Source organism: Kluyvera genomosp. 2, assembly GCF_036759865.1.
Taxonomy (GTDB): Bacteria; Pseudomonadota; Gammaproteobacteria; order Enterobacterales; family Enterobacteriaceae; genus Kluyvera; species Kluyvera ascorbata_B.
Genome location: NZ_JAPKIA010000014.1, coordinates 115,343 through 169,431 on the forward strand (window position 1 = coordinate 115,343; position 54,089 = coordinate 169,431).

The window sequence follows — 54,089 nt, forward strand, 5'->3', positions numbered from 1 at the left end:
AAATTTTTATCAGTGAATTTCGTCGGGTGGTAACATTCCATTAACCATGCCCGCCGACTATTTTCACCCGTACTACCCTGCATAATAAAACCGGAGATACCATGAATAAGAAGGTGTTAACCCTGTCTGCTCTGATGGCCAGCATGTTTTTCGGTGCCGCAGCGCACGCTGCCGATACGCGTATCGGTGTGACGATTTATAAATACGACGACAACTTCATGTCCGTTGTGCGCAAGGCGATTGAGAAAGACGGCAAGTCCGCCCCGGACGTTCAGCTGCTGATGAACGACTCCCAGAACGACCAGTCCAAACAGAACGATCAGATTGACGTTCTGCTGGCAAAAGGCGTGAAAGCGCTGGCGATTAACCTGGTTGACCCGGCGGCTGCGGGTACGGTCATTGAAAAAGCGCGCGGCCAGAACGTGCCGATCGTTTTCTTCAACAAAGAACCTTCTCGTAAAGCGCTGGATAGCTATGACAAAGCGTTTTATGTGGGCACCGACTCCAAAGAATCCGGCATTATCCAGGGCGACCTGATTGCTAAACACTGGGCGGCAAACCCGAACTGGGACCTGAACAAAGACGGTCAGATTCAGTTCGTGCTGCTGAAAGGCGAACCGGGCCATCCGGATGCTGAAGCGCGTACCACCTATGTTATCAAAGAGCTGAATGACAAAGGTCTGAAAACCCAACAGCTGCAGCTGGATACCGCCATGTGGGATACCGCTCAGGCTAAAGATAAAATGGACGCCTGGCTGTCCGGCCCGAACGCCAACAAAATTGAAGTGGTTATCGCCAACAACGATGCGATGGCAATGGGTGCAGTAGAAGCGCTGAAGGCGCACAACAAATCTTCCATCCCGGTATTCGGCGTGGATGCCCTGCCAGAAGCGCTGGCGCTGGTGAAATCCGGTGCGATGGCCGGTACCGTGCTGAACGATGCTAACAACCAGGCGAAAGCCACCTTCGATCTGGCGAAAAACCTGGCTGAAGGCAAAGGTGCCGCTGACGGTACTAACTGGAAAATCGAAAACAAAATCGTCCGCGTACCTTACGTTGGCGTAGATAAAGACAACCTTAGCCAATTCACCGGTAAGTAATCTTTAAATATATGGGGCGTACGTCCGTGCGCCCCAAAAATACTGACGCAGAATTATCGCAGCCAGGTATATATATGGACAACAATAATAGAGAGCCGTCTGGCGAATTCTTGTTGGAAATGAGCCAGATCAACAAGTCATTTCCGGGCGTAAAAGCACTCGATAATGTTAACCTGAAAGTTCGCCCACACTCTATCCATGCATTAATGGGTGAGAACGGTGCGGGCAAATCAACGTTATTAAAATGCCTATTTGGGATCTACCAAAAAGATTCCGGCAGTATTCTCTTCCAGGGTAAAGAAATTGATTTCCATTCTGCCAAAGAGGCGCTGGAAAACGGCATTTCGATGGTGCACCAGGAGCTTAACCTGGTATTACAGCGTTCCGTGATGGATAACATGTGGCTGGGGCGTTACCCCACCAAAGGCGTGTTTGTCGATCAGGACAAAATGTACCGTGATACCAAAGCCATCTTTGATGAGCTGGATATTGATATTGACCCGCGCGCCCGCGTGGGCACGTTATCTGTCTCACAGATGCAGATGATTGAAATCGCCAAGGCCTTCTCCTATAACGCGAAAATCGTGATTATGGATGAGCCAACCTCATCGCTGACGGAGAAAGAGGTGAACCATCTGTTCACCATTATCCGTAAGCTGAAAGATCGCGGTTGTGGCATTGTCTATATCTCCCACAAGATGGAAGAAATCTTCCAGCTGTGTGATGAAATTACCGTTCTGCGCGACGGGCAGTGGATCGCCACCCAGCCGCTGGAAGGGCTGGATATGGACAAGATTATCGCCATGATGGTGGGCCGTTCGCTGAACCAGCGCTTCCCCGATCGCCAGAATAAGCCGGGTGAGGTGATTCTCGATGTTCAGCACCTGACCTCGCTGCGTCAGCCGTCGATTCGCGACGTCTCGTTCCAGCTGCGCAAAGGCGAGATTCTCGGGATTGCCGGGCTGGTGGGCGCCAAGCGTACCGATATCGTGGAAACGCTGTTTGGCGTCCGTGAGAAATCTTCCGGCACCATTACGCTGCACGGGAAGAAAATCAACAACCATAACGCTAATGAAGCCATTAATAACGGTTTCGCCCTGGTGACCGAAGAACGTCGTTCAACCGGGATTTACGCTTATCTTGATATCGGTTTTAACTCATTAATTTCAAATATTAAGAGCTATAAAAACAAAATTGGCCTGCTGGATAATTCGCGCATGAAGAGCGACACCCAGTGGGTTATTGACTCTATGCGCGTGAAAACGCCGGGGCACCATACTCAGATTGGTTCACTATCGGGCGGTAACCAGCAGAAGGTTATTATTGGCCGCTGGTTATTGACTCAACCTGAAATTCTGATGCTCGATGAACCCACCCGCGGTATTGACGTTGGCGCGAAATTTGAAATTTATCAACTGATCGCTGAGCTGGCGAAGAAAGATAAAGGGATCATTATTATTTCTTCAGAAATGCCTGAGCTACTGGGTATTACTGACCGCATCCTTGTCATGAGTAATGGCCTGGTTGCCGGTATTGTAGAAACAAAAACAACAACGCAAAACGAAATTCTCCGTCTTGCGTCATTGCACCTTTAATCGCAGGGGCTCGACATGAGTGCGTTAAATAAAAAAAGCTTTCTGACCTATCTCAAAGATGGCGGTATTTACGTCGTTCTTTTGGTTCTGTTGGCCATTATTATTATCCAGGACCCAACGTTCCTGAGTTTGCTGAACCTCAGTAACATTCTGACCCAGTCTTCGGTACGTATTATCATTGCGCTGGGCGTGGCGGGGCTGATTGTGACCCAGGGTACCGACCTGTCGGCGGGTCGCCAGGTGGGTCTGGCGGCGGTTATTGCGGCGACGCTGTTACAGTCGATGGAGAATGCCAATAAGGTATTCCCGGAGATGGCGACCATGCCTATCTTCGTGGTTATCCTGATCGTTTGCGCCATTGGCGCGGTGATTGGTCTGATTAACGGTATTATCATTGCTTATCTGAACGTGACGCCGTTTATCACCACGTTGGGTACCATGATCATCGTGTACGGTATTAACTCCCTGTACTATGACTTCGTGGGCGCATCGCCAATTTCCGGCTTTGACAGCGGCTTCTCCACCTTCACGCAGGGCTTTATTGCGTTGGGGAGCTTCCGCTTATCCTACATCACCTTCTACGCGCTGATCGCCGTTGGCTTTGTGTGGATCCTGTGGAACAAAACCCGCTTTGGTAAAAATATTTTCGCCATCGGCGGCAACCCGGAAGCAGCGAAAGTTTCCGGCGTTAACGTGGCGCTGAACCTGCTGGTGATTTATGCGCTGTCCGGCGTGTTCTATGCCTTCGGCGGGATGCTGGAAGCGGGCCGTATCGGCTCGGCGACCAACAACCTTGGCTTTATGTATGAACTGGATGCGATTGCGGCCTGCGTGGTCGGCGGGGTATCGTTCAGCGGCGGCGTAGGTACCGTGCTGGGCGTAGTGACCGGTGTCATTATCTTCACCGTTATCAACTACGGCCTCACCTATATCGGCGTGAACCCTTACTGGCAGTACATCATCAAGGGCGGGATCATTATCTTCGCCGTGGCGCTGGACTCCCTGAAATACGCACGTAAGAAATAAGCGTAGCAAGAGAAACATAAGAAAAGCCCGGTGAAAAAAGCCGGGCTTTTGATTTTGCAGACCAGGTCGAAGGGATTAAAGCGCGACGGCGTGCGCTTTTTCACCCGGTTTAAAGGCTATCTCCCCAAGGCTAATGCAGGCCACCGGGCAGACGTGTCCACAGAGCAGGCAGCCGACGCATTTTTCGGTATTGCAATGTGGTGTGCGGGTCTCCTCATTCCACTCCATCGCCTGATGCCCACCGTCGTAGCAGGAGATATAGCAGCGGCCGCAGCCGACGCATTTTTCCTGATGAATATGCGGGTAGACGATATAGCTGCGGTCAAGGTCTTCGGCCGGTACGATGTTGTGGTTGGCAAGGCCAATCATCTCATCAAGCGAATGGAAGCCCTGATCGTGAAGGTAGTGGGAGAGGCCGCTTATCATATCTTCGACGATACGATAGCCGTACTGCATGATGCCGGTCGTGACCTGCAGCGTCGCTGCGCCCAACAGTAAAAACTCGGCGGCGTCTTCCCAGGTTTCAATCCCGCCGATCCCGCTGATAGGGAAGTCCTTCAGTTCGGGGTGAGTGCGTAGCTGCTGAATGAAGCGCAGCGCAATCGGCTTCACGGCCTTGCCGGAATACCCGGAGATGCTGGATTTGCCGTTGACCACCGGCATACCTATTTTTCGATTGAGGTCGATATTGGTAATCGATTTAACGGTGTTGATGGTCGCAATACCGTCGGCACCGCCGCGTTTGGCCGCCAGCGCCACTTCGCACATATCGCCGATGTTTGGCGTCATTTTGGCCAGCATGGGCAGAGAAGAGCCGCGCTTCACCGCCCGGCAGTATTTCTCTACCAGCTCCGGGCTTTGCCCGACGTCGCTGCCCATCGCGTGGGAGGTCATCTGCGGGCATGAGAAGTTACATTCGATCATGTCGGCACCGGCTTCTTCGACGAGTTTCGCCAGATCCTGCCACTGCTGTTCATTTTCGCCCATGATCGAGGCGATCAGCACTTTATCGGGATAGTCCTGCTTGAGCTGGCGGATCGCCGCCAGGTTTTCCGCCAGCGGGTGTTCGGCAATCTGCTCCATGTTTTTAAAGCCGATAAACCCGGTGTCTTCTTTGGTTAAATGATCGAAGCGTGGGGAGACTTCATTGGCAATAAAGAAGCCGATAGTTTTAAACACGATACCGCCCCAGCCGCTGTCATAGGCCTTGGCGCACATGTCGTAGCAGTTGCCTACCGGTGAAGACGAGAGACAGAACGGGTTAGGGAATTTGACGCCACAGAAGGTGACCGACAGATCTTTAGTTAACATGTTCATGCCTCCTCTAAATAGTGATGAATGGCCTGAGCGGCTTCTTTCCCGGTCTTCACGGCGTAGACGACGGTTTTATCTCCCTTGACGATATCGCCCGCGGCAAACAGCTGAGGATCGCGGGTCTGGTAGTTGCGCGTTTCCACGATATTGCGCTGCGCCTGAATCCCCGCAAAGGCCTCTAATTCGGCGCGTTGGCCCACGGCGAGATAAATACGCTCTGCCGTCAGCGTCAGCTCGCCGGGCAGGCGAACGTGCTGGAAAGTGACGTTGTTGCCCGTCACGGCGACAGGCGTAAAGCCATCAATAATTGACACGCCTAGTGCCTGGGTGGTAGTGAACTCTTTATCACTTGCCGGGAATTCGGCCATCTCTTCGCGCGCTACGCAGGTGACGGACGGGCAGCCGAGTATTTTCAACGTGCTGGCCACGTCCATCGCCACGTCGCCGCCGCCGACAATCAGCGCGCTTTGCGGTACGCTGATGTTGCCGCCAGAGGTACGAGCATGCTGGAGAAAGTCGACGGCAATTTCGACCTGGCTGGCGTCGTTAAACAGCGGCAGCGTCGAGCCTTTGGACATCCCAACGGTCAGCAGTACGGCGCGGTAGTCGGTTTTTAGCTCGGCGAGCGTCAGGTTTTTGCCAACCTCGCAGCCACAGCGAATCGTCACGCCCATTTCGCTGATGCGCGCAATTTCAGTATCCAGGACCTTTTGCGGCAGGCGAAATTCCGGAATGCCGTGCCGTAGCCAGCCGCCGGGCTGGGCCTCTTTTTCGAACAGGGTAACGTCATAACCCAGGTTGGTGAGCGTGACGCTGGCCTGTAATCCGGCAGGGCCCGCGCCAATAATGGCGACTTTGCCTTTATCCTTACGGCCCGGCTGGTAAATCTGCATTGCCGTTTGCTGCTCAAAATCGGTGACAAAACGCTGCAGGCGGCCGATATCAATCGGTGTATCGATTCCCGAGCGCGAGCAGCCCTGCTGGCACAGCTTTTCCGTTGGGCAGACTCGTGCACACACGGCCCCTAACGCATTATTTTCCCGAATGGTTTCGGCTGCGCCCTTAATGTTGCGGAAATAGACTGAACGAATGAACTTGCCCGGGTCAGTTTCCGCCGGACAAGACTGACTGCACGGCGCGTCGTGGCACAGCAGGCAGCGGGAAGCTTCTTTGATCGCCAATAGCGGCGTAAAGGCGGGAATCAGCTCAGCCTGATATTCGTGTTGTGACATGATGGCTCCCTTAATGATTAGTTTAATTAAGGCAAATAAAGTGAAACAACTACTGGCAGGCTAAGCGGATGAAGGGGAGGGGTCTGTGAAAGCATTCACAAATAGCCCTATTTATACTGTGTTTTTTCGGAGATAGCAGGAATACATAAGATGCAAATAGGAACTGTTTGCGCAATGAGAATCCATTAGAGCAATTTATCTGAAGCGGAGGTTTACTCTGTTTTATTTTGCGCATTCATAGCTGTCCCACCGTGCCAGTTTGTCTGTCATCAATTTAAAGCCAATCGACGGCATCATCAGAATGGCCTCCGGCAGCAAACACGATAAAGACAAGCTAAGTACCTGAGATCGCGCGTTATTCGCATTTTACGTGATGTGTGACAGCGATATCACTCATCAACCTTAGCGGCGGATTTCTTCTTCTGTAGCTCCAGCATTTGATCCGGCGTCACCGCCGGGTAGCCCTGCGCATCTTCGGGGACTTCCTGCTGGGCCGGAATGGGAATCAGCGGGCCTAAGAAGCGCGGTTCGCGTTTGAAAAGATACAGATCGGCCAGCGCGCCGAAGCGGGCGCCAAATTCGCGCAGACGTACGCTCCACATATCCTTCGGCGACGGCACGGCGTAGCACTGCGCCTGAATCCCCATATGCAGTGCAATAAACAGCGCGCGCTCGCAGTGGAAACGTTGGGTGATGATAATGAAATCGTTGGTATCGAACACCTTACGCGTGCGCACAATGGAATCGAGCGTGCGGAAACCGGCGTAATCCAGCACGATATCTTCCGGCGCAACGCCGGCTTTAATCAGGTCGCGGCGCATGGTCATCGGCTCGTTGTAGCTTTGCAGCGCGTTGTCACCGCTCAGCAGCAGATAGTTAACCTTGCCGCTGTTATAGGCGTTGAGCGCGCCCTGAATGCGGTAGCGGTAGTACTGATTGATAACGCCGGTGCGATAATACTTCGCGGTGCCGAGCACCACGCCCACCTGGCGGTAGGGAAGATCCTGAAGCTCGTCGTAAATATAGGGTGCGGTTTTCCAGCTCATCCAACGGTCAAGACCCAGCACGGTCAACAGCAGCAGGCCGCACAGGACTAACAGGCTGTATAACACACGCTTTAACATTCACTTGGCTCAATAGTCGACGAGGGAGACATCAGGCTACTGTACCCGTCGGGCAAGAGCAAGAAACCATCGTTTAATTGCGGGGAAATTAGACAACGGAGACGGATTGCCGTTTGTAGGCCGGATAAGGCAAAGCCGCCATCCGGCAATCTGCTCCAGTTCGCCTGATAGCGCTACGCTTATCAGGCCTACATCGTTAACCTAACAGCACGCGATCGATATTGTGGCAGCCCAGCGCTTTCAGCGTCGCGGCGGTGGCATCCCACTGAATCAGCGGCGCATCGGCGCGTTCGGCCAGAACGGCACGCTGGATATCCGGGTAGTCGTAGCCGTTCAGGCTCAGCAGGTTTAGTGCGCCCTGCAGCGGCGGCAGCGTTGGGTTAAACGCCGCGTTTTCTGCATAGCTGCCGCTGAAAATCGTACCATCACGCAGCGCCAGCGCTACGCCGGAAGGCGCTTGACTGTACGGGGTGTGGCTGTGGTTAGCGGCCTGAATAGCAGCCTGTGCCAGCGCATCGCCTTCAAGCGGATAGCCGTGATCCTGCTCATCCATCAGCAGCGTTTTGATATCGAGATCTTTTGGCCCGAACGCATCCGGCAGGTAGTCTTTCAGCGTATGCGGCTGACGGCCTGGCAGGTTAATACGCAACGACAGCCCGCTGTTCAGCTCGTTCATAAACTGACGGCAGTGGCCGCACGGCGTGTAGTTAACGGTAATGGCCTGCAGCGCTTTTTCGCCGCGCAGCCAGGCGTGGCTGATGGCGCTTTGTTCAGCGTGAACCGTTTGTTGCATGGTGGCACCGAGAAACTCCATGTTGCCGCCGAAGTACCAGGTGCCGCTGACGCCGCGGGCAATCGCGCCGACGTTAAAATGGGAGAGGTCCGCGCGGGCGCAGGCTGCAGACAGCGGCAGGAGCGCGAAAGCGAGCGCGTCTTCGTCCAGCCCCGTCGCCTTTTGCAGCGAAGAGACCTGCTCGGCGGTCAGCAGAGCAGGAAAGTGCGGATCGGCTAACAGCGGGGCGATAGCGGTCTGCAGATCTGCCGCCAGTTGCGTAAAAGCAGATTGAAAACGTGGGTGCATGGCGTTGTGCCTCGTAACGTTGTAATGGAATGGTAGTGTACGGGGCACGAACGCTTCAATTAGTGATCAATATCTCATTGTTAATGCAACGTATGTAATTGCATTTGAAAATGTGTGATTTGTCTCGTTTTATCCCACCACCGACAGAATGATCGGGAACAGGAACGGGGCAATCAGCGAGGTGATAATCCCGCAGATAACCAGCGCCAGCGAACTGAATGCGCCTTCCTGATAGTCCATCTCTGCACAGCGTGCGGTCCCCAGCGCGTGCGATGCGGTACCCATTGACAGTCCGCGCGAGGCTTTCGTGGTGATACGCATCAGGTTGAGCAGGGTATGGCCAAATACTGCGCCGAGGATCCCGACGTAAATCACGCACACGGCGCTGATGGCGGGGATCCCGCCGATGCTGCCGCTGACCGCCATTGCAATCGGCGTGGTGACGGATTTTGGCAGAATAGACGCCGCGATTTGCGGTGATGCGCCCATCATCAGCGCGACCGAAGTCCCGGTAATCATGGCCACCGCGCTACCGATAAAGCAGATGGTGATGATAGATTTCCAGCGGGCGCGAATCTGGTGCAGCTGTTCATAGAGCGGATAGGCGAGGGCCACCACCGCCGGTTGCAGCAGGTCGTTCAGCACTTCGCTGCCTTTAAAGTAGCGATCGTACGGAATGCCGGTCAGCATCAGGAACGGAATGATCACCACCATCGACACCAGCAGCGGGTTGAGCAGCGGCATTTTAAAGCGTGCGCCCAGCCGGCGAGCGGCAAAGAACACGACCAGGGTTAGCGGCAGGGACCACCAGATATAATGCAACATTATTTATCCGCCTCTTCTTGCCCAACGACTTTACGTTCACCGTGCACCAGATGTGAGCTCCAGCTCACCACCACCAGCACCACCAGCGTACTGATGGTGCAGGAGATTACGACCGGGCCAAACTGAGCTTTTAGCAGGGTAAAGTACTGCATGACGCCTACGCCAATCGGGACAAACAGCAGCGCCATGTAGCGAATTAACACATAGCAGCCGGGGTTAACCCATTTGGCGGGCAGAACCTGGAGCGCCAGCAGGACGAAAAGAATAAGCATGCCGATTATGCTGCCGGGAATGGTAATCGGCAGCAGCGATGAAACGAAAATTCCGGCATAAAGACAGGCGTAAATCAGCACGAATGCACGCAGGTATTGCCAGATAAGATTCAGTGATTTGAGCATGGGATTCACCTTTGGTGGAATGCATTCATCATACAATTAAACCCTAAAATGTGCTACCGATCACATCATGAAATCTGAGCATACCTGATATAGACACGCGGAACATCAGGCCCAGTGCAAGGGGCTAGCTCTCGCTTTGTACCGGGTGCGATAAATAGTGGAGAAAACGGCTCAGCGCCAGCGACGGTAGATCCTTCTTACGCCAGAATACGCCAACGCTGCCTTTCTGCTCAATGCGCGGCAGCGCCAGAATCGACAGCTGCCCCTGACTTTGGTAGCGCTCGGCGAGACGCAAAGACAGAATAGAGATCATATCGCTGCTTTGCAGCAGGTTGACGCTCACGTTCATCGATGCCGATTCAATCGTATTTTCCGGCAGCATGACGCCGTTTTCTACCAGCGCGTTGTCAATACTTTGGCGGATAGGCGTTCCGTTCGGCCAGACAATCCAGCGCCACGGCGCCAGGTCGTTCCAACCCAGACGAGGAAGGCGCGCCAGCGGATGGTCGGGACGTGAGACAAAACATACCGGCTCGGTGTACAGCACTTCGTAGTTTAACGGCAGCTCCAGCGCCCGGCCGCCGATGCGCCCGACCACCACGTCCACCACGCCCGACTGCAAATCGTGCAGCAGCGGGGTCATGACTTTCTCTTCGATATTGAGATGCAGCGTCGGCATTTCGGCCAGCAGCGGGAAAATGGCGTGGGAGACGCAGTCGGTTGCCACCGGCGAGCAGCCAATTTTCAGGCTGCCGACCAGCCCTCCTTGCTTAAATCGCTCCATCTCAAACTGTGAACGCTCGATATCGTTGATCAACCGCTGGGCGTGCTGAAGCAGCAGTTTACCGCCTTCCGATGGACGCAGCCCTTTGCTGTGCCGTTCGAACAGCGTCAGACCCAGCTCCTCTTCAAATTGGGTGAGCCATTTCGACAGCGCAGGCTGGGTGATGTGCATCATCTTCGCCACCTGGGTCAGATTTCCCTGCTCGCCGAGCGCCACCAGAATATGCAAATGATGTAGCTTCAGTTTCTGCGTCCAGTCTGCCATCAGATATAACCTCCAGGTTATGGTTAGGCATGAAATGCCATTGTACAACTCATTTCTCTTATCACAAAATAGCAACATAAAAGCAAAAAAAGAAACATCTTACCCTGTGCCGTTCGGGCCAGACGCGCGAACGGCGAATAAATGGATAACCTGCATTTTCGAGGCCTTCCCTATGACGCAACGACGTGAACTTCAGGCGCTAATCGACGCCGCCCCTATCGGCGCGATGCAGTGGCGCGTCATCATTTGCTGTTTTCTGGTGGTGATGATGGACGGTTTTGACACCGCCGCCATCGGCTTTATCGCTCCAGCAATACGCGACCACTGGCAGTTGACTGCCGCTGACCTGGCACCGCTCTTTGGCGCAGGTCTGCTGGGCTTAACCGCTGGCGCGCTGCTGTGCGGGCCGATGTCCGACCGCTTCGGGCGCAAACGCGTTATCGAATGCTGCGTGGCGCTGTTTGGCCTCTTTAGCCTGCTGTCAGCCTTCTCGCCGAATCTGGAAGCGTTGATTGTCCTGCGCTTCTTAACCGGTCTCGGCCTTGGCGGTGCGATGCCGAATACCATCACCATGACCTCTGAATACCTGCCTACACGCCGTCGCGGCGCGTTGGTTACCCTGATGTTCTGCGGTTTTACTCTCGGCTCGGCGTTGGGCGGTATCGTCAGCGCGCAGCTGGTGGCGGTGATTGGCTGGCACGGCATTCTGGTGCTGGGCGGCGTGCTGCCGCTGGTCTTGTTCTTCGGGCTGTTGGCCGCATTGCCGGAATCGCCGCGCTGGCTGGTTCGCCGCCAGCGTCCACAGGCGCAGATTACCCGCACCGTGAGCGCAATGACCGGCGAGCGTTATGAAGAGACTGAATTCTGGCTCGACGAACCGGCAGCTACCCAGAAAGGCAGCATCAGCCAGCTGTTTGCCGGGCGTCAGCTCACCATTACGCTGATGCTGTGGGTGGTGTTCTTTATGAGTCTGCTGATCATCTATCTGCTTTCAAGCTGGATGCCGACGCTGCTGAACCATCGCGGCATCGATTTGCAGCATGCCTCCTGGGTTACCGCAGCCTTCCAGGTTGGCGGTACGCTAGGGGCGCTGATGCTGGGTGTGCTGATGGATAAATTCAATCCCTTCTGGGTGCTGGCCGTCAGCTATGCGCTGGGCGCGGCGTGTATCGTCATGATTGGCCTGAGTGAAAACGGCCTGTGGATGATGGCGCTGGCGATATTTGGCACCGGTATCGGTATCAGCGGATCGCAGGTCGGGCTTAATGCGCTGACCGCCACGCTGTACCCCACACAAAGTCGCGCCACCGGCGTGAGCTGGTCTAACGCCGTCGGCCGCTGCGGCGCCATCGTCGGCTCCGTCTCCGGCGGCATGATGATGGCGATGAACTTCTCATTCGACACCCTGTTTTTTGTTATCGCCGTACCGGCCGCCGTTAGCGCCGTCATGCTTACGCTGCTGACGCTGGTCGTACGCCGACCTTCCCGAGTACCCGAATCGCAGCCTGTGATGGGCGCGGTGAAAAGTTAAGGAGAATAATAATGACCTCGGACGTAAAACACGATCGCCAGCAGTTCTATCAGCACATTTCAGGGCAAAACCTGACGCCGCTGTGGGAGTCGCTGCATCACCTGGTGCCTAAAACGCCAAATGCTAACTGCGCGCCGGCCTACTGGAACTATCAGGAAATTCGCCCGCTGCTGCTGGAAAGCGGCAACCTGATTGGCGCAAAAGAGGCGGTGCGCCGCGTGCTGGTGCTGGAAAACCCCGGCCTGCGCGGCCAGTCATCCATTACCTCGTCGCTGTACGCGGGTTTACAGCTGATCATGCCGGGTGAAGTCGCCCCGAGTCACCGCCATAACCAGTCGGCGCTGCGCTTTGTGGTTGAAGGCCACGGCGCGTTTACCGCCGTCGACGGCGAACGCACTCAGATGAGCCCGGGCGACTTTATCCTGACCCCGCAGTGGCGCTGGCACGATCACGGCAACCCGGGTTCAGAACCGGTTATCTGGCTGGATGGCCTGGATCTGCCGCTGGTGAACTACCTTGGCTGCGGCTTCGCCGAAGACTACCCGGAGGATCAGCAGCCGGTCACGCGTAAAGAAGGCGACTATCTGCCGCGCTACGCGGCCAACATGCTGCCGCTGCGCCACCAGGTTGGCAACTCATCGCCTATTTTCAACTATCGCTATGACCGTAGCCGCGATGCCCTGCATGACCTGACCCGTATGGGCGAGGCCGATGAATGGGACGGTTATAAGATGCGCTACGTCAACCCGGTTACCGGCGGCTATCCGATGCCGTCGATGGGGGCCTTCCTGCAGCTGCTGCCGAAAGGCTTCCAGTCGCGTCAGGCGCGCACCACCGACAGCACCATTTATCACGTGGTGGAGGGCAGCGGTGAGGTGACCATTGGCGAGCAGACCTTCAGCTTTAAAGCGAAAGATATTTTTGTCGTGCCGACCTGGCACAGCGTGTCGTTCAACACGCCAGAAGAGACCGTGTTATTCAGTTTCTCGGATAGACCTGTCCAGGAAGCCCTGGGACTGTTCCGCGAAGCGCGTTATTAATTCAGGAGAAGAAAGATGAGCAAATACGTATTTGAACCTCAGGCGCCGGTGGCGATTCCGGTTGTGGGCAGCGATGAGCAGTTCCCGGTACGCCGCGTTTACTGCGTGGGCCGTAACTATGCTGCGCACGCTCGTGAAATGGGCTTTGATCCGGATCGCGAGCCGCCGTTCTTCTTCTGTAAACCGGCAGATGCCGTGGTGCCGGTTGCGGCGGGTGAAACGCTGAACCTGGCCTACCCGGCGCAGACCGACAACTATCACTATGAAATTGAACTGGTCGTCGCGATTGGTAAAAAAGGCAGCGATATCCCGCTGGAGAAAGCGGAAGAGTACATCTGGGGCTACGCCACCGGTCTGGATATGACCCGCCGCGATCGCCAGATGGAAATGCGCCAGATGGGCCGCCCGTGGGAAATCGGCAAAGCCTTTGACCTCTCTGCCCCGATTGCACCGCTGCACAAAGTAGCCGATGCGCCGTCTCTGGAAAAAGCGCCAATCTGGCTGCAGGTTGATGGCGAAGACCGTCAGCGCAGCGATATTGAGCATCTGATCTGGGACGTCAAAGAAACCATCAGCTACCTGTCTGGCTTCTTCGAACTGCAGCCGGGCGATCTGATCTTCACCGGTACGCCGGAAGGCGTTGGCGCCGTGGTGAAGGGCGAAACCATCACCGGTAACGTGGAAGGTTTAACGCCAATCACGGTGAAAATTGTTTGAGGTGAGCGATGAAGCTGTACAGTTTTTTTAATAGTTCGGCCTCTTACCGCGTGCGCATTGCGCTGGCGCTGAAGGGCATTGACCATCAGACGGTGGGCGTCAACATTCGTATTGGCCAGCAGAACGCGCTGGAGTACCGACGCCTCAACCCGGTGGGGCTGGTACCGGCGCTTGTCACCGACGACGGTGAATCGCTGGGGCAATCGCTGGCGATTATTGACTGGCTGGACAGACATTTCCCGCAGACGCCGCTGCTACCGGCGAACGATCCACAGCGCATGCGCGTGTTGGAAGTGGTGTACGCCATTTGCTGCGACATCCATCCCATCAACAACATGCGCGTATTGCGCTACCTCAGCGATGAGCTGAAGGTCAGTGAAGAAGAGAAAAAACGCTGGTATGCACACTGGATCCAGCAGGGGCTAAGCGCAGTGGAACAGCTGCTGCGCCGTAGCCATTCAGGGGCGTTTTGCGTGGGCGATTCGCCGACGCTAGCCGACTGCTGCCTGGTGCCGCAGTGGGCTAACGCTGAGCGTATGGGCTGCGATCTGAGCGGGTTCCCGCGCTGTAAAGCGGTCTATGATGCCTGTACCGCGCTGCCGGCGTTTATCGCCGCGGCCCCTGAAAACCAGCAGGACAAAATCCCGGCGTAGTCTGAGAAGGAGAATTATGATGGCTAAAGTAACGCGTGCAATTATTGTCGGCGGCGGTATCGGCGGTGCGGCTACCGCGCTGTCGCTGGCGCGCCAGGGCATTCAGGTGATGCTGCTGGAGCAGGCGCATGAAATCGGCGAAATCGGTGCCGGGATCCAGTTAGGGCCAAATGCGTTTTCGGCGCTCGACAGCCTGGGGGTCGGTGAGGTCGCCCGTCAACGAGCGGTCTTTACCGATCACATCACCATGATGGATGCGGTCAACGGTGAAGAAGTGATTAGTATCGAAACGGGTCAGGCATTCCGTGACCATTTCGGCGGCCCGTATGCGGTTATTCACCGCGTGGATATTCATGCCACCGTTTGGGAAGCGGCGCTACAGCACCCTGGCGTGAAATATCGCACCTCGACCCATGTGACGGATATCCGCCAGACGGCGGACGATGTCACCGTGTTTGATGATAAAGGCAACAGCTGGACGGCTGATATTCTGATCGGCTGCGACGGCGTGAAGTCGGTGGTGCGTCAGAGTCTGCTCAGCGACACGCCGCGCGTGACCGGGCACGTGGTCTATCGCGCGGTGGTTGAGCGTGAGGATATGCCGGAAGACCTGCGCATCAACGCGCCGGTGCTGTGGGCTGGCCCGCACTGCCATCTGGTTCATTACCCGCTGCGCGGGGGTAAGCAGTACAACCTCGTGGTGACCTTCCACAGCCGTGAAACGGAAGAGTGGGGCGTACGCGACGGGAGCAAAGAAGAGGTGTTGTCGTACTTTAAAGGCATTCACCCGCGTCCTCGTCAGATGCTGGATAAACCGACCACCTGGCGCCGTTGGTCTACCGCCGATCGTGAGCCGGTAGAGAAATGGGGCAACGATCGCATCACGCTGGTGGGCGACTCCGCGCATCCGGTAGCGCAGTATATGGCGCAGGGTGCCTGTATGGCGCTGGAAGATGCGGTGACCTTAGGCAAAGCGCTGACCGAATGCGACGGCGATGCCGCCCGCGCGTTTGCGCTGTATGAGTCGGTACGTATTCCGCGTACGGCGCGCATCGTGTGGTCTACGCGTGAAATGGGGCGTCTGTACCACGCGGCAGGGGTTGAACGCCAGGTGCGTAACCTGCTGTGGAAAGGTAAAACCCAGGACGAGTTCTATCGCGGCATCGAGTGGCTGTACGGCTGGAAAGAGGATAACTGCCTGCAACCGCGTTAATTTAGCGTAGTGAAGACAGATCCTGTTGGCCTGATAAGCTGCGCACATTGCCGGATGACGGCGTTGCCTTATCCGGCCGGCATGGCCCCGTGCGGCCGGATATCCCGTAGGCCTGATAAGCGCAGCGCCATCAGGCTCCACTAGCGCAGATTGCCGGATGACGGCATTGCCTTATCCGGCCTGCATCACCAGCGCTTTATCTTTGGCCAGCATAAAGGGTCGTAAATATCCCACCGCATTCGACAACGGCAGGACGTCATCGCTTAATGCAATATTCAGCGTCTCGCGAATATAGCCCCGCCGCGCCTCGATGCGTGCCCACAGTGCTGGATACTCCTGTGCTATCTGCTGGCGTAGCGTTGCGTCGGCCAGCGCCACGCTCTCTTCCGCGCTGGTTCCGGTATACCCCGGCACCGAGGGAATAATATCAATCTGCATCACCATGCCGCTTTTCAGCGTCTCGCTCGAGCCAGGGTAGATTGGCGATGACATCCACTCCTCATCCGCGCTCAGGTGCCCCGGATTCAGGTGCCAGCCGTATTGAGCTTTTGGCAGCGCGCGCTCGACTAAATCGTACAGCTCGCCGCCCGGCATCCCAACGCTGATATTTTCGAGCCACGTCGCCACGGCGCCAAAATAGGGCTTCACCACGCGCGCCAGATAATCACGCTGGTTTTCCGGCAGTTCGTTCTCATCGGCAATCACGAACCCGGTACGGCTGGAGAGCCCGCCCTTAAACCCGGTAGTCATCGACAACGGCTGTCCTCGTTCGACCTTTTTCCACGAAGGATAAAGGTTGGCTTTCTCGAAACGCTGCCCGGCTGCGGCGATGGTGACCACCGATGGCGCTTGCCCTTCGGCGGCGAGCAGGGCGCCCAGTTCGACCTCACGCACGCCCGGTTCAACGGCATCCAGCGCCGCCAGCATGCAGCGGGAGGCGAGGTTAGCGCCGTACTCATAATGGGCGATTTCGTTGGCGTTATTGACCGTTCTTGCCCCTTTATCACCGCGAATAAACAGATGCGCGGCGTTGACCAGATCCGCGTGCGTGCTTTGTTTTATCGCCTCGACGATAAACCACGGCAGATCGAAGAGCTTAGCGTTATCGCTGCCGGTGGCGGTAAACATCTTCCAGCCCGCCAGCCCCACTTTTGACATCGCGCTCAGCCCCGTTTCGCTGAACAGCTGCGCCAGCGGTTTTTCGTTGTCCATTGGTTGATTGGGCAGCGAGAACAGCGGGCAGTGCTTCAACGTGACCGGAATGCGCGAATGGGCGGCCATCTTCAGGTTTTCATTGCCGAGGATGGCGGTGGCGTGCCCGGACTTATGCAGCACCAGCAGCCCTTCCTCAAAGCGCGGAATAAACCCGGTCAGGTACTCAAAGTTACCGCCGTGTTCTTTATCAGCGTAAATCACCAGCGCATCGAAGCGTTCTTCCTGCATCCGTTCGAGCAGCTTATTTTTGCGCTCAAGCAGGGTGGCATCGGTCAGCATAACCGGCGGTACATCGCTGAATCCTCGCGGCGGCTGGATGGTCTTTAGCTGGATATCCCTGGACTTCATGATTCACCTCCTGATGTGTCAATAATTGGCGCATTCCTGGCAGTGGAAAGCTGGATGCAGAGACGTTACCATAGCGCCTCTTTTTTTTCCGGATAACAATATGCGTGTTTTACTGGCGCCGATGGAAGGCGTGCTCGACTCATTAGTGCGCGAGCTGCTGACTGAAGTGAATGATTACGATCTGTGCATCACCGAATTCCTGCGCGTGGTGGATCAGCTATTGCCGGTAAAATCGTTTTATAAGCTGTGCCCCGAGCTGCATAACGCCAGCCGTACTCCTTCCGGCACCCGCGTACGCATTCAGCTTTTAGGGCAATACCCTGAGTGGCTGGCGGAGAACGCCGCGCGCGCCGTGGAGCTGGGATCGTGGGGCGTGGATCTCAACTGTGGCTGCCCGTCGAAAACGGTTAACGGCAGCGGCGGCGGGGCGACGTTGCTCAAAGACCCGGAGCTTATCTACCAGGGGGCGAAGGCGATGCGCGCGGCGGTGCCTGCGCACCTGCCGGTGACGGTGAAAGTGCGCCTCGGCTGGGACAGCGGCGCCCGGCAGTTTGAAATTGCCGATGCGGTACAGCAGGCGGGGGCCACTGAACTGGCGGTGCACGGGCGCACCAAAGAAGACGGCTATAAGGCCGAGCGCATTAACTGGCAGGCGATCGCAGACATCCGTCAGCGACTGTCGATTCCGGTGATTGCTAACGGCGAAATCTGGGATTATGACAGCGCGCAGGCGTGCATGGCCGTGACCGGCTGCGACGCGGTGATGATTGGCCGCGGTGCGCTAAACGTGCCGAATTTAAGCCGGGTCATCAAATATAACGCGCCGCGTCTACCGTGGCCGCAGGTGGTAGAACTGCTGCAAAAGTACACTCGCCTGGAAAAACAGGGCGACACCGGGCTGTATCACGTGGCGCGCATCAAACAGTGGTTGGGCTACCTGCGCAAAGAGTACGCCGAGGCCTCCGAGCTGTTTACCGCCGTGCGCGCGCTGCAGGAATCGCGGCTGATTGCTCGGGTTATCAACGATTGGCGCGGATAAACTATCCGATCGGCATCACAATTTTCTCTCTGCGCTATTGAGTCAATCCACTTTTAAATGAAATGCTCGTAGCCGATTGTTACTGCTACGGCAGGCAAAACCTGATTATCTGACCTTTGTCAGAAGTCAGGTTTTTTTGTTTCTGGGGTTCGTAAATGCAGATCGCCAAAGTACTTAATAATAATGTGGTGGTGGTTCTGGATGAACACCGGCGTGAGCAGGTGGTGATGGGGCGAGGGCTGGCCTTTCAGAAACGCGTCGGCGATTCACTGGATGAGTCGAAAATCGAGAAAATTTTTGCCCTGCAGAGCGATGAGCTGGTGGGGCGTTTAAGTGAACTACTCAGTCAGATACCGCTTGAGGTGATGACCACCTGCGACCGGATTATCGAACGGGCGCGCGAACGGCTCGGCAAGCTGCAGGAAAGCGTGTATATCACGCTGACCGACCATTGCCACTTCGCCATTGAGCGGCAGAAAAAGGGCGTAGCCTTGCGTAACGTGCTGCTGTGGGAGATCCGACGGCTATACCCGAAAGAGTTTGCGCTCGGCCAGGAAGCGCGTGCGCTGATTGCGCAGCGCCTGGGCGTGTCGCTGGCGGAGGATGAAGCCGGTTTTATTGCCCTGCATCTGGTGACCGCGCAGCTTAATAGCGAAATGCCTGAGGTGATGCACGTCACCCGAGTGATGCAGGAGATTCTCCAGCTGGTGAAGTATCAGCTGCATCTTGAGTACAACGAAGAGTCATTAAGCTACCAGCGCTTTGTGACTCATCTTAAGTTTTTCGCCCAGCGAATGCTGACGCGCACGGTAGTAGAGGATGACGACGCGGAGCTGCATAGCGCGGTGAAAGACAATTATCCCAAGGCGTGGAAGTGCGCGGAAACGGTGGCGCTGCATTTGCAAAACGGCTATCAGCGTGCGCTGACGACGGAAGAGATTATGTTTCTCGCCATTCATATTGAACGGGTGAGAAAAGAGGGGCGTTAACCCCTTTAAAACTGGATTGTTACTGCATTACGCAGGCAAAACCTGAGCGCGACGCTACCCGGCGGCGTGCTCGGGTTTTTTTGTTTTTTATACCCGGTCAAGGAATACAGCATGAAATACAAAGCACTCGCGCAGGATATTCTCCGCCACGTCGGCGGCAAAGAGAATATTGTGAGTCTGGTTCACTGTGCCACACGGCTGCGTTTTAAATTGAAAGAGAGCGGCAGAGCCGATGCCGAGGCCCTGAAGGCGCACCCTGGGGTGATCATGGTGGTCGAGAGCGGCGGCCAGTTTCAGGTGGTGATTGGTAATCACGTTCATGATGTCTGGCAGGCGGTGCGCCATGAGGCTGGAATCACCGATGACAGCGAACCGGTTGCGGAAAAGGGGGAGAAAACGTCGCTGCTGGGCCAGCTTATCGACATCGTCTCCGGTATTTTTGCACCGTTTATCGGTGTGATGGCGGCCACCGGTCTGCTGAAAGGGCTGCTGGCGCTGGCGCTGGCGTGCGGCTGGCTAAGCCCGGAGCAGGCGACGTATAAAATCTGGTTTGCCGCCAGCGACGCGCTGTTCTTCTTCTTCCCGCTGTTTCTCGGTTATACCGCGGGGAAAAAATTTGGCGGCAACCCGTTTATTACCATGGTTATTGGCGGCGCGCTAACGCATCCGCTGATGATACAGGCCTTTGAAGCGGCCCAGGCCCCGGGGGCGACGGCGGAGTATTTCCTCGGTATACCGGTGACGTTTATCAACTACAGCTCGTCGGTGATCCCTATCATTCTTGCTGCCTGGGTCAGCTGTTGGATTGAGCGACGTAGCAACGATCTGTTGCCTTCGGCGATGAAAAATTTCTTTACCCCGGCCATTTGCCTGGCCATTGTCGTTCCGCTGACTTTCCTGATCATTGGCCCGGTGGCGACCTGGCTTAGCCATATGCTGGCGAACGGTTACCAGATTATCTATGTGGTCGCGCCGTGGCTGGCTGGGGCGGTGCTGGGAGGGTTATGGCAGGTCTGCGTGATCTTTGGTCTGCACTGGGGGCTGGTGCCGCTGATGATCAACAACATGACTGTGCTCGGCCATGACTCGATGCTGCCGATCGTTCTGCCGGCGGTGCTGGCACAGGTGGGTGCCGTGTTGGGGATCTTTCTGGCAACCCGCGACGTGCGCCAGAAAGTGCTGGCAGGGTCGGCGTTTTCTACCGGGTTGTTTGGTATTACCGAACCGGCGATCTACGGCCTGACGCTGCCGCTGCGCCGCCCGTTTATCTTCGGCTGCGTAGCCGGTGCGCTCGGCGGGGCCATTACCGCGTTCAGTAATAGCTATGCCTTCTCGTTCGGTCTGCCCAATATCTTTTTCCCGGCGCAGATGATTCCACCGGGCGGCATTGATGCCAGCGTCTGGGGCGGGCTCATCGGCACCGCGGTAGCCTTTATTGTCGCCTGTGCGCTGACCTTTTTTGCCGGGCTGCCGCGCAACGCCGCCGCGCCGGTCGCGGTCGCGATGGCCACGGTAAAGGATGTGCTGGCCCCTATGAGCGGCACCGTACTGGCGTTGGAGCTGGTACCCGACACCACGTTTGCCAGCGGTCTGCTGGGTAAAGGTGTGGCCATCATTCCCAGCGAGGGCAAGGTGATGGCTCCGTTTAGCGGTGAAGTGGCCTCAATTTTCCAGACCAGGCACGCCATTGGGCTGCAAAGCGACAGCGGTATTGAACTGCTTATCCACGTCGGTATTGATACCGTCAAACTCGACGGCGCGCCGTTTACCGCGCACGTCCAGGAAGGGGACAAAATTCAGGCGGGCGATCTGCTTTTAACCTTCGACCGCCAGCAAATTCTCGACGCCGGTTACGATCTGGTGACGCCCATTCTTATCAGCAACAGCGACGACTATCCGGGGCTGGAAATCGTTGCCGGCAGCGCCGTTCAGGCCGGCCAGCCGCTGCTGACCCTTACGCATTAATCACAGGAGAGAGAGATGAAAACATTCCCGCAGACGTTTCTTTGGGGCGGCGCCACCGCTGCAAACCAGATTGAGGGCGCATATCTGGAGGAGGGGAAAGGACTGTCCACCTCCGATGTGCAGCCGCACGGCGTGTTTGGCGAGGTGGTTGAACGGGTGGAGGGTGACAGCGCGCTGAAAGATGTGGCTATCGATTTCTACCATCGCTACCCGGAAGATATCGCACTGTTCGCTGAAATGGGCTTTAACTGCCTGCGCGTGTCCATTGCCTGGACGCGTATCTATCCGAACGGCGACGACGCGCAGCCGAATGAGGCCGGGCTGGCCTTCTACGACAAACTGTTTGATGAAATGGCAAAATACAACATCACGCCGCTGGTGACGCTGTCGCACTATGAAATGCCGTGGGCGCTGGTAAAAAACTACGGCGGCTGGGGCAACCGTCAGGTGATTGGCTTCTTTGAGCGCTATGCACGTACCGTGTTTGAGCGCTATAAAGGCAAAGTGAAGCTGTGGCTGACCTTTAACGAAATCAACATGTCGCTGCATGCGCCAATGACCGGGGTCGGCCTGCCGACGGGCAGTAGCAAAGGGGAGGTGTACCAGGCCATCCATCATCAGCTGGTGGCTAGCGCGCTCGCGGTCAAAGCCTGCCATGAGATCGTGCCGGAAGGTAAAATCGGCAATATGTTGCTGGGCGGACTGGTGTATCCGCTGAGCTGTAAACCGGAAGACGTCTTTAAAACATTGCAGGAAAATCGTAGCTGGATGTTCTTTGGTGACGTCCAATGCCGCGGCGCTTATCCGGGCTATATGCTGCGGGAATTGCGCGATAGCGGCATTACGCTGGCGATTACCGACGCCGACCGTGAAGCGCTGCGCTCCACCGTTGATTTCATCTCTTTCAGCTACTATATGACCGGCTGCGTCACCGCTGATGAAGCGTTGAATCAGAAGGCGCGCGGCAATATCCTCAACATGGTGCCAAACCCTCATCTGGCCAGCTCGGAGTGGGGCTGGCAGATCGACCCGCTAGGCCTGCGCACGCTGCTGAACGTGCTGTGGGATCGTTATCAAAAACCGCTGTTCATCGTGGAAAATGGCCTGGGGGCGAAGGATAGCGTGGACGCCGACGGCAGTATTCATGATGACTACCGCATTAGCTACCTGAACGATCATCTGGTGCAGGCGCGCGAAGCGATTGAAGACGGCGTTGAGCTGATGGGCTTTACCAGTTGGGGGCCTATCGATCTGGTTAGCGCGTCAAAAGCGGAAATATCTAAACGCTATGGCTTTATTTACGTCGACCGCCACGATGATGGAACGGGCACGCTGGCGCGCAGTAAGAAAAAAAGCTTTGGCTGGTATAAAGAGGTGATTGCGACCAACGGCGCGAGCTTGAAAGCGTAAGCCTCGGTGAATTGCCGGATGGCGCTTGCTTATCCGGCCTAAAAGTATCCCCACCTCTGGTAGGCCGGATAAGGCGTAGCCACCATCCGGCAATCCTCCCAATTCACGCTGGCTTACGCGCGCGCAGAATAAAAATCATCGGCCGCTCTTTCTCTTCACCCAGCGCTGGGTTAACGGCAATCTGCGCTGCCGTTGGTCCCCATTCATTCAGGTATTCAATAACAAATCCGGCGGCCACCAGCGCGTTGATCCAACTGCCAAGCGTCCGGTGCTGCTTCTTCACGCCGTCGGCAAACCAATTGCTGATACGCTCGCCTTCCTGCTGATAATGGCTAACCGGCCAGCTTTTCTGCCCCTGTTCATCTTCCTGCCAACCTTGCTTGAGCGGGGCGGTATAGATAGGGTGTTCTGCGGAAAATAGCAGTGTACCACCCGGCGTCAGAGCCTGATAAACGCAGGTGAGCAGCGGGGTAATATGAGGCAAATAGTGCAGCGCCAGCGAGCTGTACACCATATCACAGCTGTTAGCGGCAAGCGTGAGGGTCTGCAAATCTTCACAACGGTATTCAATGTCTGCGCCGTCGGTCATCTCCCGCGCCCGCTCCAGCATGAGGCTGGAGAGATCGTATCCGGTAACCTTAGCGGCGCCCTGATCGCGCGCCCAGCGGCAAAACCAGCCGTAGCCGCAGCCGAGATCGACAACCCGTAAACCGGCGAGCGACGGCAGCATATCCTGTATCGCGGGCCATTCCGGCGCGCCGTCCAGCCCCTTGACCGAACGGTCGAGCGTGGCATAACCGGCAAAAAACTGCGGGTCGTCGTAAATATTCTGACTCATGTTCACTCCCTGAAGGCGAAATGTTTGTGGCTGTCGTTAAGTGTGTCCGTCTGTGTTCCCACACGCGTTACTAAAAGGAAGGCGATCATTTAATTTATGATAGCCGCCTCTGTGTTTAACCGACGTATCTCATGAACCTGACTCTGAAAACACGCGCGCTGTCTGGCTTGACCCTGCTCCTCGCGCTGGCGGGCTGCGCCCCTTCGCATGATATTGGCAACCCGATGACGCTGCAGATGCCGGCTTCACAGGTGACAACGACCTTACCCGCGGCGCTGAAGAACGGCTGGCCGCAGAGTCAGTGGTGGCAAGACTATCATGATGCCCAGCTCAATAACTTGATTCGTCGCGCGTTGGCGAATGCTCCGGATATGCAGATTGCTGAACAGCGCATCAAGCTTGCGGAAGCGCAGGCGCGGATGTCGAAATCGGCGCTGGGGCCGGAAGTCGATTTCGGTGCCGATCTTGAACGACAGAAAATGTCGGCTGAAGGTCTGATGGGACCGTTTGCTACCGATACCGACGGCAATACCGGCCCGTGGTACACCAACGGCACCTTTGGCCTGACCGCCGGTTGGGATCTTGACCTGTGGGGAAAAAACCGCGCCGAAGTGCAAGCACGCATTGGGGAAGTGAAGGCGCAGGTGGCCGAGCTGGCGCAGACCCGCGAGCTGCTGGCCAGCAGCGTGGCTCGTCTGTACTGGCAGTGGCAGACCGAAGCGGCCATTCACGGCGTGCTGGAGCAGGTAAAAAGCGAACAGAATACGATTGTCAGCGTTGACACCTCGTTGTATGAGCATGGCATCACCGACTCCGCTGAAGGGGCGGAAAACGACATTAACGTGAGTAAAACCGATCAGCAGCTGGCCGACGTTGAAGGCAATATGAAAGAGATTGAGGCCCGGCTTATGGCCTTAACCAACGCCCAGAGCCAGCCGCTGAACCTGCGTCCGGCTACGCTGCCCGCCGTGGCCAGCAAAATGCCGTCCCGGCTGGGCTATGAGCTGTTAGCCCGCCGTCCGGATCTGCAGGCCGCACACTGGTATATCGAGGCTTCGCTGAGCGAAATCGACGCGGCAAAAGCGGCGTTCTATCCCGATATCAATCTGATGGCGTTCCTGCAACAGGATGCGCTGCACTTAAGCGATCTGTTCCGCCACTCGGCGAATCAGATGGGCGTGACGGCCGGGCTGACGCTACCGATTTTTGACAGCGGCCGGTTAAACGCCAATCTGGATATCGCCAGCGCGCAGAATGGTCTGTCGGTGGCGAAATACAACAAAGCGGTGGTTGATGCGGTAAACCAGGTGGCAAAAACCGCCAGTCAGGTGGAAACGCTGATGGCAAAAAGCCAGCGGCAGGCGCAGGTGGAGAAAGACGCCATGCGGGTGGTTAACCTGGCGCAGGCGCGGATGAACGCCGGGATTATTCCGGGTTCGAAGGTCAGTCTGGCGAAGCTGCCGGTGCTACAGGAGCGTATTAATGCGTTACGCCTGCACGGCCAGTGGCTTGATGCCAGCATTCAGCTAACCTCGGCGCTGGGTGGCGGTTATCACGTCAACGAAAAGTAAGGCTCCCGGCGTTCGCTTCCCCCTGCATTTCGTTTGCAGGGGGAAAATGAAAAACAAATATTCAGATTAAATAGTATTAACCGCTAATATATTTTCTCAAAATCTAATTTTTATTTTAATTAAAAATAACGATAGCGCTTGAATTAAAATATGTCTGCGATCACGTATTTATCTTTAAATGCATGACACCTGTCTACACGCCCCCTAATATCGCTCCCCAGAAAAATAATATCTTTTTGGTTTTAATGTATATTTATTGATAATTACATTTGCTTTTTAAATATTACAGCCAGTTCCTCACTGATTTTTATTAACAAAAAGCAGAGGACGATTGCGTGAAAAAATTAATAACCTTTGGAATGCTGGCGCTGGTCAGCGCATCGGCAAGTGCGGTTACCATTGACCTGCGCCATGAATATACCGACACCTCGCAGGGCCAGAAAGACAGGGTGCTGATCTCTCATCGTTTTGGTAACGGCTTTGGCTTCTCGGTGGAGGCCAAAACCAAGTCGGGCGGCGAGCATTCGGATAAAGCCTTTAATGATGTTGTTGATAATGGCGATGAATATGTCGTTAGCTATCAGTTTAACGCCATGCCGAATATTGCGATTCAACCCGGCTTTGCGTTGGAAACATCGTCATCGAAGGCGATCTATAAACCCTATATTCGAGGGCAGTATAATTTCGAAGGCGGTTTTTATATTGCGGCCCGCTATCGCTATGAATATGCCCGTGACACCTCGGCGGATAAAGACGATGAGCATATTAACCGTGGCGATCTGTGGCTAGGCTATAAAACCGGGCCGTGGGCGTTTGAGGGCAATTATCTGTATAAAAAGAGCCAGGATTATAATCGCTATGACAACGGCAAAGACGATTACGAACTGGATTTCAAAGTGGCCTACAGCATTGATAAAAACTGGAAGCCCTATGCGCAAATTGGCAACGTCTCCGTCAGCAGCACCGAGGAAGACCGTCAGACGCGTTACCGCGTAGGGGTTCAATACTCCTTCTGATGCTGATGCCCCCGGACGAGGCGCGTACCGCCAACTCCGGACAGTGCCCGGCGGCGTGAACGCCGGGCCGGGTATCCTTATTCCTGCGGCTTTTTCGCCTCACGCCGTTTGAACCACCAGCGTGCGGCGACCACCAGCACAATCGCCAGCGCCAGCCAGATGAGATGCTTCAGGTGTTTATCAAGATGGTGAAGCCACGGGCCTATTGCCTCGCCACCCAGATAACCAAGGGTCGTAAACAGCAGCGCCCACACCACTGCGCCAAAGATATTCAGCGGCAGAAAAATTTTCGGAGGCAGGCCGCTGGCGCCAATCAGCAGCGGGCCGATGACGCGAAAGCCGTACATAAAGCGGGTACCGATCACGAACAGATAGGGGTGGTTCTTAATCAGCCTCTGCGCCTTACGAATTCGTGCCCGGTGGCGCGAGAAGCGCCTCAGCAGTCGCCCGCCGAACTTTCTGCCCAACAGATACAGCACCTGATCGCCAATCATGCCGCCCAGCGCCACGGAGATCACCACCAGCGGAAATTTCAGCAGCCCCTGATGGGCAGCCACACCGCCTAGCAGCGTAATCGTTTCGCCTTCCGCCATGCTGCCGATAATTAACGCGGCGTAGCCATAATGGGAAATCAGGTTATTGATATCCATACAAACACTCACTCCTTACAACATCATACTATTCATCATACACCCTCACGGCGAGATTGCAGGGCCCGCTATTTTTTGCGTTGTACATAAAATAATCATTGCTGTGAATTATACTTACAGCAACGTGGTACGAAGCCGTGCAGAGGAGGCGTTATGAACCATGTATGGGGACTGTTCTCCCACCCTGATAAAGAAATGCATGTTATCCGTAGCGAGAACGAAACCGTTTCTCACCACTACGTGCATCATGTGCTGGTCATGGCGGCCATTCCAGTGGTCTGCGCGTTTATTGGCACCACTCAGCTGGGCTGGAATTTTGGCGACGGTAACGTGGTCCGGCTGTCGCTGATGACCGGCCTGGGCATGGCGGTACTGTTTTATGCGCTGATGCTGGTTGGCGTCGCGGTGATGGGGCGCGTTATCTGGTGGATGGCGCGCAACTATCCGCAACGTCCGTCGCTCAAGCGCTGTATGGTGTTTGCTGGCTACGTTGCGACGCCCATCTTCCTGAGCGGCATCGTGGCGCTCTACCCGCTGGTGTGGCTGTGTGCGCTGGTCGGTACGGTGGCGCTGTTCTACACCGGATATCTGCTGTACGTCGGCATTCCCACCTTCCTGAATATCGATAGAGAAGAGGGGCTCAGTTTTGCCAGTTCAACCCTCGCCATCGGCGTGCTGGTGCTGGAGGTGCTGCTGGCGCTGACCGTGGTGCTGTGGGGCTACGGCTACCGGCTGTTCTGAGTGCCTATATGCATTGCTGATGTGAATTTAATTACGTCAGCAATGCAGCATTTGTTCACCATTATTTTCTGGTAGATGCCGCGTTCTACGCGCTATGATGGGCTGTTCCGCTTCGCAATCGTTTAGGGCGAAGCGGCTGTCTATCATAATGTGCATAAATAACCACCAGAATACTCACCATGCAGAAATTTCGCGTTTCCCTGCTCAGCCTTGCTTTCGTGCTGGCTGTGCCTTTTGCGCCTCAGGCGAGTGCTAAAACCGCCGTCTCCGCCGTGGCTTCGCAGCCGGAAATTGCCTCCGGTAGCGCGATGATTGTCGATCTTGAAACGAATAAAGTCATTTATGCCAACCAGCCCGATCTGGTGCGACCGATGGCGTCAATCACCAAGCTGATGACGGCGATGGTGGTGCTGGACGCACACCTGCCGCTGGATGAAATGCTGACTGTCGATATCAGCCACACGCCGGAGATGAAAGGGATCTACTCCCGCGTGCGCCTCAACAGCCAGATTAGCCGTAAAAATATGCTGCTGCTGGCGCTGATGTCCTCTGAGAACCGCGCCGCCGCGAGCCTCGCGCACCATTATCCGGGCGGCTATGATGCGTTTATCCGCGCCATGAATGCCAAAGCGAAGGCGCTGGGTATGACCCGCACCCGCTACGTTGAGCCGACGGGGTTGTCGATTCATAACGTCTCCACCGCGCGCGATCTGACGAAGCTGCTGATTGCCACCAAACAGTATCCGCTGATTGGTCAACTGAGCACGACGAAAGAAGACACCGCCACCTTTGCTCGTCCTGCCTATACGCTGCCGTTCCGCAACACCAACCATCTGGTGTATCGCGATAACTGGAGCATCCAGCTGACGAAAACCGGCTTTACTAATGCGGCAGGCCACTGCCTGGTGATGCGCACCGTCATGAACAAGCGCCCGGTGGCGATGGTGGTGATGGATGCGTTCGGCAAATATACCCACTTTGCCGACGCCAGCCGTCTGCGTACCTGGGTTGAAACCGGGAAGGTGATGCCGGTACCGGCCGCGGCCCTGAGCTATAAAAAGCAGAAAGAGGCCCAGGTGGAAGGCGACATCGCGAAAGCCCAGCGTAGCGGGCAGACCACCCAGGACGATTAAGTTCTCTTTATTCCGGCAACGTCCAGTCACCATCGTTGAGTGGGCGTTGCATAATAACCGTATCCCGCCAGTCCCCCATCTTGTAGCCGACGCTTCGCAGCTGACCGACCACTTCAAAACCGTGTTTTTTATGCAGGCGCAGCGAGCCGGTATTGTTATTGCCGTCGCCGATCACCGCCAGCATTTGCCGCCACGGGCCCTGTTCGCATACTGCAATCAGCGCCGCGAGCAGGCGGCTACCGATACCGTGGGCGGTCATGCTGGTATCAATGTAGATAGACTCTTCCAGCGTGTAGCGATAGGCCGGGCGAGGGCGGTAGGGGCTGGCATAGCAGTAGCCGACAATTTCACCGCGATAGAGCGCCACCAGCCAGGGAAGCCCCTGCTCCTGGATATGCAGCATCCGCTGCTGCATTTCATCGATGGACGGCGGGACTTCTTCAAATGAGGCGCGCCCATTGAGGACGTGCCAGGCATACAGCGCGGCAATAGCCTGAACATCGTCGGCCTGCGCGTTGCGGATTTCAATATCGGCGTTGCAGGTGACATCAAGCGTAGACATCATTGAATTCCTTATGGTTAACCGTGTTGCCCGGACCGCAGGCCGGATAAGCGCAGCGCCATCCGGCACTCAGCGGCATATTGCCGGATGGCGCTGCGCTTATCCGGCCTACAGGTTTCGAGCTACCTCACATCATGCGTCGGTTTTTTCGCCCCAGTTTTTCAACTTGCTGGTTTTACCGATCCCCGGGTTCATACTATTGGTCGGATCGTTTTCGCGATAGTGGCGTTTGAGATTGTCATCGGCTTCGTACAGATGGCCAACGTTATGCTCCGCCGGATACTGTGCGCCGCGCTCGCGCAGCAGTGCCAGCATTTGTTCTTTTAGCGCGTGGGCATCGACGCCTTTTTTGACAATATAATCCTGATGGAAAACGTGGCACATAAAGTGGCCGTAGTAGAGCTTATGCACCAGTTGGCTATCGATCTCCGGCGGTAAATGCTCAAACCACTCGGTGTCGTTACGACGCAGCGCGATATCCAGCGCCAGGATATCCTCAACGTCGTCGGCGTGCACCGCCTGGTAGCGAATAGCCGCGCCTGCCGCGGCGAAGCGGTGCAGGAACGCTTTACTGCCTTCTTCCGGCGTACAAACGAAGAAATCACCTTCGGCCTGTTTAAAGTATTCCACCAGCCATGCCTTGGCTTCATCAATGCCGTCGCCCGACATTTTCAGCAGCAGATGATGTTCGTACTTATCGCGCCAGGTTTTCATGCGCTCCGGCAGGTGCGCCGGGAACGCGTGGCCCAGCTTCTGCATAAAGCGGTCGGTAAAGTGCGGTTTGAACAGCGACACTTTTTCCAGCATGGCATCGGTACGGCCTTTCAGGGTGAAGAAGAACGGCATTTTGTCGGTGCCGAGCTTATCAATCATCAGGAAGGTGTCTTTGCCGTACTGCTCAGCAATATCGTAGATATCGCGGTGCATATACTCGCCCGCCACCGGCAGGTTGTTAAACTCGGCGAGAATATGACGGCGGATTTCGGTCAGCACATCCGGCTGGTTGGTGCCAATGTAGAATACCTGCTGGCGTTTTTCTGCCGGGAAGGTATCAAGACGCGCGGCGAAAACCGCCAGCTTGCCCGCACACCCGGAAGACTCAAACAGACGGTCCGGATCGGCATTATAGCGTGCCGGTGTATCGGCGTTGACGTCGCGTACGCGGTTGACGTAGTCGTGATCGTGAGCGTGGCGTCCGTCGTGCTGTACATCGCTGTCCTTCACGCGATCGTCATCAAGCTTGCTGAGGATCTGCTCTGGCGTTGTGCCCAGATCGATACCCAGATGGTTAACCAGCGTCAGCTTGCCGTTTTCGTCAATGCGGGCAAACAGCGACATCTCGGTATAGGCCGGGCCGCGTTGGACCAGAGAACCGCCAGAGTTGTTGCAGATCCCGCCGATGACCGACGCCCCGATGCAGGAAGAACCAATGACCGAGTGTGGCTCGCGGCCCAACGGTTTGAGCGCTTTTTCCAGCGAATAGAGCGTGGTGCCCGGCCATGCCAGCACCTGCTCGCCTTTATCCAGCAGGTGCAGCTTATCGAGGCGCAGGGTGCTGATAATCACGATATCGCGATCGTAGTCGTTGCCGCTAGGCGTTGAACCTTCGGTCAGACCGGTGTTAGCAGCCTGCATCAGAATAATTTTATCCGCATTGACGCAGGCGTTCAGCACCCGCCACAGTTCCAGCAGCGAACCGGGGAAGACCACGGCCAGCGCTTCGCCGTTGCCGGAGCGGAAGCCCTTGCGATAGCGGGCGGTTTTCGCCGGGTCGGTCAGCAAGTGAGCGTGACCAACCAGACGGGAGAGTTCGTTAATCAGGGCATTATTATCGGTTGTGGTTTGAGCAGCCATTTTCCACTCCTTGTGGTGGGGCAAATTTGTCGTCTCTAAGAATAGCGCTTTGTATGATCATTGGGGGAGTGAATGTTTCTAAAAATCAGAGAATAACCTTGGCTTTCTTTACCCCGCTCCTTTAACTTTATGGCAAACTGCGGTTTTTCATCGACTCTCAGCCGCTCTACCCGGCATGGATAAAAGAGACTACAAAAATATGAAATGGTTATTTTCTGTTGGCGTCGCCGTGAGCCTGGCGCTACAACCCGCTCTGGCGGAGGATCTGTTCGGCAACCATCCGTTGACGCCGCAGGCGCGGGACGCGTTTGTGACCGAGCTGCTGAAAAAAATGACGGTCGATGAAAAAATCGGTCAGCTGCGCCTGATTAGCGTCGGGCCGGATAACCCGAAAGAGGCTATCCGCGACATGATTAAAGACGGCCAGGTAGGGGCGATTTTCAATACCGTCACCCGTCAGGATATCCGTGCGATGCAGGATCAGGTGATGTCGCTCAGCCGCCTGAAGATTCCGCTGTTCTTTGCCTACGATGTGGTGCACGGCCAGCGCACCGTCTTCCCGATTAGCCTCGGCCTGGCCTCAACGTTTAACCTTGATGCGGTGAAAACCGTCGGTCGCGTGTCGGCCTATGAAGCCGCCGACGATGGCCTGAACATGACCTGGGCGCCGATGGTTGATGTCTCGCGCGATCCGCGCTGGGGCCGCGCCTCAGAAGGATTCGGTGAAGATACCTATTTAACCTCCATCATGGGTGAAACCATGGTGGAAGCGATGCAGGGGAAAAGTCCCGCAGATCGCTATTCGGTGATGACCAGCGTTAAACACTTCGCCGCCTATGGCGCGGTGGAAGGCGGTAAGGAGTACAACACCGTCGATATGAGCCCGCAGCGTCTGTTCAACGACTATATGCCGCCGTATAAAGCGGGGCTGGATGCGGGCAGCGGCGCGGTGATGATCGGCTTAAACTCGCTGAACGGCACCCCGGCCACCTCCGATGCCTGGCTGCTGAAAGACGTGCTGCGCGACCAGTGGGGCTTTAAAGGCATCACGGTCTCCGATCACGGGGCGATTAAAGAGCTGATTAAACATGGCGTTGCCGCCGACCCGGAAGATGCCGTACGCGTGGCGCTGAAGGCCGGCATTGATATGAGCATGAGCGACGAGTACTACAGCAAGTACCTGCCGGGGCTGGTGAAGGCGGGCAAAGTGACGATGGCCGAGCTCGACGACGCCACGCGGCATGTGCTGAACGTGAAATATGATATGGGGCTGTTTAACGACCCCTACAGCCACTTAGGGCCAAAAGACTCAGACCCGCAGGATACCAACGCCGAAAGCCGTTTGCATCGCGCCGAGGCCCGTGAGGTGGCGCGCCAGAGCCTGGTGCTGCTGAAAAACCGTCTGGACACTCTGCCGCTGAAGAAAAACGCTACCGTCGCGGTGGTTGGCCCGTTGGCCGACAGCCAGCGTGACGTGATGGGGAGCTGGTCTGCCGCCGGCGTCGCCGGTCAGTCGGTGACCGTGCTGAGCGGCATTAAAAATGTGATGGGCGGCGAAGGCAAAGTGCTGTACGCCAAAGGCGCAAACGTCACCGCCGACAAAGGCATCATCGACTTCCTGAATCTGTATGAAGAAGCGGTGAAGGTCGACCCACGTTCGCCGCAGGCGATGATTGACGAAGCGGTCAACGCCGCCAAACAATCTGATGTGGTGGTTGCGGTGGTGGGGGAAGCGCAGGGCATGGCCCATGAAGCGTCCAGCCGCACTGAAATCTCGATTCCGAAAAGCCAGCAGGATCTGATAGCCGCGCTGAAAGCTACCGGCAAGCCGCTGGTGCTGGTGCTGATGAACGGTCGTCCGCTGACGCTGGTGAATGAGGACCGCCAGGCTGACGCCATTCTGGAAACCTGGTTCGCCGGTACCGAAGGCGGTAATGCCATTGCCGACGTGCTGTTTGGCGACTACAACCCCTCCGGTAAACTGCCGATGTCGTTCCCGCGCTCCGTGGGGCAGATTCCGCAGTACTACAGCCACCTCAACACCGGGCGTCCGTACAATGCCGACAAGCCGAACAAGTACACCTCGCGTTACTTTGACGAAGCCAACGGCCCGCTGTATCCGTTTGGTTACGGTCTGAGCTACACCACCTTCTCGGTTTCTGACGTGAAAATGTCCGCGCCGAGCATGAAGCCGGACGGCCGGGTCACCGCCAGCGTGCAGGTGACCAACACCGGCAAGCGCGAAGGGGCGACGGTGATTCAGCTGTATCTGCAGGATGTGACGGCGTCAATGAGCCGCCCGGTGAAACAGCTGAAGGGCTTTGAGAAGGTGACCCTCAAGCCGGGTGAGACCCAGACCGTGAGCTTCCCGATTGACGTAGAGGCGCTGAAGTTCTGGAACCAGCAGATGAAGTACGCCGCTGAGCCGGGCAAGTTCAATGCCTTTATTGGCGTGGATTCTGCGCGCGTTAAGCAGGGTGAGTTCGAGCTGTTGTAAGCGTGATCTTGATGTCGTGAACTTCTCCGCGGAGGCGGAGAAGTTCAGCGACCGCTCATCGGGGGGGCGACCGATGAGCGTCATCTGGCGTGCTTAGAAAGCGTATTTGATACCTAACATACCTTGTGTATCGCTGTAGCCTTTATCCCCGATCTGCTGGGCAACGTTGCCCCAGATATGCAAATTATTCCCCAGTTGCCCTTCGACCCCAGCCTTCAGTTCGCCAATGTTGCGCGTCCCGGCCTGGTAGTTATAGACGCCATTCATTGCGACGCCATACGACTGGCTGTTATAAATCCAGTTGGCTTCAACAAAGGGCTGAAACTCGCGGTTCTTGCCGTCGTCAATGGCGTTATGCCCTTTAATAAAGGCTTTTACGCCGAGACGCGTTTGCAGATTACCGTCGTTTTTACCTTTCACCCGCGTGCCGTTGGCTTCGGTGTGGGTATCGGCCTGCACGTCCATCCATGTTAACTGTGCTTTAGGCTGGATCCAGTAGGTCGAGCGGCCGTCGCTACGTTCGCCCATCAGGTAGCTGTAGCCGCCTTCGATGGACGCGGTGATCCCATCAGAGTCGTACTTCTCCGTGGCGAGCTGTTGCCCATAGACTTTGTTATTAAACCAGTTATAGAGGAACCAGGTATCCACGTAGGTTCCGGTTTTGTCGGCTTCATTCGCGTACCAGGTTCCATAAAGCCCGACGCTATAGCCGGTCACCTGCCCACGGGAGTGATAACGGGTGACGTTAGAGCGGGTATTGCTCTGACTGTTGCCGTAGCCTGCCATCAACCCCAGATGCCAGCGATCCAGCCCGTTGGTGCTCCACTGCGCAATATCCCCGCCAAGCTGCAGGACATAGCGGTTACTTTGGGTACTCGACTGGCCGCTGGAATCTTTAAAGCGGGTGTGACCGCCAATGTTTCGCAGCCACATGCTGGTGACTTTCTCTTCACCGGTCAACCGGTCGATGTACTGGGTATCGCCCAAACGATCGTGCAGGCGGGTGTTAAACATCGAGTTAGCGGCTGCGAGGTTGGCAATATAGGCTCCGCTTTCCGGACGCATGGTGGGCTGTTCCGGGTTGACGATGGGAACTTCCGCAGCGGGGTCGGGGGTCGGCTCTGGCTCAACGATCGGGGCCGCGGCATTAAGCAGATACCAGTTAGCGGACTGCGTTCCCTCTCCACGCTGCAGGGCGTAGTCATAACTCCCGGCAACAATACGCCCGGACTGCACAAACTCGCCGTCAGAGAGGCCATCGACGTGAATCACTTCAATCCCTGTAATGGTTTTATCACCGCTACCGCCGGCGTTATTGATGGCCACCCGAGTCGTCCCGGAGGTATCTCCCTGTACGATCAGCTTATCGGTTAAGGAATTATCATCCCCCAGCACCGTGTTGAGCACCAGCAGCCCGCCGTTACCTACATAGTTACCGTACACGGTGAGCGTTTTCGGTGTTAAGGGATCGCCGCTGCCCGGCGCCTGGAATAGCAGCGTGGCGCTATCCAGCGTCAGGTTGGTTAACGTTGAATCCTTCGTCATTGTCCACAGACTGTCGCTACCCATGATGTTGAGATTAACCGTTGATGCAGCATCGACGCTGGAAGAGCCTAAAAAACGGGAGGTATCAGACATATTCAGCGCAACCGTGCCGCCGCTGGTGGCGTCAATATTGCCTTCAATATCAAAAACCCCTTCGGTGTCAGACAGGGCGGTTCTGTCGATATTGAGCCTATCCAATCTGTTGTAATCATCAGCGATGACCGGCACCGCAAGGGATTGGCTGGAAATAATGGAACCCACCCCTTTGGCCTGGATAACATTGGCGCTGTTGGCGGCTCTCAGTTTTGCACCGCCCTCCAGGTAGACGCTACCTGGGCGTACGTTATCGGTATAAGTACCCTGCTGTTCGGTGGAAGCATAAATGGCGTAAGCGTTGGCACCGGTAGTCGAAATATCGACACCATCGCCTAACTGGATCAGCCCACCTTTGTTGGCATAGACGGCATGGCCCGCGCTAGTTGCCGTGGATATTTCAGAGTTCTTGCCGATGAAGACGTAGGAGTTTCCTAAGGTGTTATTATTTTTTCCCTTAAGAATATCCATAATACCGATGCCGTTAGTATCCGTATTTCGGTTACCGGCATAGACGGCATAACCTTTGCTGTCGCTAGTGTTAGATGCGCTGCCGGTGCCCGTCACCTTAATGACATTACTGCCCGCCAGGATAATAATGCTGTTTGCCCCGGCGTTCTGGAAGTTATTGGCTCTGACGGCGACGCCATCTTTCACCGAAATGTTGGCCGACTCTGTCACATAAACCAGAGAGTCATAATTATTGTTAAAATCAGACGCGACGTTTATCCCGTCGGCGGATGAACCCGTGGTGGTAATGGTGAGGTTTTTGGCCCTGAAGTATATGGCTTCACTGTTGCCCCTGATCGCATCGGCGGCTGACCCAGTGGTGCTAATCGTAACGTTGTTTAGCAAGTAGGTATTTGCGCCATTAGTCTGCAGATAAGCGCCAAATCCCGCTAGCGGCTGGACGGTTCCAGACCCAGAGACGGTAATATTTACGGTATCATAGCTGCTCAACGGTGTTCCACCGTAAAAGTAAAGGACGTTATCGTAATCCAGTACTGAGTCAGAATAAGCAACAGGAATGTGGCTTCCTACTGAGATGAGAGCAACAGCAATGCTCAGCGCGGTCCTTTTAAAAAAAGTTTTTTTATCGATGTATCTCTTTGTGTTGTTCATCTGCGCACCTCTTCCTTAAAGACGCTGACTGTTGGTTGATAGATAATTAATTGCTGATGAATTAATGAGAACCAAAGCCAGCCCCACAGCTATTTAATGGATAAATATCTGCTGGTATTACAACAATGAGTAATGAGTTCCTTTGAAGCAATGTATACAACCAATGTCAGGGGGTGTCAACGCGTGACGACGGCGAGTAAATTGATGCATTTTTAAGTCTATTTATATTATTTGTATTTTTCTCAATAATATATTTTTATCAATTCTGGCGTGTTTTTGTTTTTATTAAAAATGCTTATAAAACAATACAATAAAAGTAAAAATGCGTTTTACTAAAAGCGTTGTTAGGATTTTTACGACAACCATTGAGAATAATGTTTTTCTGTGGGTTTTATTGCGTAATTCATTCGGAGGAGCGCTCTGCGACTGCGAGTGTCATATGGCTTTATGATTATTGAAAATACTTCTCATGTATCGGTAAGGGTATTCCTGCTATGCGGGGGCTCGTATTTTCAGCGTTGCTTTATGGCGTATAACCGGCAAGGCTTTTTGAAAATAATATACTGCGATTTCATTTGCGATAGCCTGGCCGGTGTTATTCATATTCTCGTTAGGTTCTTTTTGCTGGTGGGGTTATCGTTGGAACGATCGCTGTTTGCCCTGAGCATTCTGCGGGCGCGCCTCGGAGCGTGTGCGAACACACCGCACAGCCTGGTCCCCGAGAGAGGCTCAGGGTGAGGGGCAATCCCCCAACGCCCGTTTTCGCGCCATTTTGTGCACCCTGTCACCATTTTCTTTCTGCTGTGGCGAAGTCTGCGCGAAACGGCCCGTTTATCGCCCCTGATGTCGTGTGTTCTGTGACGAACTTCACTTATCGCTAAACCCGGGCCACCACGTTTTGTGCGCGGGTTCAAAACCCGTCCGAAGCCGCCATATCCGCCGTGACACCATTCACTAATACGTAAAAAAGCCCGCTTCTGCTCCACGAGAGAGGCGTGGAATCCGCGTTAAATGCAGCTATCTCAACATTCGCAGGTAGCCACATGAAGATTTCACTGCATAACACCTCACTCGATCGCAGCGGTAAAACGCCGCTCACCGCCCAACTGCAGCAGCTGATTGATGAAATCGACCGTGCGGGCGGCGGCACGCTGGTGGTATCGCCGGGCGATTGGCTGACCGGCACGCTTGTTTTGCCGTCCAACTTTACTCTGCACCTTGAAGCCGGCGCGCGGCTGCTGGCGAGCCCGAACGACGCAGACTATCCGGCGGCGTTAACCCAGACGGTGGCCGAACTGTCGCGCATGGCGCTGATTTATGCGCGCGATCGCCACCATATAACCCTCAGCGGTGAAGGTTGCCTGGACGGCGGGGCTGACGCCTGGTTCGCTACCCGTGCCGATGCCCAGGGCTATCGCCAGCCGAAAACCCAGCGCCCGCGCATGCTGGTCCTGGAAGGCTGCCAGCAGGTGCGTATTCGCGATATCACCCTCAGCAATTCGCCGATGTGGACAGCGCACCTGGTGAGCTGCAATCAGGTATTCATTCAGAACCTGACGATTGATAACGATCTGGCGCTGTCGAACACCGACGCGCTGGATATCGACAGCTGCCAGCACGTGCATATCAGCGACAGCTATTTCAGCGCCGCCGACGACGGTATCTGCATTAAAACCACCCGCAAACCGGCGGCGCTACAGCAGCCGACTCGCCACGTGGTGGTCAGCAACTGCCTGATCCGCTCAAAAAGCTGCGCCATCAAAATTGGCACTGAAACCTTTGCCGATATCAGCCATATCGCTGTGCATAACTGCTCCATCTTTGAGTCCAATCGCGGCATTGGCCTCGTTTCCCGCGACGGCGGCCGTTTCAGCCAGATGATCTTCAGCAACATCCTTTTTGACTGTCGCCACGGCCACCCGTGCCACTGGGGAAAAGCCGATCCGGTGTTTATCTCTGTGCGCCATCGTGACCCGCAGGTTCCTCCGGGCAGCATCGAAGACATCACCTTCAGCCAGCTTTCCGGCGCGAGCGAAGGCGCAATCAACCTGCACAGCGAAACGGCAGGGGAGATTCGCCGCGTCACCTTTAACGGACTGGCCTTGCACCAGCTGTCCGGGCCGTCTGACGAACAGGGGTGCTACGACATTCGCCCGCCGTGCAACCCGGCAAGCCCAACCGGCATGGGGCTGGATAACGCCTATCGCGTCAATCCGCAAACCGGGCGCGCCTGGGGCGTTGAGCGCTATCCGGGAGGGCTACCGGCGGTGTACGCCCGCGGCGTAGACGAACTGACGCTGATCGATCTGCGCATTCGTCGACCTGTGCCGCTGCCCGCGGGCTGGAACACGCACGCCATCGTGCAGGACAACGCCGACGCCTGAGTCTATTTGATGACGGCGTGGCCCTGGCCCCGCCGTTTTGTACTGTTCAAGGGGATGGAAAATGATAAAAAAAGTGCGGGAGATAAAACTCCACAACTACATCTGCTATGGCCTTGCGGATGTTATCGGCTCGGGCGCGTTTACGCTGGTGAGCGCCTGGCTGCTGTTCTTCCTGACCACCTTCTGCGGCCTGACGCCGATTGAAGCTGGCTCGCTGTTTGCGGTGGCGCGTATTGTTGACGTCATCATGTGCCCATGCATGGGGTATATTTCCGATAACTTCCATAAAACGCGCCTCGGTCGCCGCTTTGGCCGTCGCCGCTTCTTTCTGCTGTTGAGTATTCCGCTGGTCGCGGTTTATAGCCTGCTGTGGGTGCAGGGATTCAACTACTGGATGTACCTGCTGGTCTATATTCTGTTCGAAATTGTCTACTCGATGATTTTAATCCCTTACGACACGCTGTCGGCGGAGATGACCAACGATTTCACCAAACGTTCGAAGCTGACCAGCGCGCGCATGTATATCGCCCAGTTCGCCGGCTTTACCGCTGCGTTCCTGCCGGGGCGTCTGCTGGCGTACTTCGGCTCTGACTCCGCTATCTCGTTCTTCTACGCCGGGGCGATTTTCACCGTTGCCTTTATGGTGGTGCTGTTCTTCGTGTACTTCGGCACCTGGGAGCGTTCTCTTGAGGAAATCGAGCAGAGCGAACGCAGCGTCGCCAGCGAAGAGAAGCAGCCGCTGGGTAAACGCCTGTTCGATATCTATTACGACTTTGTTTCTACGCTGAAGATTAAAACCTTCCGTTCGCATCTGGGGATGTACCTGGGCGGCTCGGTCGCGCAGGATATTTTCAACTCGGTCTTTACCTACTTCGTGGTCTTTGCTCTGGCAACCTCGTCGGTGGTGGCCAGTAACCTGCTGAGCGTCATCAACGGCCTGCAATTCTTTGGCGTGGGCGTCGCCACCTGGCTGACGCTGCGCTATTCGCCGTCCCGCGCGTTTGCCACCCAGGCGCTGATGGCGCTGGTGGCCTTTGTACTGTTCGCCGTGACCTACCTCTACGGCTCCACCAGTATGGCGCTGCTGTATCTGGCGGCGGGCGTAGCCGGTCTGGCGCGCGGCGGTATCTATTCCATTCCATGGAACAACTACACCTTCGTTGCCGACGTGGATGAAATTCTGACCTGTAACCGTCGTGAAGGTATCTTCGCGGGCTTTATGAGCCTGCTGCGTAAAGCGTCACAGGCGCTGTCCATTTTCCTGGTGGGCGTGGCGCTGCAAATGTCCGGCTTTATTACCGGCCACAGCAGTCAGCCGCAGTCGGCAATCAACATGATCCTCGGCATCATGATTATTCTGCCGGTCGCGCTGACGCTGTGGGGCATCTGGTCCGCCTTCCAGTTTAAGGTCAACAGCCGCACCCATGCGGTGTTGAACGAAGAAGTGGCGCGCCTGAAGCAGGGCGGCAGCAAAGCGACCGTCACCGCAGAGACCAAAGCGGTCATCGAAAGCCTGACCGGGATGCCGTATGACCACTGCTGGGGTGATAACACCGTGGGCCACGTTAACCGCAGCCTGCTGCGGGAGAAACAGCAGCAATCCGCGCAGTTGAAAAACGCATAACCGCGCCCCGGCGGTGCGGCACCGCTGGGGAAAATAAGAGGACTTGCCCGGCTTCGGCCGGGACGTTTTTTTGGGTAACGGACATGACCGATCAAAGTTTATATATTCAACAGGGAGTCTGGGCGCGCCTGGGTCTGCCGCGCGAGCTGGTATGGGGGTTCGTCGGCGTTTTCCTGTTTATCACCGGAGCCACTATCGAACAGAGCTGGCTGGCATCGTTGCTACAGCAGCGCGGTCTTGATGCGGTGCACATCAGCCTGCTGTCTTCCGTTTTTGGCCTGTGCGTGGCGGCCGTCTCCTGGTTTTCCGGCATTGGCGCAGGCGTGCTGGGCGTACGCCGTCTGATGTGGCTGGCAACGCTGCTTTATTTCGTGGGCTCGCTGCCGTTTATTTTCGTCGCACTGCCCGACGGCAACTACCCGCTGATGATGGTGAGCTACGCGGTGCGCGGAATGGCCTATCCGCTATTTGCTTATTCGTTTCTGGTGTGGATTAACCAGCGCTGCGAAAGCCGTATTCTCGGGCGCGCCGTTTCCTGGTTCTGGATAGCCTTTGGCGTCGGTATGACCATCGTCGGGCCGTGGTTTTCCGGCTTTATGATCCCCCGATTAGGCGAGACCACCACGCTGCTGTCAGGCTTTGTTTTCGTGCTGGCAGGCTGCGGCTGCGCGCTGATCCTCAACCGTGACAAGCCCCAGTGGCAGCAAGGACAGGCGGTGGGACAGGCGCTGGTGGAAGGTATCGTGGTGCTGGCGCGCGAACCGAAAATGCGCCTCGCGGTGGTCGTAAAAACCATCAACGATATTGGCAAATTTTCGCTGGTGATCCTGATGCCGGTATATCTGCCACGCTTTGGCTTTAGCATTGAAGAGTGGCTGACCATCTGGGGCCTGGTCAACGTGGTCAACATCTTCGCTAACTACTTCTTCGGCTGGCTGGGCGATACCATCGGCTGGCGTAACACGGTGGTGTGGTTCGCCGGTACGCTATGCGGGCTGGCGGCGTTGGCGGTGTGCTACGCGCCGGTGCTGTTTGGCCACAGCAGCGCGGCGTTGATCGTCGCGCTGGCGATTTACGCTATCGGTCTGGGCGCATTTGGCCCCCTCAGCGCACTGATTCCATCACTGTTGCCGGAAAATAAGGGCGCGGCTATTTCCTGCCTGAATCTTGGATCCGGCCTCAGCAATTTTGTCGGCCCGCTTATTGTTACGCTGTGCGTTAACCCGCTCGGTGTGGAAGGAACGCTATGGGTGATTGCGCTGCTGTATTTTGCCGCCAGCTTACTCACCCTGCCGTTAAAAATGCCGGAACAGGGCTGAATGTTCTATTTTCGTCTACGCTTTTTGCTTAAGCGCCTGTTAATTGAGCGCAAATAAGAGGAACGCGTATGACGATTGCAAGGGGATGGACGCTGGCGCTGCTGGCGGCGGTAAGTCTGCCGTCACTGGCCGCCGAGCCGGTGAAGGTCGGGTCAAAAATTGATACCGAAGGCGCGCTGCTGGGCAACTTAATTTTGCAGGTCCTGGAAAGCCACGGCGTCAAAACCGTGAATAAAATTCAGCTCGGCACCACGCCGGTCGTGCGGGGAGCGGTAACCTCCGGCGAGCTGGATATCTACCCGGAATACACCGGCAACGGCGCTTTCTTCTTCAAAGATGAAAACGACCCGGCATGGAAAAATGCCCAGGCCGGGTACGAGAAGGTGAAAACGCTCGACGCCGAGAAAAACCATCTTATCTGGCTGACGCCGGCCCCCGCGAATAACACCTGGACCCTGGCCGTTCGCCAGGACGTGGCGGACAAAAATAAGCTCACCTCACTGGCCGACCTGAGCCGCTACCTGAAGGCGGGAGGCAGCTTCAAGCTGGCAGCCTCGGCGGAGTTTATCGAGCGTCCGGACGCGTTGCCCGCGTTTGAAAAAGCCTATGATTTTAAGCTGAATCAGAATCAGCTGCTGTCGCTGGCGGGCGGCGATACGGCGGTAACCCTCAAAGCGGCTGCTCAGCAAACCTCCGGCGTTAACGCGGCGATGGCCTACGGTACCGACGGCCCGGTGGCGGCGCTGGGGCTACAAACGCTCAGCGATCCGAAAGGCGTGCAGCCGATCTACGCGCCTACGCCGGTGGTACGTGAGGCGGTACTCAAAGCCAACCCGGATATGGCGAAATGGCTTCAGCCGGTGTTTGCCAGCCTGGATGAGAAAACCCTGCAAACGCTGAATGCGAAAATTGCGGTAGAAGGGCTGGATGCCAAAAGCGTGGCGGCAGGCTATCTGAAGGAAAAAGGCTGGGTGAAGTAACCGGTTATTCTCATGTTTCGTTGTTCTCATCGCGTGGTGGCGCTGCTGACGCTGATGCTGCTGGCCGCCGCCGCGCTGCCGTTTGCCAATTTTGCCCCGAACCGGCTGGTGTCGGGCAACGGCCTGTGGCTGTGGCAAATCTGGTCATTCTCGCCGCTGTTCCTGCTGGCGGTACCGCTGGCTTTCTGGGTCCTCTGCTGGCTTCCCGGACGTCTTTCCAGCCTGTTGATTCTGTTGCTGGGGCAGGCCTGCTTTACGCTGCTGCTGTGGACGGCGGGGGCAGCGGCCGAGCGTCTGGCGCAAAATGGCGGCGCGCTGGCGCGGACTTCGCCGGGCAGCGGGCTGTGGTTAGGGCTATTGCTGATATTGCTCATCTGCAGCGAAGCTATTCGTCGCCTGACGCCCCGCGTGCCGTGGCGCTGGCTGCTGAATGTACAGCTGTGGCTGCTGCCGTGCTGGCTGTTGTGGAGCGGGGCGCTGGACGGGCTGTCGCTGCTGAAAGAATACGCCAACCGCCGGGAAACCTTTAACGATGCGCTATACCAGCACCTCACGCTGCTGTGGGGCACGCTGTTGCCCGCGCTGCTGATTGGCGTGCCGTTGGGCCTGATGTGCTGGCGGAACCCGCGTCGGCAGTCTGGCGTCTTCACGCTACTCAATATCATTCAAACCATTCCCTCCGTGGCGCTGTTTGGCGTGCTGATCGCGCCGCTGGCCGGATTGGTGCAGCGTTTCCCGTGGCTGGCGACGCTGGGTATCGCGGGCACCGGGCTCACGCCTGCGCTGATTGCGTTGGTGCTGTATGCGCTGCTGCCGCTGGTGCGTGGCGTGGTGGCTGGGATGCAGCAGGTCTCGCCGCAGGTGCTGGAAAGCGCCGCCGCGATGGGGATGAGCCGCGGGCAAACCTTCCTGCGTGTGCAGTTGCCGCTGGCGCTGCCGGTGCTACTGCGCAGCCTGCGGGTGGTCGTGGTACAAACGGTGGGGATGGCGGTAGTGGCGGCGCTGATCGGTGCGGGCGGTTTCGGTGCGCTGGTGTTCCAGGGGCTGCTCAGTAGCGCGCTGGATCTGGTGCTGCTGGGCGTCATCCCGGTCGTCGCTCTGGCCGTGGTCATCGACGCGCTGCTGAACCTGGCGGCGACTCTATTACAAGGAGAAGCCGGTGATTGAATTTTCGCAGGTAAATAAAACGTTCGGCGAGCATCCGGCCGTGAAGGATCTGACCCTGCGGCTGGAGGAAGGCGCGTTCTCTGTGCTGATTGGTACCTCGGGTTCGGGGAAATCGACGCTGCTGAAGATGATTAACCGGCTGGTCGAACCGGACAGCGGGACGATCCGTTTCGCCGGTCAGGACATCCGTCAGCAGCCGCTGCTGGCGCTGCGCCGCCGCATGGGGTACGCCATTCAGTCGATTGGCCTGTTCCCGCACTGGACGGTGGCGCAGAACATCGCTACCGTTCCGCAGCTGTTGAAATGGCCGCAGGCAAGGATAAACGCGCGTATCGACGAACTGATGGCGCTGCTCGGGCTCGACGTCGCGCTGCGAGCCCGCTATCCGCATCAGCTGTCCGGCGGCCAACAACAGCGCGTCGGCGTCGCGCGGGCGCTGGCCGGCGATCCGGACGTGCTGCTGATGGATGAACCATTCGGCGCGCTCGATCCGGTCACCCGCAGCGCCCTACAGCAAGAGATGCGCCGTATTCACCAACTGTTTGGGCGCACCATTGTGCTGGTCACGCACGATATTGATGAAGCGCTGCGCCTGGCGGATAACCTGATCCTGCTGGATGGTGGCGAGGTGGTGCAGCAGGGGACGCCGCTGCAGATGCTCGGCGCGCCGGGCAATGCGTTTGTACGCACCTTTTTTGGCCGCAGCGAACTGGGCGTCCGCCTGCTGTCATTACGCCAGGTGGCAGACTATGTGCGCCACGGTGAACGCGCTCAGGGAGAGGCGATTGCCGATTCGCTCTCGCTGCGCGATGCGCTGTCGGGCTTTATGGTCCAGCGGCGTACGGTGTTGCCGGTCAGTAATGCGGCGGGGGAGTCTTACGGCGCGCTGCATTTTGCCGATCTTTTGCGCGAGGAGTCGGCCGATGCGCGCGTTTCGTGATCCCCTGCTGTGGCTGATGGCGCTGTTTATCGGTTTGTTGCTCGGTCTGCCGTACAGCGAGCCGCTGCTGCATTCGCTGTTTCCCGAGCAGCCGCGTCCGCTCTATCAGCAGGCCAGTTTTCTGGCGCTGACGCTGGCGCATGGCGAACTGGTTCTGCTCTCCAGTCTGATGGCGATTGGGGTAGGCGTCAGCGCTGGCATACTGGTGACCCGACCGGCCGGTCGTGAGTTTCGCCCGCTGGTGGAAACGCTGGCGGCGATGGGGCAAACCTTTCCCCCCGTGGCCGTGCTGGCGCTGGCGGTACCGGTGATGGGATTTGGCGAGAAGCCGGCAATCGTGGCGCTAACGCTCTATGGTATTTTACCGGTTCTGCAAGGCACGCTGGCCGGGCTGGCGGCCGTGCCAGCTGGCGCACAGCGCGTCGCAGAAGGCATCGGGATGACGGGCGGTCAGCGTCTGCGTCAGGTAGAACTGCCGTTGGCGGCACCGGTGATCGTCGCGGGAATACGAACTTCGGTTATCGTCAATATCGGTACCGCAACCATTGCATCAACGGTAGGGGCCAATACGTTAGGCACACCGATAATCATCGGCCTGAGTGGGTTTAACACGGCCTATGTGATTCAGGGGGCAATGCTGGTGGCGCTGGCGGCGATTATCGTCGACCGCGTCTTTGAGCGGATAAGTCTGCGTCTCAGCCGACACCGCCGCGCACAATAAACGAATAGCCGGCGAGCATCACGCCACCGATACCGCTGATAGCCATCAGGGCGAAAAGAACGATCGCGGCAAATTTAGCTGACTTCATTGTGTACTCCTTTTGTTAACCAAAAGATTATACCGCGAAGCGCAGCTGTTAACGAACGATTAATTGGCAGGAAGTGCGAAGGCCATGCCGTCTTCCTGCCAGCGCGCCAACTGCTGCTGCTGATGGGCGCTGGGGGCTGCGCCGCACCAGATTAACAGCGTCTGTCCAGGGAACAGTTCAGGCTGGATCTGCGCCAGCGGATGCGCCAGCACGTCAACGCGCCAGCCTTGTTCACAGGCAACCCAGCCTTCCAGCCACAGTCGGGTAACGTCGGTGATATTCCAGCCCACCACCAGCGCCTGCGGCCCGGATTTTCGCCGCGCGGAAGCAAGGCTCAGCGCAATATCATTGATCAGCACACCGTCGAGCAGGCCAAGTAGGGTGGGGAGCGTTAATTGCGCGCTTTGCAGGCGCTGGCGCAGCGGGGTAAAGAGGTTATCGACCAGCGTGCGGGCGCCGTGGCTTCGACGCAGATCCTTAACCCACTGACGCAGGTGCTGGAGATTGCCATTACGCAGGTCGCGCAGCGCCGTCTCCTGCTGCTCTCGCCAGCCGTCGGCCGGTTCGCTGAGCAGACTTTTCACCTTGCTTACCTGAACGCCGGTTTCAATCCAGCGCTGGATCTCGCGAATGCGGTCGATATCGTCGTCGTTAAACAGGCGATGGCCGCCGTCCGTGCGCTGCGGCTTTAAGAGCGCGTAGCGTCGCTGCCAGGCGCGCAGCGTAACCGGGTTGATATCACAAAGCTGAGCCACTTCGCCAATTGTGTAAAGCGCCATCTTGTCCTCCGGCATGCGATCCCCCATTTAACTTTAGAGGGGGTTTGCCGTCGTGACCTGCAGCGGTCGTTTTTTATTCACTTTTCGGCGATGGAAAGTGGATAAAATGTGATCGGTCGCTTTTTTTGCACTTTTTTTGCCAGGTTTCAAAGAAAGTTATGCCGAGTATGTGTATGTTACGCAGTTTTATTTCAGCTGTGGTGTTTGGGTATGTACGAGTTTAATCTGGTGTTGCTGCTGCTTCAGCAGATGTGCGTTTTCCTGGTCATCGCCTGGCTGATGAGCAAAACGCGGCTATTTATTCCCCTGATGCAGGTCACCGTCCGCCTGCCGCACAAGCTGCTGTGTTACGTCACGTTCTCGATTTTTTGTATTCTCGGTACCTATTTCGGCCTCCATATCGAAGACTCTATCGCCAACACGCGTGCCATTGGCGCGGTCATGGGCGGCCTGCTCGGCGGCCCGGTGGTCGGTGGGCTGGTCGGGCTGACCGGCGGTCTGCATCGCTATTCGATGGGCGGGATGACGGCGCTCAGCTGTATGATTTCGACGATGGTCGAGGGGCTGCTGGGTGGGCTGGTGCACAGTTTTCTCATTCGTCGCGGCCGCCCGGATAAGGTTTTCAGCCCGTTAACGGCGGGGGCAATTACCCTGGTGGCCGAGCTGGTGCAGATGCTTATCATCCTGCTGATTGCGCGCCCGTTTGAGGATGCGCTACACCTGGTGCAAAGTATCGCCGCCCCGATGATGGTGACGAATACCGTGGGCGCGGCGCTGTTTATGCGCATCCTGTTGGATAAACGGGCGATGTTTGAAAAATATACGTCGGCGTTTTCCGCAACCGCCCTGAAGCTGGCGGCCTCTACCGAGGGTATTTTGCGTAAAGGGTTTAACGAAGAAAACAGCATGAAGGTGGCGCAGGTGCTGATCCAGGAGCTGGATATCGGTGCGGTGGCGATCACCGATCGTGAAAAGCTGCTCGCCTTTACCGGCATTGGTGAAGATCACCATCTGCCCGGCAAGCCGATTTCCTCGCGCTATACGCAGAAAACGATTGAAACCGGCGAGGTGGTGTACGCCGACGGTAACGAAGTGCCGTACCGCTGCTCGATTCACCCCAACTGTAAGCTTGGCTCGACGCTGGTGATCCCGCTGCGCGGCGAGAATCAGCGGGTCATCGGCACCATTAAGCTGTATGAAGCCAAAAATCGGCTGTTCAGCTCCATCAACCGAACCCTTGGCGAAGGCATTGCCCAACTGCTGTCGGCGCAGATTCTGGCCGGGCAGTACGAGCGGCAGAAAGCACTGCTGACACAATCGGAAATTAAACTGCTGCACGCGCAGGTCAATCCGCATTTTCTGTTTAACGCCCTGAATACGCTGAAGGCGGTGATTCGCCGTGACAGCGAACAGGCCAGCCAACTGGTGCAGTATCTGTCGACCTTTTTTCGCAAGAACCTCAAACGGCCGTCGGAAATTGTCACCCTGGCCGACGAGATTGAGCATGTGAACGCCTACCTGCAAATTGAAAAAGCGCGTTTTCAGTCGCGGCTGCAGGTGCACCTGGCGATTCCTGATGCGCTGGCCCACCACCAGCTTCCGGCCTTCACCCTGCAACCGATCGTCGAGAACGCCATTAAGCACGGGACTTCGCAACTGATGGACGTGGGGGAAATTACCCTGCGTGCGAGCCAGCAGGGGCAGCATCTGGTGCTGGAGATTGAAGATAATGCCGGGCTGTATCTGCCCAACGCACAGTCCAGCGGGCTGGGCATGAGTCTGGTTGATAAGCGGCTGAAAATGCGCTTTGGCGACGAGTGCGGCATTTCGGTGGCCTGCGAGCCGGACCGTTTTACCCGTGTTACCCTGCGGTTACCTCTGGAGGAGAGTGCATGATTAAAGTGCTGATTGTCGATGATGAACCGCTGGCGCGGGAGAACCTGCGCGTGCTGCTGCAAACCCAGCAGGATCTGGAGATTGTCGGCGAATGTGCCAACGCGGTTGAGGCCATCGGCGCGGTACACCGGCTGCACCCGGATGTGCTGTTCCTGGATATCCAGATGCCGCGCATCAGCGGGCTGGAGATGGTCGGGATGCTCGACCCGGAACACCGGCCTTATATCGTGTTTCTGACCGCTTTTGACGAATATGCGGTAAAAGCCTTTGAAGAACATGCCTTTGACTATTTGCTCAAGCCCATCGAAGAAAAACGACTCGAGAAAACGCTCGCTCGCCTGCGCCAGGAGCGTGCGGCGCAGGATGTGTCGCTGCTCGGCGAGAGCCAGCAGGCGTTGAAGTTTATTCCCTGCACCGGGCATAGCCGCATTTATCTGCTGCAAATGGATGATGTGGCCTTTGTCAGCAGTCGGATGAGCGGGGTGTACGTCACCAGTGGCGAAGGAAAAGAAGGGTTTACCGAGCTGACGCTACGCACGCTGGAGAGCCGCACGCCGCTCATCCGCTGCCATCGCCAGCATCTGGTGAACATGGCGCATTTGAAGGAAATTCGTCTGGAGGACAACGGCCAGGCCGAACTGCTGCTGCGCAACGGGCAGACGGTGCCGGTGAGCCGGCGCTATTTAAAGACCCTGAAAGAGGCGCTGGGGCTGTAATTCGTGTAGAATCAGCCATCAAATTTTTTCATCACCACCGTCGAAGGCACTATGGTCAGTAACGATATTTTACGCAGCGTCCGCTACATCCTGAAAATGAACAACAACGATCTGGTGCGCATTTTCGCGCTGGGCGAAGCCGAAGTCACCGCTGAACAGCTGACGCCGTGGCTGCGCAAAGAGGATGAAGAAGGCTTCGTACGGTGCCCTGATATTATGCTGTCGTGCTTCCTGAACGGCCTGATTTACGAAAAGCGCGGTCGCGACGAGTCTGCGCCGGCGCTGGCGGTAGAACGCCGTATTAACAACAACATCATGCTGAAGAAACTGCGTATCGCGTTTGCGCTGAAAACCGACGATATTCTGGCTATCCTGACTCAGCAGCAGTTCCGCGTCTCTATGCCGGAAATCACCGCCATGATGCGCGCCCCTGACCACAAAAACTTCCGCGAATGCGGCGACCAGTTCCTGCGCTATTTCCTGCGCGGTCTGGCGATTCGCGAGCACGCGGTAAAATCATAACGCCGCCTTCGTAGGCCTGAGAAGCGAAGCGCCATCAGGCATTCCGGCGCACGTTGCTGCCGGATGGCGGCGGTGCCTTATCCGGCCTGCGATTTTACAAATGCGGGTGCTGCGGTCGTTGTCATAAAGACCCGATCGCGCTCCTATTTTACTTCTGTGAATCCGGATGCTTCAAATTGCTCCTGCGTCTTTTTCATGCTTAATCCCCTGGTGCCCGTTGTGCTGATGCCCGTTACTTTCTTCAGCATATCAAAATCGAGCTCATCGATATTCATCGTGACGGTCTCTTCAGCATAAGTATCGAAATACACGATTGCGTCCTCTAATCCTTTTATTTTTCGATATTCCTGCTGCATTGGGCTCATGTCTTTTTCGAATGCTTCTTTCGTCTTACCCGGGGTATCGGAATAATACATTCTATTTTTTGATATCTGCTTGAGTACTTTATCTCCCTTATAAATAAATGTGGTGGTTATTTCTACCTTATTGATCTTGTTTATAAAAACCTTCTTTTTTTCGGCGTTGTCGCACCCGCACAGACAGGTCAGTATCATCATGATGGCTGTTACCATCGGTATTATATTTTTAGTGCGCATTTTGTGTTCGGTAATAGAGGAATTGAGAGATATCAGATACTACATTGCGGTAATTTTGGGCGGAACAAAAAAGGCATAAAGGTGGATTTTTTCAGAATTCATAAATAAAAAACGCTGCCGAAGCAGCGTTTTTTTATGCAGTTTATTTCACCTGCTGGCCTGGTTGCGCACCGTCATCCGGGCTTAACAGGAAGATATCTTTGCCGCCAGGGCCTGCGGCCATCACCATCCCTTCCGAGATGCCGAAGCGCATTTTACGCGGTGCCAGGTTGGCCACCATCACGGTCAGGCGGCCAATCAACGGCTGTGGGTCCGGGTAAGCAGAGCGGATGCCGGAGAAGACGTTACGCTTCTCGCCGCCGAGATCCAGCGTCAGGCGCAGCAGCTTGTCGGAACCTTCCACGAACTCGGCGTTTTCAATCAGAGCCACGCGCAGGTCAACTTTGGCGAAATCATCAAAGGTGATGGTTTCCTGGATTGGATCATCCGCCAGCGGGCCGGTAGCCGGGGCTGCGGCTGCTTTCACTTCTTCTTTAGACGCTTCCACCAGCGCTTCCACCTGTTTCATTTCAATACGGTTATACAGCGCTTTGAAGGTGTTGATCTTATGACCCACCAGCGGCGCGTTGATCGCATCCCAGCTCAGCTCGGTGTTAAGGAACGCTTCGGTACGCGCGGCCAGCTCCGGCAGCACCGGCTTCAGCCAGGTCATCAGCACGCGGAACATATTCAGGCCCATGGTACAGATAGCCTGCAGGTCGGCATCGCGGCCTTCCTGTTTAGCGACAACCCACGGTGCCTGCTCGTCAACGTAGCGGTTAGCGACGTCGGCCAGCGCCATGATTTCACGAATCGCTTTACCGAATTCACGGCTGTCCCACGCTTCGCCAATGCTGGTTGCCGCGTCGGTGAAGGTTTTGTACAGCTCTGGGTCAGCCAGTTCAGCGGACAGCACGCCGTCGAAACGCTTAGCGATAAAGCCAGCGTTACGGGAAGCCAGGTTCACCACTTTGTTCACGATATCGGCGTTGACGCGCTGGATGAAATCTTCCAGGTTCAGGTCGATGTCGTCGATGCGGGAAGAGAGCTTCGCGGTGTAGTAGTAGCGCAGGCTGTCGGCATCGAAGTGTTTGAGCCAGGTGCTGGCTTTAATAAAGGTGCCGCGAGACTTGGACATCTTCGCGCCGTTCACCGTCACGTAGCCGTGCACGAACAGGTTGGTCGGCTTACGGAAGTCGCTGCCTTCCAGCATGGCAGGCCAGAACAGGCTGTGGAAGTAGACGATATCTTTGCCGATAAAGTGATACAGCTCGGCGGTAGAGTCTTTCTTCCAGTATTCATCGAAGCTGGTGGTGTCGCCGCGTTTGTCGCACAGGTTCTTGAAGGAGCCCATGTAGCCAATCGGCGCGTCCAGCCAGACGTAGAAATATTTGCCCGGCGCGTTCGGGATTTCAAAACCGAAGTACGGCGCATCGCGGGAGATATCCCACTGCTGCAGGCCGGATTCAAACCATTCCTGCATTTTGTTCGCCACCTGCTCCTGCAGCGCGCCGCTGCGGGTCCATGCCTGCAGCATTTCGCTGAAGGACGGCAGGTCAAAGAAGAAGTGCTCAGACTCGCGCATCACCGGGGTCGCGCCAGAGACGACGGATTTCGGCTCGATAAGCTCGGTCGGGCTGTAGGTCGCGCCGCATACTTCGCAGTTATCGCCGTATTGATCCGGTGATTTACATTTCGGGCAGGTGCCTTTGACGAAACGGTCCGGCAGGAACATGCCTTTTTCCGGATCGTACAGCTGAGAGATGGTGCGGTTTTTAATAAAACCGTTCTCTTTCAGGCGGCCGTAAATCAGCTCGGACAGCTCGCGGTTCTCGTCGCTGTGCGTCGAGTGGTAGTTGTCGTAGCTGATGTTAAAGCCTGCAAAATCAGTCTGATGCTCCTGACTCATTTCGGCAATCATCTGCTCCGGCGTAATGCCTAACTGCTGGGCTTTCAGCATGATCGGCGTGCCGTGGGCGTCGTCCGCGCAGATGAAGTTAACCTCGTGGCCGCGCATTCGCTGGTAACGGACCCAGACATCAGCCTGGATGTGCTCCAGCATATGGCCGAGGTGGATTGAGCCGTTGGCGTACGGCAGCGCGCACGTTACCAGAATTTTCTTCGCGACTTGAGTCATAGTGGATTTTACTTCTTCAGTTGTAAAAAGGGGTTTTGATATTACCAAAAGGGTAGGGGAGGCGCCATACATGCTTGACCGTACCTGTGGTAGACTTAGGCGTACTGAAAGCATGTTAAAACAACAAAGGAGTCGGGATGAACTCAGAATCCCAGGCCAAATCACCTGAACGTCTACGTGCCATGGTGGCCGGCACGCTGGCAAACTTCCAGCACCCCACCCTGAAGCACAACTTAACGACGCTGAAAGCGCTGCACCACGTCGCCTGGCTTGACGACACCGTGCACATTGAACTGCAGATGCCGTTTGTCTGGCATAGCGCTTTTGAAGAATTAAAAGAGCAGACCAGCGCTGAACTGCTGCGGGTGACCGGGGCGAAAGCCATCGACTGGAAGCTGTCGCACAGCATCGCCACGCTGAAGCGCGTGAAAAATCAGCCTGGCGTTAACGGCGTGAAAAATATTATTGCCGTCAGCTCGGGCAAAGGCGGGGTGGGAAAATCGTCCACTGCCGTGAACCTGGCGCTGGCGCTGGCCGCGGAAGGGGCGAAAGTGGGCATCCTCGATGCCGACATCTACGGCCCATCTATCCCGAACATGCTGGGCGCGGAAAACCAGCGTCCGACTTCGCCGGACGGCACCCACATGGCGCCGATTATGGCCCATGGCCTGGCCACCAACTCCATTGGTTATCTGGTCACTGACGACAACGCCATGGTGTGGCGCGGCCCGATGGCCAGCAAGGCGCTGATGCAGATGCTACAAGAGACCATGTGGCCGGATCTCGACTATCTTGTGCTCGATATGCCGCCGGGTACCGGCGACATCCAACTGACGCTGGCGCAGAACATTCCGGTGACCGGGGCCGTTGTGGTCACCACGCCGCAGGACATCGCGCTGATCGATGCTAAAAAAGGCATCGTCATGTTTGAGAAGGTGGAAGTGCCGGTGCTGGGCATCGTGGAAAACATGAGCATGCATATTTGCAGCAACTGTGGTCACCACGAGCCTATCTTTGGTACCGGCGGCGCCGAGAAGCTGGCAGAGAAATACCATACTCAGCTGCTTGGCCAGATGCCGCTGCACATCAACCTGCGTGAAGACCTCGATAACGGCACGCCAACGGTCGTCGCGCGTCCGGACAGCGAGTTCACCGAAATCTATCGTCAGCTGGCGGGGCGCGTTGCGGCGCAGCTTTACTGGCAGGGTGAAGTGATCCCGAGCGAAATTGCCTTCCGCGCAGTGTAAGCACTGATATTCCCGTGCGGCGGTCCGCTGCCGCACGATATTATGAAGCCTCTTTTCAGCACAGCCTTATTTATTATTCCCCTTCATTTAATTCACTTTTTATATGTTATTTTCCCTCATGGCTTCAGTTCGTTGCGTTATCTTGATGTTAATCAAGCAAACAATTTAATAACATTGTTTTTTTCGCATTCGCTATGGGAGGTTATCTTTTATTACCCAACGAGAGGCGTAAATAAATAGAGCTGGCGACTATTCGTGATAATTATTGATTCAATAATGGAGAGCGATATGGATAATAATATGCTGATGATAACGCTTCGTGAGCTGCTGGTGTTGCTGATGCAAAACCGCACGCTGCCTGAAAAATCTGCCGATGCGCTCCGCTACTGCCGCGAAGGAAGGTGCGAACAAGTTCCTGATATGAGATCATCATATTCATCCGGAGCGCA

Annotated in this window: 44 protein-coding genes and 1 pseudogene; 28 read left to right on the forward strand and 17 right to left on the reverse strand. The window is 56.2% G+C overall.

Annotated elements, in window-relative coordinates; translation table 11 throughout:
- Positions 1 to 101: 101 nt before the first annotated feature.
- The 3 genes from mglB (at position 102) to mglC (ending at position 3,721) form a co-directional block, all read left to right on the forward strand.
- Positions 102 to 1,100 carry a galactose/glucose ABC transporter substrate-binding protein MglB gene (gene mglB, locus V6942_RS16175; protein WP_106924404.1) on the forward strand — a complete coding sequence of 333 codons (999 nt, stop codon included), beginning with the start codon at positions 102 to 104 and terminating at the stop codon, positions 1,098 to 1,100.
- A gap of 74 nt (positions 1,101 to 1,174) precedes the next feature.
- Entirely contained in the window at positions 1,175 to 2,695 is a 1,521-nt protein-coding gene (gene mglA, locus V6942_RS16180; RefSeq protein ID WP_106924405.1) for a galactose/methyl galactoside ABC transporter ATP-binding protein MglA, read from the forward strand.
- Positions 2,696 to 2,710: 15 nt separating this feature from the next.
- On the forward strand, positions 2,711 to 3,721 hold the full coding sequence (mglC, locus tag V6942_RS16185; RefSeq protein ID WP_106924406.1) for a galactose/methyl galactoside ABC transporter permease MglC: 1,011 nt from the start codon (positions 2,711 to 2,713) through the stop codon (positions 3,719 to 3,721).
- A gap of 75 nt (positions 3,722 to 3,796) precedes the next feature.
- On the opposite strand, the gene preA is transcribed toward mglC, so the two are convergent.
- The 7 genes from preA to V6942_RS16220 form a co-directional block, all read right to left on the reverse strand.
- On the reverse strand, positions 3,797 to 5,032 hold the full coding sequence (gene preA, locus V6942_RS16190) for an NAD-dependent dihydropyrimidine dehydrogenase subunit PreA (RefSeq protein WP_333501488.1): 1,236 nt from the start codon (positions 5,030 to 5,032) through the stop codon (positions 3,797 to 3,799).
- Between the two features lie 2 nt (positions 5,033 to 5,034).
- Positions 5,035 to 6,267 carry an NAD(P)-dependent oxidoreductase gene (locus V6942_RS16195; RefSeq protein ID WP_182930304.1) on the reverse strand — a complete coding sequence of 411 codons (1,233 nt, stop codon included), beginning with the start codon at positions 6,265 to 6,267 and terminating at the stop codon, positions 5,035 to 5,037.
- A 389-nt stretch (positions 6,268 to 6,656) separates the two neighbouring features.
- Entirely contained in the window at positions 6,657 to 7,391 is a 735-nt protein-coding gene (sanA, locus tag V6942_RS16200; protein WP_106924409.1) for an outer membrane permeability protein SanA, read from the reverse strand.
- A 196-nt stretch (positions 7,392 to 7,587) separates the two neighbouring features.
- Positions 7,588 to 8,472: a cytidine deaminase gene (gene cdd / locus V6942_RS16205; protein WP_106924410.1), complete on the reverse strand. Its 885-nt coding sequence runs from the start codon at positions 8,470 to 8,472 to the stop codon at positions 7,588 to 7,590.
- Positions 8,473 to 8,601: 129 nt separating this feature from the next.
- Positions 8,602 to 9,297: a CidB/LrgB family autolysis modulator gene (locus V6942_RS16210; protein ID WP_106924411.1), complete on the reverse strand. Its 696-nt coding sequence runs from the start codon at positions 9,295 to 9,297 to the stop codon at positions 8,602 to 8,604.
- Positions 9,297 to 9,695, reverse strand: coding sequence for a CidA/LrgA family protein (locus V6942_RS16215; protein WP_106924412.1), 399 nt, complete (start codon positions 9,693 to 9,695; stop codon positions 9,297 to 9,299). The genes V6942_RS16210 and V6942_RS16215 overlap by 1 nt, the downstream gene beginning before the upstream one ends.
- A 124-nt stretch (positions 9,696 to 9,819) precedes the next feature.
- Positions 9,820 to 10,743 (reverse strand): LysR substrate-binding domain-containing protein, encoded by a 924-nt coding sequence (locus tag V6942_RS16220; protein WP_106924413.1) that lies wholly within the window; start codon positions 10,741 to 10,743, stop codon positions 9,820 to 9,822.
- Positions 10,744 to 10,915: 172 nt separating this feature from the next.
- Between V6942_RS16220 and V6942_RS16225 the strand changes: the two genes are divergently transcribed.
- The 5 genes from V6942_RS16225 to V6942_RS16245 are packed head-to-tail and all read left to right on the forward strand — an operon-like array spanning position 10,916 to position 15,897.
- Complete coding sequence (locus V6942_RS16225) at positions 10,916 to 12,274, forward strand: aromatic acid/H+ symport family MFS transporter (protein ID WP_333501489.1); 1,359 nt, start codon at positions 10,916 to 10,918, stop codon at positions 12,272 to 12,274.
- Positions 12,275 to 12,285: 11 nt separating this feature from the next.
- Positions 12,286 to 13,314: a gentisate 1,2-dioxygenase gene (gene gtdA, locus V6942_RS16230; RefSeq protein WP_106924415.1), complete on the forward strand. Its 1,029-nt coding sequence runs from the start codon at positions 12,286 to 12,288 to the stop codon at positions 13,312 to 13,314.
- Between the two features lie 15 nt (positions 13,315 to 13,329).
- Entirely contained in the window at positions 13,330 to 14,031 is a 702-nt protein-coding gene (locus tag V6942_RS16235; protein WP_106924416.1) for a fumarylacetoacetate hydrolase family protein, read from the forward strand.
- 8 nt (positions 14,032 to 14,039) lie between these two features.
- Positions 14,040 to 14,684 (forward strand): maleylacetoacetate isomerase, encoded by a 645-nt coding sequence (gene maiA, locus V6942_RS16240; RefSeq protein ID WP_106924417.1) that lies wholly within the window; start codon positions 14,040 to 14,042, stop codon positions 14,682 to 14,684.
- Positions 14,685 to 14,703: 19 nt separating this feature from the next.
- Entirely contained in the window at positions 14,704 to 15,897 is a 1,194-nt protein-coding gene (locus tag V6942_RS16245) for a 3-hydroxybenzoate 6-monooxygenase (protein WP_182930305.1), read from the forward strand.
- A 171-nt stretch (positions 15,898 to 16,068) separates the two neighbouring features.
- Here the strand turns inward: V6942_RS16245 and V6942_RS16250 are convergent, their stop codons facing one another.
- Positions 16,069 to 17,460, reverse strand: a complete 1,392-nt coding sequence (locus tag V6942_RS16250) for an aminopeptidase P family protein (protein ID WP_333501490.1) — start codon at positions 17,458 to 17,460, stop codon at positions 16,069 to 16,071.
- A gap of 100 nt (positions 17,461 to 17,560) precedes the next feature.
- Here V6942_RS16250 and dusC point away from each other — a divergent pair, with 100 nt between their 5' ends.
- The 4 genes and pseudogenes from dusC (at position 17,561) to V6942_RS16270 (ending at position 22,863) form a co-directional block, all read left to right on the forward strand.
- Positions 17,561 to 18,499: a tRNA dihydrouridine(16) synthase DusC gene (gene dusC, locus V6942_RS16255; RefSeq protein WP_182930307.1), complete on the forward strand. Its 939-nt coding sequence runs from the start codon at positions 17,561 to 17,563 to the stop codon at positions 18,497 to 18,499.
- Positions 18,500 to 18,654: 155 nt separating this feature from the next.
- Positions 18,655 to 19,488, forward strand: a complete 834-nt coding sequence (bglG, locus tag V6942_RS16260) for a transcriptional antiterminator BglG (RefSeq protein ID WP_106924421.1) — start codon at positions 18,655 to 18,657, stop codon at positions 19,486 to 19,488.
- A gap of 26 nt (positions 19,489 to 19,514) precedes the next feature.
- Positions 19,515 to 21,453 (forward strand): annotated as a pseudogene (gene bglF, locus V6942_RS16265) (PTS beta-glucoside transporter subunit IIABC).
- Between the two features lie 15 nt (positions 21,454 to 21,468).
- Positions 21,469 to 22,863: a glycoside hydrolase family 1 protein gene (locus tag V6942_RS16270; protein WP_182930310.1), complete on the forward strand. Its 1,395-nt coding sequence runs from the start codon at positions 21,469 to 21,471 to the stop codon at positions 22,861 to 22,863.
- Between the two features lie 103 nt (positions 22,864 to 22,966).
- Here the strand turns inward: V6942_RS16270 and V6942_RS16275 are convergent, their stop codons facing one another.
- Complete coding sequence (locus V6942_RS16275; protein WP_182930311.1) at positions 22,967 to 23,701, reverse strand: class I SAM-dependent methyltransferase; 735 nt, start codon at positions 23,699 to 23,701, stop codon at positions 22,967 to 22,969.
- Between the two features lie 131 nt (positions 23,702 to 23,832).
- Here V6942_RS16275 and mdtQ point away from each other — a divergent pair, with 131 nt between their 5' ends.
- Positions 23,833 to 25,272, forward strand: coding sequence for a multidrug resistance outer membrane protein MdtQ (gene mdtQ, locus V6942_RS16280; RefSeq protein ID WP_333501491.1), 1,440 nt, complete (start codon positions 23,833 to 23,835; stop codon positions 25,270 to 25,272).
- Positions 25,273 to 25,631: 359 nt separating this feature from the next.
- A complete protein-coding gene (locus V6942_RS16285) occupies positions 25,632 to 26,288 on the forward strand; it encodes an oligogalacturonate-specific porin KdgM family protein (RefSeq protein WP_106924426.1) in 657 nt (218 codons plus the stop codon).
- 77 nt (positions 26,289 to 26,365) lie between these two features.
- Here the strand turns inward: V6942_RS16285 and V6942_RS16290 are convergent, their stop codons facing one another.
- A complete protein-coding gene (locus tag V6942_RS16290) occupies positions 26,366 to 26,938 on the reverse strand; it encodes a DedA family protein (RefSeq protein ID WP_106924427.1) in 573 nt (190 codons plus the stop codon).
- A 153-nt stretch (positions 26,939 to 27,091) separates the two neighbouring features.
- On the opposite strand from V6942_RS16290, the gene V6942_RS16295 reads away from it, so the two are divergent.
- On the forward strand, positions 27,092 to 27,679 hold the full coding sequence (locus tag V6942_RS16295; protein ID WP_106924428.1) for a Yip1 family protein: 588 nt from the start codon (positions 27,092 to 27,094) through the stop codon (positions 27,677 to 27,679).
- Between the two features lie 179 nt (positions 27,680 to 27,858).
- A complete protein-coding gene (gene pbpG / locus V6942_RS16300) occupies positions 27,859 to 28,812 on the forward strand; it encodes a D-alanyl-D-alanine endopeptidase (protein ID WP_106924429.1) in 954 nt (317 codons plus the stop codon).
- 7 nt (positions 28,813 to 28,819) lie between these two features.
- Here pbpG and V6942_RS16305 read toward each other — a convergent pair whose 3' ends face one another.
- Together V6942_RS16305 and dld are read right to left on the reverse strand one after the other, a co-directional pair.
- On the reverse strand, positions 28,820 to 29,374 hold the full coding sequence (locus tag V6942_RS16305; RefSeq protein ID WP_106924430.1) for a GNAT family N-acetyltransferase: 555 nt from the start codon (positions 29,372 to 29,374) through the stop codon (positions 28,820 to 28,822).
- 132 nt (positions 29,375 to 29,506) lie between these two features.
- Positions 29,507 to 31,228: a D-lactate dehydrogenase gene (gene dld, locus V6942_RS16310; RefSeq protein ID WP_106924431.1), complete on the reverse strand. Its 1,722-nt coding sequence runs from the start codon at positions 31,226 to 31,228 to the stop codon at positions 29,507 to 29,509.
- 199 nt (positions 31,229 to 31,427) lie between these two features.
- Here dld and bglX point away from each other — a divergent pair, with 199 nt between their 5' ends.
- Positions 31,428 to 33,725, forward strand: coding sequence for a beta-glucosidase BglX (gene bglX, locus V6942_RS16315; RefSeq protein ID WP_333501492.1), 2,298 nt, complete (start codon positions 31,428 to 31,430; stop codon positions 33,723 to 33,725).
- 93 nt (positions 33,726 to 33,818) lie between these two features.
- On the opposite strand, the gene V6942_RS16320 is transcribed toward bglX, so the two are convergent.
- Positions 33,819 to 36,485: an autotransporter outer membrane beta-barrel domain-containing protein gene (locus V6942_RS16320; RefSeq protein WP_420107852.1), complete on the reverse strand. Its 2,667-nt coding sequence runs from the start codon at positions 36,483 to 36,485 to the stop codon at positions 33,819 to 33,821.
- Positions 36,486 to 37,528: 1,043 nt separating this feature from the next.
- On the opposite strand from V6942_RS16320, the gene V6942_RS16325 reads away from it, so the two are divergent.
- From V6942_RS16325 to V6942_RS16355, 7 genes are all read left to right on the forward strand, one after another.
- Positions 37,529 to 38,869 (forward strand): glycoside hydrolase family 28 protein, encoded by a 1,341-nt coding sequence (locus V6942_RS16325; RefSeq protein ID WP_106929422.1) that lies wholly within the window; start codon positions 37,529 to 37,531, stop codon positions 38,867 to 38,869.
- Positions 38,870 to 38,930: 61 nt separating this feature from the next.
- The gene (locus tag V6942_RS16330; protein ID WP_106929424.1) at positions 38,931 to 40,493 is read left to right on the forward strand and encodes an MFS transporter; all 1,563 of its coding nucleotides are present in this window, start codon (positions 38,931 to 38,933) and stop codon (positions 40,491 to 40,493) included.
- Between the two features lie 83 nt (positions 40,494 to 40,576).
- Positions 40,577 to 41,812 (forward strand): MFS transporter, encoded by a 1,236-nt coding sequence (locus V6942_RS16335; RefSeq protein ID WP_106929426.1) that lies wholly within the window; start codon positions 40,577 to 40,579, stop codon positions 41,810 to 41,812.
- A 68-nt stretch (positions 41,813 to 41,880) separates the two neighbouring features.
- Positions 41,881 to 42,792, forward strand: coding sequence for an ABC transporter substrate-binding protein (gene osmF / locus V6942_RS16340; protein WP_182967502.1), 912 nt, complete (start codon positions 41,881 to 41,883; stop codon positions 42,790 to 42,792).
- Between the two features lie 12 nt (positions 42,793 to 42,804).
- Positions 42,805 to 43,959, forward strand: coding sequence for an ABC transporter permease (locus tag V6942_RS16345; RefSeq protein ID WP_333501494.1), 1,155 nt, complete (start codon positions 42,805 to 42,807; stop codon positions 43,957 to 43,959).
- Positions 43,952 to 44,899, forward strand: a complete 948-nt coding sequence (locus V6942_RS16350; RefSeq protein ID WP_106929432.1) for an ABC transporter ATP-binding protein — start codon at positions 43,952 to 43,954, stop codon at positions 44,897 to 44,899. The genes V6942_RS16345 and V6942_RS16350 overlap by 8 nt, the downstream gene beginning before the upstream one ends.
- On the forward strand, positions 44,883 to 45,620 hold the full coding sequence (locus tag V6942_RS16355) for an ABC transporter permease (RefSeq protein ID WP_182930321.1): 738 nt from the start codon (positions 44,883 to 44,885) through the stop codon (positions 45,618 to 45,620). Before V6942_RS16350 ends, V6942_RS16355 begins: the two co-directional genes overlap by 17 nt.
- Here V6942_RS16355 and V6942_RS16360 read toward each other — a convergent pair.
- Both V6942_RS16360 and V6942_RS16365 read right to left on the reverse strand, forming a co-directional pair.
- Entirely contained in the window at positions 45,595 to 45,708 is a 114-nt protein-coding gene (locus V6942_RS16360; protein ID WP_074398756.1) for a protein YohO, read from the reverse strand. The two genes, V6942_RS16355 and V6942_RS16360, sit on opposite strands and share 26 nt — an antisense overlap.
- A 59-nt stretch (positions 45,709 to 45,767) precedes the next feature.
- Positions 45,768 to 46,487, reverse strand: coding sequence for a MerR family transcriptional regulator (locus tag V6942_RS16365; protein WP_333501495.1), 720 nt, complete (start codon positions 46,485 to 46,487; stop codon positions 45,768 to 45,770).
- 210 nt (positions 46,488 to 46,697) lie between these two features.
- Between V6942_RS16365 and V6942_RS16370 the strand changes: the two genes are divergently transcribed.
- The 3 genes from V6942_RS16370 to V6942_RS16380 are packed head-to-tail and all read left to right on the forward strand — an operon-like array spanning position 46,698 to position 49,621.
- Positions 46,698 to 48,383 (forward strand): sensor histidine kinase, encoded by a 1,686-nt coding sequence (locus V6942_RS16370; protein WP_106929438.1) that lies wholly within the window; start codon positions 46,698 to 46,700, stop codon positions 48,381 to 48,383.
- Positions 48,380 to 49,099: a two-component system response regulator BtsR gene (gene btsR / locus V6942_RS16375; protein ID WP_182930322.1), complete on the forward strand. Its 720-nt coding sequence runs from the start codon at positions 48,380 to 48,382 to the stop codon at positions 49,097 to 49,099. Before V6942_RS16370 ends, btsR begins: the two co-directional genes overlap by 4 nt.
- A 51-nt stretch (positions 49,100 to 49,150) precedes the next feature.
- The gene (locus V6942_RS16380; RefSeq protein WP_106929442.1) at positions 49,151 to 49,621 is read left to right on the forward strand and encodes a DUF1456 family protein; all 471 of its coding nucleotides are present in this window, start codon (positions 49,151 to 49,153) and stop codon (positions 49,619 to 49,621) included.
- Between the two features lie 143 nt (positions 49,622 to 49,764).
- Here the strand turns inward: V6942_RS16380 and V6942_RS16385 are convergent, their stop codons facing one another.
- Both V6942_RS16385 and metG read right to left on the reverse strand, forming a co-directional pair.
- On the reverse strand, positions 49,765 to 50,178 hold the full coding sequence (locus V6942_RS16385; protein WP_181358033.1) for a DUF1307 domain-containing protein: 414 nt from the start codon (positions 50,176 to 50,178) through the stop codon (positions 49,765 to 49,767).
- Between the two features lie 181 nt (positions 50,179 to 50,359).
- Positions 50,360 to 52,393, reverse strand: coding sequence for a methionine--tRNA ligase (metG, locus tag V6942_RS16390; protein ID WP_333501496.1), 2,034 nt, complete (start codon positions 52,391 to 52,393; stop codon positions 50,360 to 50,362).
- 137 nt (positions 52,394 to 52,530) lie between these two features.
- Between metG and apbC the strand changes: the two genes are divergently transcribed.
- Positions 52,531 to 53,640 carry an iron-sulfur cluster carrier protein ApbC gene (apbC, locus tag V6942_RS16395; RefSeq protein WP_106929447.1) on the forward strand — a complete coding sequence of 370 codons (1,110 nt, stop codon included), beginning with the start codon at positions 52,531 to 52,533 and terminating at the stop codon, positions 53,638 to 53,640.
- The last annotated feature ends 449 nt before the right edge of the window (positions 53,641 to 54,089 follow it).

Coding starts and splice junctions, on each gene's coding strand:
- btsR (WP_182930322.1), top strand. CDS start 48,380: ATGATTAAAGTGCTGATTGTCGATGATGAACCGCTGGCGCGGGAGAAC.
- cdd (WP_106924410.1), bottom strand. CDS start 8,472: ATGCACCCACGTTTTCAATCTGCTTTTACGCAACTGGCGGCAGATCTG.
- V6942_RS16215 (WP_106924412.1), bottom strand. CDS start 9,695: ATGCTCAAATCACTGAATCTTATCTGGCAATACCTGCGTGCATTCGTG.
- V6942_RS16295 (WP_106924428.1), top strand. CDS start 27,092: ATGAACCATGTATGGGGACTGTTCTCCCACCCTGATAAAGAAATGCAT.
- V6942_RS16225 (WP_333501489.1), top strand. CDS start 10,916: ATGACGCAACGACGTGAACTTCAGGCGCTAATCGACGCCGCCCCTATC.
- V6942_RS16270 (WP_182930310.1), top strand. CDS start 21,469: ATGAAAACATTCCCGCAGACGTTTCTTTGGGGCGGCGCCACCGCTGCA.
- gtdA (WP_106924415.1), top strand. CDS start 12,286: ATGACCTCGGACGTAAAACACGATCGCCAGCAGTTCTATCAGCACATT.
- apbC (WP_106929447.1), top strand. CDS start 52,531: ATGAACTCAGAATCCCAGGCCAAATCACCTGAACGTCTACGTGCCATG.
- V6942_RS16245 (WP_182930305.1), top strand. CDS start 14,704: ATGGCTAAAGTAACGCGTGCAATTATTGTCGGCGGCGGTATCGGCGGT.
- sanA (WP_106924409.1), bottom strand. CDS start 7,391: ATGTTAAAGCGTGTGTTATACAGCCTGTTAGTCCTGTGCGGCCTGCTG.
- dld (WP_106924431.1), bottom strand. CDS start 31,228: ATGGCTGCTCAAACCACAACCGATAATAATGCCCTGATTAACGAACTC.
- V6942_RS16220 (WP_106924413.1), bottom strand. CDS start 10,743: ATGGCAGACTGGACGCAGAAACTGAAGCTACATCATTTGCATATTCTG.
- metG (WP_333501496.1), bottom strand. CDS start 52,393: ATGACTCAAGTCGCGAAGAAAATTCTGGTAACGTGCGCGCTGCCGTAC.
- mdtQ (WP_333501491.1), top strand. CDS start 23,833: ATGAACCTGACTCTGAAAACACGCGCGCTGTCTGGCTTGACCCTGCTC.
- V6942_RS16345 (WP_333501494.1), top strand. CDS start 42,805: ATGTTTCGTTGTTCTCATCGCGTGGTGGCGCTGCTGACGCTGATGCTG.
- V6942_RS16320 (WP_420107852.1), bottom strand. CDS start 36,485: ATGAACAACACAAAGAGATACATCGATAAAAAAACTTTTTTTAAAAGG.
- V6942_RS16195 (WP_182930304.1), bottom strand. CDS start 6,267: ATGTCACAACACGAATATCAGGCTGAGCTGATTCCCGCCTTTACGCCG.
- preA (WP_333501488.1), bottom strand. CDS start 5,032: ATGTTAACTAAAGATCTGTCGGTCACCTTCTGTGGCGTCAAATTCCCT.
- bglX (WP_333501492.1), top strand. CDS start 31,428: ATGAAATGGTTATTTTCTGTTGGCGTCGCCGTGAGCCTGGCGCTACAA.
- V6942_RS16250 (WP_333501490.1), bottom strand. CDS start 17,460: ATGAAGTCCAGGGATATCCAGCTAAAGACCATCCAGCCGCCGCGAGGA.
- mglB (WP_106924404.1), top strand. CDS start 102: ATGAATAAGAAGGTGTTAACCCTGTCTGCTCTGATGGCCAGCATGTTT.
- V6942_RS16275 (WP_182930311.1), bottom strand. CDS start 23,701: ATGAGTCAGAATATTTACGACGACCCGCAGTTTTTTGCCGGTTATGCC.
- V6942_RS16235 (WP_106924416.1), top strand. CDS start 13,330: ATGAGCAAATACGTATTTGAACCTCAGGCGCCGGTGGCGATTCCGGTT.
- V6942_RS16305 (WP_106924430.1), bottom strand. CDS start 29,374: ATGTCTACGCTTGATGTCACCTGCAACGCCGATATTGAAATCCGCAAC.
- V6942_RS16210 (WP_106924411.1), bottom strand. CDS start 9,297: ATGTTGCATTATATCTGGTGGTCCCTGCCGCTAACCCTGGTCGTGTTC.
- mglC (WP_106924406.1), top strand. CDS start 2,711: ATGAGTGCGTTAAATAAAAAAAGCTTTCTGACCTATCTCAAAGATGGC.
- V6942_RS16330 (WP_106929424.1), top strand. CDS start 38,931: ATGATAAAAAAAGTGCGGGAGATAAAACTCCACAACTACATCTGCTAT.
- V6942_RS16285 (WP_106924426.1), top strand. CDS start 25,632: ATGCTGGCGCTGGTCAGCGCATCGGCAAGTGCGGTTACCATTGACCTG.
- pbpG (WP_106924429.1), top strand. CDS start 27,859: ATGCAGAAATTTCGCGTTTCCCTGCTCAGCCTTGCTTTCGTGCTGGCT.
- V6942_RS16325 (WP_106929422.1), top strand. CDS start 37,529: ATGAAGATTTCACTGCATAACACCTCACTCGATCGCAGCGGTAAAACG.
- V6942_RS16360 (WP_074398756.1), bottom strand. CDS start 45,708: ATGAAGTCAGCTAAATTTGCCGCGATCGTTCTTTTCGCCCTGATGGCT.
- mglA (WP_106924405.1), top strand. CDS start 1,175: ATGGACAACAATAATAGAGAGCCGTCTGGCGAATTCTTGTTGGAAATG.
- V6942_RS16380 (WP_106929442.1), top strand. CDS start 49,151: ATGGTCAGTAACGATATTTTACGCAGCGTCCGCTACATCCTGAAAATG.
- V6942_RS16370 (WP_106929438.1), top strand. CDS start 46,698: ATGTACGAGTTTAATCTGGTGTTGCTGCTGCTTCAGCAGATGTGCGTT.
- V6942_RS16385 (WP_181358033.1), bottom strand. CDS start 50,178: ATGATGATACTGACCTGTCTGTGCGGGTGCGACAACGCCGAAAAAAAG.
- maiA (WP_106924417.1), top strand. CDS start 14,040: ATGAAGCTGTACAGTTTTTTTAATAGTTCGGCCTCTTACCGCGTGCGC.
- V6942_RS16335 (WP_106929426.1), top strand. CDS start 40,577: ATGACCGATCAAAGTTTATATATTCAACAGGGAGTCTGGGCGCGCCTG.
- dusC (WP_182930307.1), top strand. CDS start 17,561: ATGCGTGTTTTACTGGCGCCGATGGAAGGCGTGCTCGACTCATTAGTG.
- V6942_RS16365 (WP_333501495.1), bottom strand. CDS start 46,487: ATGGCGCTTTACACAATTGGCGAAGTGGCTCAGCTTTGTGATATCAAC.
- bglG (WP_106924421.1), top strand. CDS start 18,655: ATGCAGATCGCCAAAGTACTTAATAATAATGTGGTGGTGGTTCTGGAT.
- osmF (WP_182967502.1), top strand. CDS start 41,881: ATGACGATTGCAAGGGGATGGACGCTGGCGCTGCTGGCGGCGGTAAGT.
- V6942_RS16290 (WP_106924427.1), bottom strand. CDS start 26,938: ATGGATATCAATAACCTGATTTCCCATTATGGCTACGCCGCGTTAATT.
- V6942_RS16355 (WP_182930321.1), top strand. CDS start 44,883: ATGCGCGCGTTTCGTGATCCCCTGCTGTGGCTGATGGCGCTGTTTATC.